The 54,163-nt window shown below is 62.1% G+C and carries 58 protein-coding genes, 3 tRNA genes and 2 pseudogenes (2 of these 63 cut by a window edge); 16 read left to right on the top strand and 47 right to left on the bottom strand.

The genetic code is table 11. From position 1 onward, the window contains the following. From ACNFCJ_RS09715 to yaaA, 9 genes are all read right to left on the bottom strand, one after another. Positions 1–880 carry the 5' portion of a mannuronate-specific alginate lyase gene (locus ACNFCJ_RS09715; protein WP_416771028.1) on the bottom strand. Its footprint begins 194 nt before the window's first position, so only the first 880 of its 1,074 coding nucleotides appear in the window; the start codon lies at positions 878–880; its stop codon lies beyond the left edge, outside the window. A 10-nt stretch (positions 881–890) separates the two neighbouring features. Further along, complete coding sequence (locus ACNFCJ_RS09710) at positions 891–2,321, bottom strand: alginate O-acetyltransferase (RefSeq protein ID WP_416771027.1); 1,431 nt, start codon at positions 2,319–2,321, stop codon at positions 891–893. Between the two features lie 11 nt (positions 2,322–2,332). Continuing rightward, complete coding sequence (gene algG / locus ACNFCJ_RS09705; protein ID WP_115299201.1) at positions 2,333–3,868, bottom strand: mannuronan 5-epimerase AlgG; 1,536 nt, start codon at positions 3,866–3,868, stop codon at positions 2,333–2,335. An 11-nt stretch (positions 3,869–3,879) separates the two neighbouring features. Then, complete coding sequence (locus ACNFCJ_RS09700; protein ID WP_416771025.1) at positions 3,880–5,319, bottom strand: alginate export family protein; 1,440 nt, start codon at positions 5,317–5,319, stop codon at positions 3,880–3,882. 14 nt (positions 5,320–5,333) lie between these two features. Beyond that, positions 5,334–6,710: an alginate biosynthesis TPR repeat lipoprotein AlgK gene (gene algK / locus ACNFCJ_RS09695; protein WP_416771024.1), complete on the bottom strand. Its 1,377-nt coding sequence runs from the start codon at positions 6,708–6,710 to the stop codon at positions 5,334–5,336. A 12-nt stretch (positions 6,711–6,722) separates the two neighbouring features. Further along, positions 6,723–7,886, bottom strand: a complete 1,164-nt coding sequence (locus tag ACNFCJ_RS09690; protein WP_416771023.1) for a PilZ domain-containing protein — start codon at positions 7,884–7,886, stop codon at positions 6,723–6,725. A 26-nt stretch (positions 7,887–7,912) separates the two neighbouring features. Then, entirely contained in the window at positions 7,913–9,394 is a 1,482-nt protein-coding gene (alg8, locus tag ACNFCJ_RS09685) for a mannuronan synthase (RefSeq protein ID WP_416771022.1), read from the bottom strand. Between the two features lie 50 nt (positions 9,395–9,444). Beyond that, complete coding sequence (gene algD, locus ACNFCJ_RS09680) at positions 9,445–10,755, bottom strand: GDP-mannose 6-dehydrogenase (protein ID WP_416771021.1); 1,311 nt, start codon at positions 10,753–10,755, stop codon at positions 9,445–9,447. A 718-nt stretch (positions 10,756–11,473) separates the two neighbouring features. Then, positions 11,474–12,253, bottom strand: a complete 780-nt coding sequence (yaaA, locus tag ACNFCJ_RS09675; protein ID WP_013714222.1) for a peroxide stress protein YaaA — start codon at positions 12,251–12,253, stop codon at positions 11,474–11,476. 493 nt (positions 12,254–12,746) lie between these two features. Here yaaA and ACNFCJ_RS09670 point away from each other — a divergent pair, with 493 nt between their 5' ends. From ACNFCJ_RS09670 to moaE, 4 genes are all read left to right on the top strand, one after another. Continuing rightward, entirely contained in the window at positions 12,747–14,138 is a 1,392-nt protein-coding gene (locus ACNFCJ_RS09670; protein WP_416771019.1) for a PhoH family protein, read from the top strand. A 379-nt stretch (positions 14,139–14,517) separates the two neighbouring features. Continuing rightward, positions 14,518–14,994 (top strand): cyclic pyranopterin monophosphate synthase MoaC, encoded by a 477-nt coding sequence (moaC, locus tag ACNFCJ_RS09665; protein WP_416771018.1) that lies wholly within the window; start codon positions 14,518–14,520, stop codon positions 14,992–14,994. Next, positions 14,991–15,233 (top strand): MoaD/ThiS family protein, encoded by a 243-nt coding sequence (locus ACNFCJ_RS09660; protein WP_099522377.1) that lies wholly within the window; start codon positions 14,991–14,993, stop codon positions 15,231–15,233. Before moaC ends, ACNFCJ_RS09660 begins: the two co-directional genes overlap by 4 nt. Positions 15,234–15,318: 85 nt before the next feature. Continuing rightward, a complete protein-coding gene (gene moaE, locus ACNFCJ_RS09655) occupies positions 15,319–15,774 on the top strand; it encodes a molybdopterin synthase catalytic subunit MoaE (RefSeq protein ID WP_416771017.1) in 456 nt (151 codons plus the stop codon). Positions 15,775–15,877: 103 nt separating this feature from the next. On the opposite strand, the gene ACNFCJ_RS09650 is transcribed toward moaE, so the two are convergent. Next, positions 15,878–16,042 (bottom strand): hypothetical protein, encoded by a 165-nt coding sequence (locus ACNFCJ_RS09650; protein WP_416771016.1) that lies wholly within the window; start codon positions 16,040–16,042, stop codon positions 15,878–15,880. A 173-nt stretch (positions 16,043–16,215) separates the two neighbouring features. On the opposite strand from ACNFCJ_RS09650, the gene ACNFCJ_RS09645 reads away from it, so the two are divergent. Together ACNFCJ_RS09645 and ACNFCJ_RS09640 are read left to right on the top strand one after the other, a co-directional pair. Beyond that, the gene (locus tag ACNFCJ_RS09645) at positions 16,216–18,141 is read left to right on the top strand and encodes a bifunctional metallophosphatase/5'-nucleotidase (RefSeq protein ID WP_416771014.1); all 1,926 of its coding nucleotides are present in this window, start codon (positions 16,216–16,218) and stop codon (positions 18,139–18,141) included. A 296-nt stretch (positions 18,142–18,437) separates the two neighbouring features. Next, positions 18,438–19,352 (top strand): DMT family transporter, encoded by a 915-nt coding sequence (locus tag ACNFCJ_RS09640; RefSeq protein ID WP_316913742.1) that lies wholly within the window; start codon positions 18,438–18,440, stop codon positions 19,350–19,352. 234 nt (positions 19,353–19,586) lie between these two features. Here the strand turns inward: ACNFCJ_RS09640 and ACNFCJ_RS09635 are convergent, their stop codons facing one another. Further along, positions 19,587–20,033: a hypothetical protein gene (locus tag ACNFCJ_RS09635; protein ID WP_416771012.1), complete on the bottom strand. Its 447-nt coding sequence runs from the start codon at positions 20,031–20,033 to the stop codon at positions 19,587–19,589. A 25-nt stretch (positions 20,034–20,058) separates the two neighbouring features. After that, the gene (locus ACNFCJ_RS09630) at positions 20,059–20,223 is read right to left on the bottom strand and encodes a hypothetical protein (protein ID WP_178096055.1); all 165 of its coding nucleotides are present in this window, start codon (positions 20,221–20,223) and stop codon (positions 20,059–20,061) included. A 136-nt stretch (positions 20,224–20,359) separates the two neighbouring features. Here ACNFCJ_RS09630 and ACNFCJ_RS09625 point away from each other — a divergent pair, with 136 nt between their 5' ends. Beyond that, positions 20,360–20,716 (top strand): excalibur calcium-binding domain-containing protein, encoded by a 357-nt coding sequence (locus ACNFCJ_RS09625; RefSeq protein ID WP_125835909.1) that lies wholly within the window; start codon positions 20,360–20,362, stop codon positions 20,714–20,716. Here ACNFCJ_RS09625 and ACNFCJ_RS09620 read toward each other — a convergent pair. Continuing rightward, the gene (locus tag ACNFCJ_RS09620; RefSeq protein ID WP_143506860.1) at positions 20,713–20,940 is read right to left on the bottom strand and encodes a hypothetical protein; all 228 of its coding nucleotides are present in this window, start codon (positions 20,938–20,940) and stop codon (positions 20,713–20,715) included. The genes ACNFCJ_RS09625 and ACNFCJ_RS09620 overlap by 4 nt on opposite strands. Before the next feature lie 223 nt (positions 20,941–21,163). Here ACNFCJ_RS09620 and ACNFCJ_RS09615 point away from each other — a divergent pair. Together ACNFCJ_RS09615 and ACNFCJ_RS09610 are read left to right on the top strand one after the other, a co-directional pair. Beyond that, a tRNA-Met gene (locus ACNFCJ_RS09615) sits at positions 21,164–21,240 on the top strand. A gap of 167 nt (positions 21,241–21,407) precedes the next feature. Continuing rightward, positions 21,408–22,139: pseudogene (locus tag ACNFCJ_RS09610) on the top strand (tyrosine-type recombinase/integrase); the annotation flags it as partial. A 380-nt stretch (positions 22,140–22,519) separates the two neighbouring features. Here the strand turns inward: ACNFCJ_RS09610 and ACNFCJ_RS09605 are convergent. The 9 genes and pseudogenes from ACNFCJ_RS09605 to ACNFCJ_RS09565 form a co-directional block, all read right to left on the bottom strand. Beyond that, positions 22,520–22,939: a type II toxin-antitoxin system VapC family toxin gene (locus tag ACNFCJ_RS09605; RefSeq protein ID WP_017361255.1), complete on the bottom strand. Its 420-nt coding sequence runs from the start codon at positions 22,937–22,939 to the stop codon at positions 22,520–22,522. Further along, positions 22,936–23,181: a FitA-like ribbon-helix-helix domain-containing protein gene (locus tag ACNFCJ_RS09600; protein WP_011921115.1), complete on the bottom strand. Its 246-nt coding sequence runs from the start codon at positions 23,179–23,181 to the stop codon at positions 22,936–22,938. The genes ACNFCJ_RS09605 and ACNFCJ_RS09600 overlap by 4 nt, the downstream gene beginning before the upstream one ends. A gap of 52 nt (positions 23,182–23,233) precedes the next feature. Next, a pseudogene (locus ACNFCJ_RS09595) lies at positions 23,234–23,830 on the bottom strand (tyrosine-type recombinase/integrase); the annotation flags it as partial. A 65-nt stretch (positions 23,831–23,895) separates the two neighbouring features. Then, a complete protein-coding gene (locus tag ACNFCJ_RS09590) occupies positions 23,896–24,072 on the bottom strand; it encodes a YhfG family protein (protein WP_416771010.1) in 177 nt (58 codons plus the stop codon). A 38-nt stretch (positions 24,073–24,110) separates the two neighbouring features. Then, positions 24,111–24,419 carry a HigA family addiction module antitoxin gene (locus tag ACNFCJ_RS09585; RefSeq protein ID WP_416771009.1) on the bottom strand — a complete coding sequence of 103 codons (309 nt, stop codon included), beginning with the start codon at positions 24,417–24,419 and terminating at the stop codon, positions 24,111–24,113. 86 nt (positions 24,420–24,505) lie between these two features. Continuing rightward, on the bottom strand, positions 24,506–24,865 hold the full coding sequence (locus ACNFCJ_RS09580) for a helix-turn-helix domain-containing protein (protein WP_003459491.1): 360 nt from the start codon (positions 24,863–24,865) through the stop codon (positions 24,506–24,508). Beyond that, complete coding sequence (locus ACNFCJ_RS09575) at positions 24,865–25,167, bottom strand: type II toxin-antitoxin system HigB family toxin (protein WP_416771058.1); 303 nt, start codon at positions 25,165–25,167, stop codon at positions 24,865–24,867. The genes ACNFCJ_RS09580 and ACNFCJ_RS09575 overlap by 1 nt, the downstream gene beginning before the upstream one ends. Next, positions 25,167–25,385 (bottom strand): FitA-like ribbon-helix-helix domain-containing protein, encoded by a 219-nt coding sequence (locus tag ACNFCJ_RS09570; protein ID WP_416771007.1) that lies wholly within the window; start codon positions 25,383–25,385, stop codon positions 25,167–25,169. The genes ACNFCJ_RS09575 and ACNFCJ_RS09570 overlap by 1 nt, the downstream gene beginning before the upstream one ends. A gap of 5 nt (positions 25,386–25,390) precedes the next feature. Beyond that, positions 25,391–25,681, bottom strand: coding sequence for a hypothetical protein (locus ACNFCJ_RS09565; protein WP_416771005.1), 291 nt, complete (start codon positions 25,679–25,681; stop codon positions 25,391–25,393). Between ACNFCJ_RS09565 and ACNFCJ_RS09560 the strand changes: the two genes are divergently transcribed. Beyond that, positions 25,681–26,049, top strand: coding sequence for a hypothetical protein (locus ACNFCJ_RS09560; RefSeq protein ID WP_416771004.1), 369 nt, complete (start codon positions 25,681–25,683; stop codon positions 26,047–26,049). The genes ACNFCJ_RS09565 and ACNFCJ_RS09560 overlap by 1 nt on opposite strands. A 148-nt stretch (positions 26,050–26,197) precedes the next feature. On the opposite strand, the gene ACNFCJ_RS09555 is transcribed toward ACNFCJ_RS09560, so the two are convergent. From ACNFCJ_RS09555 to ACNFCJ_RS09505, 11 genes are all read right to left on the bottom strand, one after another. Beyond that, on the bottom strand, positions 26,198–27,427 hold the full coding sequence (locus ACNFCJ_RS09555) for a DUF6161 domain-containing protein (protein WP_416771002.1): 1,230 nt from the start codon (positions 27,425–27,427) through the stop codon (positions 26,198–26,200). A 49-nt stretch (positions 27,428–27,476) separates the two neighbouring features. After that, on the bottom strand, positions 27,477–27,905 hold the full coding sequence (locus ACNFCJ_RS09550; protein ID WP_416771000.1) for a glutaredoxin domain-containing protein: 429 nt from the start codon (positions 27,903–27,905) through the stop codon (positions 27,477–27,479). Between the two features lie 283 nt (positions 27,906–28,188). Beyond that, complete coding sequence (gene ychF / locus ACNFCJ_RS09545; protein ID WP_106732849.1) at positions 28,189–29,289, bottom strand: redox-regulated ATPase YchF; 1,101 nt, start codon at positions 29,287–29,289, stop codon at positions 28,189–28,191. Positions 29,290–29,503: 214 nt separating this feature from the next. Continuing rightward, entirely contained in the window at positions 29,504–30,094 is a 591-nt protein-coding gene (pth, locus tag ACNFCJ_RS09540) for an aminoacyl-tRNA hydrolase (protein ID WP_416770997.1), read from the bottom strand. Positions 30,095–30,154: 60 nt separating this feature from the next. Next, the gene (locus tag ACNFCJ_RS09535; RefSeq protein WP_099522359.1) at positions 30,155–30,769 is read right to left on the bottom strand and encodes a 50S ribosomal protein L25/general stress protein Ctc; all 615 of its coding nucleotides are present in this window, start codon (positions 30,767–30,769) and stop codon (positions 30,155–30,157) included. A gap of 105 nt (positions 30,770–30,874) precedes the next feature. Beyond that, on the bottom strand, positions 30,875–31,816 hold the full coding sequence (locus tag ACNFCJ_RS09530; RefSeq protein WP_106732851.1) for a ribose-phosphate pyrophosphokinase: 942 nt from the start codon (positions 31,814–31,816) through the stop codon (positions 30,875–30,877). 46 nt (positions 31,817–31,862) lie between these two features. Further along, positions 31,863–31,937 (bottom strand) — tRNA-Gln (locus ACNFCJ_RS09525). Positions 31,938–31,993: 56 nt separating this feature from the next. Continuing rightward, positions 31,994–32,068, bottom strand: a tRNA-Gln gene (locus tag ACNFCJ_RS09520). Positions 32,069–32,094: 26 nt separating this feature from the next. Then, entirely contained in the window at positions 32,095–32,970 is an 876-nt protein-coding gene (gene ispE, locus ACNFCJ_RS09515; protein WP_416770995.1) for a 4-(cytidine 5'-diphospho)-2-C-methyl-D-erythritol kinase, read from the bottom strand. A gap of 231 nt (positions 32,971–33,201) precedes the next feature. Further along, positions 33,202–33,819: a lipoprotein insertase outer membrane protein LolB gene (gene lolB, locus ACNFCJ_RS09510; RefSeq protein WP_416770994.1), complete on the bottom strand. Its 618-nt coding sequence runs from the start codon at positions 33,817–33,819 to the stop codon at positions 33,202–33,204. Next, complete coding sequence (locus ACNFCJ_RS09505; protein ID WP_416770993.1) at positions 33,816–35,543, bottom strand: tetratricopeptide repeat protein; 1,728 nt, start codon at positions 35,541–35,543, stop codon at positions 33,816–33,818. Before ACNFCJ_RS09505 ends, lolB begins: the two co-directional genes overlap by 4 nt. Before the next feature lie 209 nt (positions 35,544–35,752). Here ACNFCJ_RS09505 and hemA point away from each other — a divergent pair, with 209 nt between their 5' ends. The 6 genes from hemA (at position 35,753) to ACNFCJ_RS09475 (ending at position 41,376) form a co-directional block, all read left to right on the top strand. Continuing rightward, entirely contained in the window at positions 35,753–37,033 is a 1,281-nt protein-coding gene (gene hemA / locus ACNFCJ_RS09500; RefSeq protein ID WP_125835899.1) for a glutamyl-tRNA reductase, read from the top strand. Continuing rightward, positions 37,030–38,112 carry a peptide chain release factor 1 gene (gene prfA, locus ACNFCJ_RS09495; RefSeq protein ID WP_256836591.1) on the top strand — a complete coding sequence of 361 codons (1,083 nt, stop codon included), beginning with the start codon at positions 37,030–37,032 and terminating at the stop codon, positions 38,110–38,112. Before hemA ends, prfA begins: the two co-directional genes overlap by 4 nt. A gap of 242 nt (positions 38,113–38,354) precedes the next feature. After that, on the top strand, positions 38,355–39,188 hold the full coding sequence (prmC, locus tag ACNFCJ_RS09490; protein WP_416770991.1) for a peptide chain release factor N(5)-glutamine methyltransferase: 834 nt from the start codon (positions 38,355–38,357) through the stop codon (positions 39,186–39,188). Positions 39,189–39,192: 4 nt separating this feature from the next. Continuing rightward, positions 39,193–39,942 (top strand): molybdopterin-synthase adenylyltransferase MoeB, encoded by a 750-nt coding sequence (locus tag ACNFCJ_RS09485; RefSeq protein ID WP_416771056.1) that lies wholly within the window; start codon positions 39,193–39,195, stop codon positions 39,940–39,942. A 33-nt stretch (positions 39,943–39,975) separates the two neighbouring features. After that, positions 39,976–40,767 (top strand): glutamate racemase, encoded by a 792-nt coding sequence (murI, locus tag ACNFCJ_RS09480; RefSeq protein WP_416770989.1) that lies wholly within the window; start codon positions 39,976–39,978, stop codon positions 40,765–40,767. 93 nt (positions 40,768–40,860) lie between these two features. Further along, positions 40,861–41,376 (top strand): acyloxyacyl hydrolase, encoded by a 516-nt coding sequence (locus tag ACNFCJ_RS09475; RefSeq protein WP_416770987.1) that lies wholly within the window; start codon positions 40,861–40,863, stop codon positions 41,374–41,376. 68 nt (positions 41,377–41,444) lie between these two features. On the opposite strand, the gene ACNFCJ_RS09470 is transcribed toward ACNFCJ_RS09475, so the two are convergent. From ACNFCJ_RS09470 to ACNFCJ_RS09405, 14 genes are all read right to left on the bottom strand, one after another. Next, positions 41,445–42,305 carry a LysR family transcriptional regulator gene (locus ACNFCJ_RS09470; protein ID WP_125835894.1) on the bottom strand — a complete coding sequence of 287 codons (861 nt, stop codon included), beginning with the start codon at positions 42,303–42,305 and terminating at the stop codon, positions 41,445–41,447. A 271-nt stretch (positions 42,306–42,576) separates the two neighbouring features. Beyond that, positions 42,577–43,710, bottom strand: coding sequence for an HPP family protein (locus tag ACNFCJ_RS09465; RefSeq protein ID WP_416770984.1), 1,134 nt, complete (start codon positions 43,708–43,710; stop codon positions 42,577–42,579). Positions 43,711–43,806: 96 nt separating this feature from the next. Further along, complete coding sequence (locus ACNFCJ_RS09460) at positions 43,807–44,034, bottom strand: hypothetical protein (RefSeq protein ID WP_416770982.1); 228 nt, start codon at positions 44,032–44,034, stop codon at positions 43,807–43,809. Then, entirely contained in the window at positions 44,027–45,475 is a 1,449-nt protein-coding gene (gene ccoN / locus ACNFCJ_RS09455; RefSeq protein ID WP_416771055.1) for a cytochrome-c oxidase, cbb3-type subunit I, read from the bottom strand. Before ccoN ends, ACNFCJ_RS09460 begins: the two co-directional genes overlap by 8 nt. 323 nt (positions 45,476–45,798) lie before the next feature. Then, positions 45,799–46,113 carry a YkgJ family cysteine cluster protein gene (locus ACNFCJ_RS09450; RefSeq protein ID WP_115292208.1) on the bottom strand — a complete coding sequence of 105 codons (315 nt, stop codon included), beginning with the start codon at positions 46,111–46,113 and terminating at the stop codon, positions 45,799–45,801. An 88-nt stretch (positions 46,114–46,201) separates the two neighbouring features. Next, complete coding sequence (locus tag ACNFCJ_RS09445) at positions 46,202–46,729, bottom strand: DUF2878 domain-containing protein (RefSeq protein ID WP_416770980.1); 528 nt, start codon at positions 46,727–46,729, stop codon at positions 46,202–46,204. Continuing rightward, entirely contained in the window at positions 46,722–47,996 is a 1,275-nt protein-coding gene (locus tag ACNFCJ_RS09440; RefSeq protein WP_416770979.1) for a class I SAM-dependent methyltransferase, read from the bottom strand. Before ACNFCJ_RS09440 ends, ACNFCJ_RS09445 begins: the two co-directional genes overlap by 8 nt. Next, positions 47,983–48,783 carry a DUF1365 domain-containing protein gene (locus tag ACNFCJ_RS09435; RefSeq protein ID WP_416770978.1) on the bottom strand — a complete coding sequence of 267 codons (801 nt, stop codon included), beginning with the start codon at positions 48,781–48,783 and terminating at the stop codon, positions 47,983–47,985. Before ACNFCJ_RS09435 ends, ACNFCJ_RS09440 begins: the two co-directional genes overlap by 14 nt. Next, on the bottom strand, positions 48,783–50,030 hold the full coding sequence (locus tag ACNFCJ_RS09430; RefSeq protein ID WP_416770977.1) for an NAD(P)/FAD-dependent oxidoreductase: 1,248 nt from the start codon (positions 50,028–50,030) through the stop codon (positions 48,783–48,785). Before ACNFCJ_RS09430 ends, ACNFCJ_RS09435 begins: the two co-directional genes overlap by 1 nt. After that, entirely contained in the window at positions 50,027–50,782 is a 756-nt protein-coding gene (locus ACNFCJ_RS09425; RefSeq protein ID WP_416770976.1) for an SDR family NAD(P)-dependent oxidoreductase, read from the bottom strand. Before ACNFCJ_RS09425 ends, ACNFCJ_RS09430 begins: the two co-directional genes overlap by 4 nt. Next, a complete protein-coding gene (locus ACNFCJ_RS09420) occupies positions 50,779–51,201 on the bottom strand; it encodes a nuclear transport factor 2 family protein (protein WP_416770975.1) in 423 nt (140 codons plus the stop codon). The genes ACNFCJ_RS09425 and ACNFCJ_RS09420 overlap by 4 nt, the downstream gene beginning before the upstream one ends. Then, a complete protein-coding gene (gene phrB, locus ACNFCJ_RS09415; protein WP_416770973.1) occupies positions 51,198–52,634 on the bottom strand; it encodes a deoxyribodipyrimidine photo-lyase in 1,437 nt (478 codons plus the stop codon). Before phrB ends, ACNFCJ_RS09420 begins: the two co-directional genes overlap by 4 nt. Continuing rightward, the gene (locus tag ACNFCJ_RS09410; protein ID WP_143507327.1) at positions 52,622–53,578 is read right to left on the bottom strand and encodes a MerR family transcriptional regulator; all 957 of its coding nucleotides are present in this window, start codon (positions 53,576–53,578) and stop codon (positions 52,622–52,624) included. Before ACNFCJ_RS09410 ends, phrB begins: the two co-directional genes overlap by 13 nt. A 4-nt stretch (positions 53,579–53,582) precedes the next feature. Further along, positions 53,583–54,163: the 3' portion of a YbgA family protein gene (locus ACNFCJ_RS09405; RefSeq protein WP_416770972.1), read on the bottom strand. Its footprint extends 370 nt past the window's final position; the window shows 581 of its 951 coding nt (coding positions 371–951); its start codon lies off the right edge, out of view — the gene reads right to left on this strand; it ends in the stop codon at positions 53,583–53,585.

Below are 54,163 nucleotides of genomic sequence, written 5' to 3'. Positions count from 1 at the left end.
CCGGGTCGCGTGCGCCTTGCAGCACCCGTTCGGCCAGGCGCTGCAGCGCGCCGTGGTTCTCGCCGCGCAGATCCACCTCGTTGGCCTTGGCGAACGCGGCGATCATCGCCAGCGGTGGCAATGCATAGTTGTGGTAGGCCAGGGCGCGCTGGCTGCGGCGCATTTCGTTGGCCAGGTAGCCTTCGTCATCGACCTGATTGGCAGCGATGCGGAACTGGCCCACGGACCAGTCGAACAGGTCGCGACGATCACTGATCACCGCCACCGCCATCACCGACCAGGCGGCCCAGTAGCTGTGGTTGTTGATCTTGCGTAGCGGCAGATCGCTCCACTCGCGCACCGTGTGTTCGGCCAGCCGGGTGAACCAGGCTTCGATGCGTGCACTCTGCTGCGGGTATTGCGCCAGCGGCTGCGACTCGGAGAATTTCAGGCGCAGCCAGGCGCCAGCCAGGCTGCCGAGCGCCCATTTGCGCATCGACTTGCCGGTGTGGTTGAACTGCTCGGATTCCAGCGCATCGGCGCTGGCCCAGCGATCCAGCCATTCGATGGCGCATTCCAGGCGCTCAGGCTGACCCGTGCGCATGTAGCCGGTGATCATCCGCCCGGCTTCCTTTTCCAGGCGGACGATGTGAGCGGTCTGCTGGCGGAAGTTCTTCTCCGCCTTGCGGTTGAGCGTGGCGCGCGCGCTGTCGGAGCCGGCGTACTTGCTGGTGAACTGCAGCTCACCGGTGTATGGCTCTGGCACCGCAGGGCAGGCGGGCGCCTTGCCGTCGCGCTGGCCGACGGCGGCGTAATAGCCCGCCGGCGGGTGCAGCTCGGCAAAGGCCGGGCCGCTGAGCAGCACGGCTATCAGGGTGAAGGGAGCGAGTCGTTTGGGCATGCTTGCCTCCTCAGTCGTTCGCACTGTGCTGCGCGACTTGCTGGCTGGCCCCGCTCGGGCGCTGGCACAGGCTGGCCTGGACTTTCAGGTCGTCATCGCTGTCTTCGGGCTTCTCGATTTCCAGAGCGAAGAAGTTCTGATCACCCCAGCCCGGCTCGTCGCGCAACTCCACGGCGAAGCGGCCGTCGGTATCGACGGTGTTGGGTTTTTCCAGCTTGAGCTGCTCGCGACGACCGTTGAGGTACCAGATGGTGGCGTCGACGCGCTTGACCGACGGGTCGCTGAAACGCAGGTCCAGCTGGTGGCGGTTGCCGGGTAGGGTCAGCAGCTTGTTCTCGCCATTGATCAATATTTCGTTGCTGCCCGGATGCAGGCGTTTCTCGCTGGCGAGCAGCTCGGTCTGGCCGCTGCAGCCGTTGTTCAGGGTGGCCATCAACTGACGGTGAATCTTGTCCGAGGCCAGGTCGTAGAGCGGCGAAAACTCCCAGATGAGGATTTTCGGTGGGTCGTTCTGGAAGGCATCGCTGGCCAGATACTCGAGCATCGCGCCTTCCAGGCCACCACCGGGGAAGGCTGCGTTGAGCACGTCGGTGCCCAGGTACTCTTCGAGGAAGCCGCCGAAGTTGTAGTTCTTGCCGCTGTGGCTGGTGCCGATCAGGGTGATCTTCGGGCTGCTGTCGTCGCCGAACAGCGCGTCGCCATCGCTGGCATCCTTCGGCTCGGTGACGAACTGATCGACGTACTGCACTGCATAGCCGGTACCGCACAGCTGGCTGGCGACGTTCTGCATGGTGCCAGTCTTGCCCATCAGGCCGATGCGCTCGGTGACGAATTCCTTCTGCGCAATATCTTCGAAGCCGGGGATGCGCTTGACCGTCTCGGCCACCAGACGTGCGGTGCGCTCGGCGCCGTAGGGCGTCCAGTGCTGGTCGCGGCGGAAGTAGAACTCCTTGTCGCTGTCCTCGTCGGTGAGCGGCGTCAGGTCCGGTACCCAGATACCCAGCTGTTCGAAGCGCGTCAGTGCCTGGCGGTAGTTGCGCAGCGCCTTGTCGTAGTCGAAGCGCTGGTAGTCGGCCGGGCTCAGCTTGCTGCGATTGACCAGGCCGCGGGTCGGTTGATAGACCACCACCAGTTCCACGCCGCGCTGCTTGAGACCGTCGCGCAGTTCCTTCAGGCGCTGGTAGCCGATCTCGGTGGTGCCGAACTCGGTGCGCAGGTCCTCGACACTGCGGAACAGCCAGCCCTCGTCGGCGTCCATCAGGGTGACGAAGTTCTTCATGTAGCTGGTGGTATAACGGCTGGCATCGTGCGCAGCCGGGCACAGCGAGCAGCAATCTTCCACCTGGTATTGCGGCGCCTGGCGCTCTTCGGCCTGCAGTGCGCTGCCGAATGCGGCGCACGTCACTGCCAGGGCCAGGGTCTTGAATTTGTATGCAGTCATGGGAGGCCTCGTCAGTTGGTCATCGGCTCGGGCTCGATCGGATCGATCAGCACGGGCAGGCGCTGGCGCACCATGAGGTCAAGGATTTCGTCCTGTTTCTCGCCGAGGATGCCGGCGAGCTGGATGCCGCTGCTCTTGCGCGGCGCGAGCATCTTCACGCGGTACAGCTCGACCGACAGCGGCGAGTCGATGTTGATCGGGCTGGAGCCGTTGCCGGCCAGGGTGCCGCCGACGATGATCATCGAGATCTTGGTATCGAACGGGTCGAGGTCCAGGTCGCGGTCGGTGTCGGACAGGTCCTTGATGTGGCCGTACACACCGGTGAGCTGGTTCATCGCCGAGACGTTGTCGTAGAGGCGAATGTTCTCGCTGTTGCGGATGCGAATGCCGTGGCGCTGGTTGCCCAGTACATGGTTGCCCCACAGCAGGTTGTCGCCGCTCTCGTACAGGGTGATGCCGTCGGAGTGATTGCCGTGCACGCGGTTATAGGCGATCAGGTTGCGTTCGCTGTTACGGTCGATGACCACGCCGGAGAGCTTGTTGTCGTAGCTCTCGTTGTTGATGATCCAGCTGTCGTTGACCTCGCGCGAGATGATGATGCCGTGTTTCTTCTTGGTGCCGAACACGGTGTTCTCGGCGATGATCAGGCCGTGGGAGCGGTCGTGCGGGTCGATGCCGTAGACGATGTTGTCGCGGTAGGTGTTGCCCTTGATCACCACGTTCTGCGCTTCGTAGCAGTAGAAGCCGTACCAGTGGTCGACGAACTCGGAGTCGATCAGCCAGCCGGTCGGCTCGTCGCGCTTGAGGCGCTCGTGCATGTTCGGCGTGTACTGGGTGATCGACACCCCGTAGGACTTGGAGTTGTCGTAGCCCAGGCTGGTGATCACGCTGCCCGCGATATACAGCTCGCTGCCGCCCCAGGAGACCAGGAACGGGCGGAATTCCTTGCCGTTGTCGCGCATGGTCGCTGGGCCGTTGTCGGCCTCGCGCCAGGCGGTGACGCGGGTGTCGGTGAGGAACATCAGGCCGTCGTTGACCAGGAACGAGCCGCGCTCCTGCGACAGGCGCAGTTCGCGGGTTTCCTTGCCGACATGCAGCGCTGCGCCTTCTGCCACGACGATGGGCAGGCGAGCGAGATACACGCCAGGTTCCTGTTCGGCGAACTGGCTGTCGGGCAGCGCCTTGGCCAGATCCTGGGCGGTGACCAGGCCACCTTCGATGAAGATCGCCTGGGGCATGCCCTGCTGGCGCTTGATCCATTCGCGCAGGCGTTCGTTGCCGCCGGTGAAGTCCTTCAGCGCGTCCTGGCGCAGCATGCGCCGCACCACTACCTTGCCGCGTTTGTCACGCGGAATCTTGGCCAGCACGGCCTCCTTGGTGTAGCCGGACAGGTCTGGCAGCTTGGGCGCTTCCATATGCAGTTCGTCCGCTGGTGCACTGCGCACGCGGTAGTCGAACTGGTGCTGCGTCGGGTTGGCCTGGGCCAGGGGTACCGTGAGGCACAACGCGCCGAGCAGCAGGGGTAGGGCTAAGCCTTTGGGTTGCATGATCCGATCCCTCAGAAGCGCCAGATGAAGTCGACGAAGGCGCGGTGCATCACCGAGTCGGTGCCGCTGCCGTATGCGTCGCCCGGCAGGAACACGCCGGCGCGCAGGCGTACCAGGGCCGAGCGATCATCCAGCTGTTCGGCGACCGTGGCCGGCAGCAGGCCCTGCTTGAAGTAGCGGGTCAGCACCAGGTCGACTTCCTGGCCGATGTCTTTCTCGCCCGCCACCAACGGCGCGGTGATGCCGCTGTCGCCGACGTCCTGGTCGCCATCGACACGCCAGAAGCGGTGATAGACGACGCTGGCGTCGTAGTCCTCGCCCAGTTGCCAGGAGCTGAAGGCGCTGGCCACCTGCAGGTTCGACAGTTCGCCGCGGAAGGCTTCGCCGTAGCGGTGCAGGCGCGATTCGACGCCGGTGAAGTTGGCGCGGTTGCTCTGCAGACCGGTCTGCATGAACTGGCGCGACTTGCCGTCGTTGCCGCCGCCGCTGCCACGGGCGTAGGCGGCGCCGATCTTCCAGTTTTCATCGAGGCTGTAGCGCAGACCCAGGTCCATGGCCCAGGCGTCGACGTCCTGGCTGCGCGAGCCGGTGGCGATGCGCTCGCTGCCGACCACCTGCTGCTGCAGCTGATCGGTGTCGCCCTTGAGCCAGGTCATCTGCGCCCAGTAGTTGAGGCGATTGCGCGAGTTGCGCTCGAAGAAGCCGCCGTCGGCGTGCAGGCCGAACCAGGTCAGGTCGCCGGTGTAGCGCTTGCTCAGTTCGTCGACGCGCTCGCCGGCGTTCGGCAGGCTGCCGTCGTCGCGGCTGTGGTGCAGCTTGGCGCCGATGCGATGGCCGGGCGTCCACTGGTAGTCGAGACCGGCGAAGTAATGGCGACGGTCTTCGTCTTCCGGGGCGAGGTCGTCAAGGTCGGTGCGGTATTCGGAGAAGCGCTCGGCGACGCCGACCGTGGCTTGCAGCAAGGTGGTGTCGAAGCGCCAGTTGACCGCTTCGATGTTGGTGTCCCACCAGGTGCCTTCATCGCTGCGCAGGCGCTGGCGGCCGACGCGCAGGTGCTCGCCGGGGTAGGCGGTGAGGCCGCTGTAGTCGACCCAGAATTCGCGCATCGCCAGGTAGCTCTTGTCCGGCTGGCGGGCGTCGCTGCGCTGTGCGCTGTCTTCGCCGTCGTCCTGCAGCGGGTCGGTTTCGATGGTGTCGGTGGCGGTGACCGCCTGGCCCATGGCGAAGGCGCTCCAGTCGCCGCGCTCGCCGTAGGCCCAGGGGCGCAGGTCCAGACCGATACCGCTGACATCCCCGCCGCTACGGGTGCCGAGGTCGCGGTCATCTTCCGATTGCGCGGTGATTTTCATATCCAGGCCGAAATTCTTCGGCGCATCCGCCGCCCAGGCAGCGCTGGCTGCCAGCAGGCTGGCGCTCAGCCCCAATTGGCTGACGATACGATTTAGCTGCATGCGTGCATCCCTGTTCATGGCTGGCTGACCTGCAGGGCGGCCTGCTGCTGCAGGACGATGCCGCGGGCATCGCGTTCCTCGCGCAGCAGGCGTTGGCCTTCGGCCAGTTGCGCCGGGGTCAGGCTCGCTTCCACCTCATGCGCCAGCTCGAAGGTCGGCGGCGTATTGCGTGGCAGGGCCAGTTGGCTGAATACATAGGCGTTGACCGGGTTGGGCTTGACCCCGCGGCCCTGGCTGAACATCTGCGCCAGAGCGAAGTCAGCGCTGAGCTGGCCGGCGCGGGCGGCGCTGAGCAGATGGTCGAGCGCCTGCTGGGCGTAAACCTCGCCGAGGTAGCCGCGCAGGTAGATCTGCCCCAGGTAGTAGTTGGCGCTGGGCTCGCTGGGTGCGGCTTTGCGCAGGTGCTCCTCGGCCTTCTTCGGCTGCTGCGGCAGCAGCTTGCCCTCGTAGTACAGGCGCCCGAGCAGCAGTTCGGCGCGCGGCAGGGCCGCCTCGCGACCCTTCTGCAGATAGCCGAGCAGGGTGTCGATATCGCCTTGTCCCGGATAGTCGTAGAGCAAACGCGCGAGGCTGACCCAGGCGGCCGGGTAGTTCGGCGCGATGGTTTCCAGCAGGTCCTGGGCGAGCTGCGGTTGCGGCTGGCCCAGCTCGGGGTCGCTGAGCACCTGGGCTACGGACTCGACCTGGTTGGGCGAGACGCTGCCGGCGCGGTAGCCCGCCAGCAGCTGATCGATCAGCGCCTGGCGATCGTCTTCGCGATTCTGCTTCTGGTACACGGTGGCCAGCTCGGCGTAGCAGGCGTCGTTGCTGGCCAGGCGTGCCTGGCAGATGCGCTCGATCTCGCCCAGATGCTGGTCGTAGGTGCCATCGGTGCGATACAGAAGAATCTGCGCCAGTTCCGCCTGCGGCAGACCCTGCTGGCGCCAGTCCTGAATACGTTGCGCGATGTTCATGGCGGGAAAGTCCTGTGGGTAGAACAGGTAGAGTTCGGTCAGCGGCAGCAGCGCGCTGGGTTCGCGCGCCTTGGCTGCGCTTTCCAGCAGTTCGGCGGCCTCGCGGCGCTCGGCCAGGGTGCTGCCGGGCTTGCGCGCCAGCAGCTTGCCCAGACGCGCCTTGGCGCGTGGCGAACCGTCCATGGCCTGGCGATAGATGCGCTCGGCCTCATCCAGGTCCTGGTTCTGGCCATTGGCGGCGTAGATGTCGGCCAGGCCGATCTGCGAGTCGCTGTAGCCCATCTCGGCGAGCTGGCGGAAGTGCCATTCGGCCGTCTGCTGATCACCGCTCTGCAGGGCTTCGCGGGCCAGGCGCTCATCCGGCAGGCCGGCACAGCCGGCCAGCGTGGCGCTGACGGCGAGGCCGAGCAGGGCGGGGCGAAGTAGAGGCATGCTCACGGCACCTTCTCCTTATCGACCTGCCGCGACGGCGCGATCAACCAGCCAGCCCAGCGACGGGCCGCGGTCGATGACCACGTCTACCGGCTGACCGGCGAGGCCGGCCGGCAGGGTGTCCTGCGGCTTGATCACTACGCGGATGTCCGAGCTCAGGCCGCCATCGTGCAGCGCGCTGCTGACGATCTCGCCGTGGCGCGCCTGGTCTTCGCCGGCCACCTTGAAGGTCACCGGGGTACCGGGGCGTGCCTGTTCCAGGTGGCGGTAGGGGAAGCTGGCGCTGACGGTGGCCACGCCGTCCTGCGGCACCAGTTCGAAGATCACGTCGCCCTTGCTGGCGAACTGACCGTCGGCCACCAACTGGCGGGCGATCTTGCAGTTGCACGGGCTGGTCAGGGTGCCCTGCATCTCGCGGGCGAACAGCGCTTCGATCTGGCTCGGCTCGAGCTGGTCGTCGCCCAGATGGCCCTTGAGCATTTCCAGCATGCTGGTGGTGAAGGTGGCGATCGGCGCGCCTTTTTCCACCACGCCATCCGGCTGTACCAGAGCTTGTACGCTGCCTTCACGCGGCATGGTCACTTGCAGCGCCGGCAGGCTGATCTGCGCCGACTGGGCGTGGGTAACGAAGTACAGGCCGTAGATCGACTTGCCGATGTAACCGAAGGCGGCCAGACCGATCACGAAGATCGCGGCGCTGAAGGTGACGGCGCGTAGGCGGCCGAACATGCCCATGCCACCGCCGGCGCCGTTCTTGCGCGCCTTGGTGAAGTTGTCGCGCTGGAGGATGTGCAGCACCTCGCCGACGTTGACCAGCTCACCGGCCAGGTGGGCGCTGATCAGGTGGCGCAGGGCGGCAGCTTCGCGTGCGCCGAGGCCGTGGAACTGGCAGCCGATGCGGTTGTGCTCCGGCTGTACCGAGTTGACCTGGAACTCGACGTCCAGACCCAGCACCAGGCTGTCGAGCTGGAACTGCAGTTGGCCGCGATGGAAGTCCCCGACCTTGTGCGAGGTCTTTTCGTTGGTGAAGCTGAAGCCGCCGGCAGAGATGTCCTGCAGGCGAGCATCGATGCGCTCGCCCTTGGCATTGGTGAAGCGCAAACGGCCTGGCAGCTTGACACGGGCGTGCTGGCGCTGGGCCTCGGACTCATGGACGACGTTGTGATTGGCGACGGAGTTCATGGTGGCTAATTCCTATTCGAGTAGGGTCATACCAGCGCCAGCAGCGCGGCGATGAAGACGGAGGCAGCAGAGAAAGTCATGGCACGCGACGACCAGCTGTTGAACCAGTTGGCGAAGCTGGACAGGCCGCGGTTGAGCTTGGTGTTCTGGCGCGTCCAGGACTGTTGGTCGAGGCGGAAGAACACGTAGATCTTCACCAGGGCCCCGACGATCTGGTTGTAATAGAGCAGCGCCGGGTAGGCCGGGCCGATGCGATGCCCGGAGAGCATCAGCAGCAGGGTCAGGATCAGCCGCGTGGTGCCGATCCACAGCAGGTAGATCAGCAGATACATCACGCTGTACTTGAGGCTGGCGATGATCGCCACGCACAGGCCTAGCAGGCAGGTCCACATCGATACGCGCTGGTCGAACAGCACCAGGGTGGTGAAGGCGCCGAGGCGGCTCATGCCCAGACGCAGGGCGCGCGAGTTCTGCCGCAGGTTGTTGCCGTACCAGCGGAACATCAGCTTGCGGCTGGCCTTGATGAAGCTCTTCTCCGGCGGGTGTTCGACCGTGTTGATGGCGGCGTCCGGCACGTAGAAGGTGTCGTAGCCCAGGCGCATCAGGCTGTACCAGCTGGACTTGTCGTCACCGGTGAGGAACTGGAAACGACCCAGGCGCCAGTGCTCGAGGTGGTCGGCTTCGACATCGCGAATGAACTCGGGGTCGGTCACCACGCTGGCGCGGAACACCGACATGCGCCCGGTCATGGTCAGCACGCGCTTGGAGAGCGCCATCGAGCACATGTTGAGGTGGCGCTGGGCGAAGCGCAGCTTGTGCCATTCGCTCATCAGGTAGCTGCCGCGTACCTCGCAGAACTCGTTGGTGGTCAGCCCGCCGACATTGGGGAAGAGCTTGAACCAGGGCACGCATTTACGGACCACTTCAGGTTCGAGCACGGTGTCGCCGTCGATCACCGCCACCACCGCATCGCGGTCCGGCATCTGCCGGGAAATGGCGCGGAAACCGTGGGCTAGGCCGTCACGTTTGCCGGTGCCGGGAATGCGCACGATGTCCAGGGTAACGTGCGCCGGCGGTTCGGCCTGAGTCCAGAGGTTCTTGATCAGCAGCTCATCGGAGAGCTCGACGATCGAGCACACCACCGTGGTCGGGTAGCCGCAGTCGATGGCTTCGCGAATCACCGAGCGGTAGACCATGGCAGTGGTTAGTGCCTCGATGCGAAAGCTGGTGACTAGCAGGAACACATGAGAGGGGTCGGCGTCCTTGCCGAGTTTTGTAACCTTGCGGCGGTACCAGGGGTACACCAGGTAAAGAAACAGGCAGCCACGCACGAAGTGCATGGCACCCATGGAATAACGCCAGATGCCGACGATGCCGATCAGCAGCAGGAAGTGTCGCGAGTCGGGATCGAACACAGACCGCGGCAGCGCCAGCGCCAGGAGCATCAGCAGGCTGAGATAGAGCATCCAGCCACTGGCTTGGTTGAGGCCGTTCTTGAGCTTGTCCATTTGCGTCTCCGCATACCTGCACGCGCTGGGCGTGCAGGTACGCTCGGGCCTTACCAGCAGATGCCTTCGGCCACGCCGTTGCTGGCGTGGGGCATGAAACCGACCAGGTCGATCACCCGCTTGCCGCTCGGCGCCTGCTCGGCCAGCTTGGCGAAACGCTCGTCGCTGTTGCCCAGGACGATGATGTCGGCCTTCGCCACCACCTCGTCCAGGTCACTGTTGAGCAGCGAGGATACGTGCGGGATCTTCGACTCGATGTAGTCCTTGTTGGCGCCGTGTACGCGGGCGTACTCGACGTTGCGGTCGTAGATGCTCAGGTCGAAACCTTTGCCAATGAGCATTTCCGCCAGTTCCACCTGTGGGCTTTCGCGCAGGTCATCGGTACCGGCCTTGAAGCTCAGGCCGAGCAGGGCGACCTTGCGCGAGTCATGGCTGGCGATGATGTCGAAGGCCTTCTGCACCTGGGCGGCGTTGCTGCGCATCAGCGAGCCGATCAGCGGAGCTTCCACGTCCAGGCTACCGGCGCGGTAGTTCAGCGCGCGCACATCCTTGGGCAGGCAGGAACCGCCGAAGGCGAAGCCGGGCTTCATGTAGTACTTGGAGAGGTTGAGCTTGTGATCCTGGCAGACCACGTCCATCACTTCGCGGCCATCGACGCCGACTGCCTTGGCGATGTTGCCGATCTCGTTGGCGAAGGTGACCTTGGCCGCGTGCCAGACGTTGCAGGTGTACTTGATCATCTCGGCGACTTCGATGTCCTTGCGGATGATCGGCGCGTCCAGCTCGCTGTAGATGCTTTCCAGCAGGTCGCCGGAGGCCTTGTCCAGCTCACCGATGACGGTCATCGGCGGGAAGTCGTAGTCCTTGATCGCGGTGCTTTCACGCAGGAACTCGGGGTTCACCGCCAGGCCGAAATCGACGCCGGCCTTCTTGCCCGAGCAGTCTTCGAGAATCGGCAGCACGACGTTCTTGGCAGTGCCCGGCAGCACGGTGCTGCGTACCACCACGGTGTGGCGCTCGTTCTTGTCGCGCATGGCCATGCCGATTTCGCGGCACACGCCTTCGATGTAGTTCAGCTCCAGATCGCCGTTCTTCTTGCTCGGCGTGCCGACGCAGATGAACGACACATCGCTCTCCAGAACGGCAGCGGCGACGTCAGTGGTGCCGCGCAGGCGGCCCTGACGCAGGCCCTGTTGCAGCAGTTCTTCCAGGCCCGGCTCGACGATGGGCGATTTGCCGTTGTTGATCAGGTCGATCTTGTTCGCGGAGATATCCACGCCAATCACGTCGTGACCGCGTGCCGACAAACAGCCAGCACAAACGGCACCTACATAACCCAAACCGAAGATACTGATTCGCATGGTATTCACCTCGTCCGTTCGATGCAGTTTCAAATACTTGCCTTTTGGCCAAAACTAGTCCGGGAACTTGCTTTTCAAATAAGAGCAAGTTCATTCAGGCATGAGTAGAGAGTGGTGCCTGAATTGGCACCGAGTGCGGGCCTTTATATATAAGGTGGCCCTTTGATGTTGTCGCTTTAACCTCGTGCGAGGCCTCTGTTTCGGTACTCTTGCAGGTTGTCTGGGTCTCCCTTTGAACTACACCAACTTTTCTCTGGGCGAAGCTGTCTGGCGGAAGTCAATCCGCTATCAGGCAGGTTAAGTTGACGGAAAGTTATGTATTGAAATGTGTTACGGGCTGTATGAGTGGCGGCACTTTCGGATAGTTCCTACCGTTCGTCCTGAAGCTGAGCCGGAGCTGAACGGCTAATTTGATCGCAATATAGTGGCAAGTTGCAAAATGCATGATGGCACTCGGCGAGTTAACTAACGCGAAACTATCCGATAACTAAGTGACGTAATAAGTTCTGCAGGAAGTGCGATCGCGCTGAAAATGTGATGTCAAGCAGGTTTTTGAGAATCAAACGCAACGACGAGGGAATTTTTGCCAGGCGCAGCGCTCGGCGCGTAGGGAGGCGACAGGTGGGATGCGGAAAAGGGAGGTAGGGTGTCGTTCAGTGCAGCGGTCGAACCCATGCAGTAACCGATGAGCGGTGCATGGGTTCGATCGGTTTGGCGATCAGTCCTGCGGTTGGTCGCGCAGGAAAACCAGGCTATCCGACTTGGAATGCTCGGCCGAGTAACGGTAGCCCTGATAGTTGAAATCCTTCAGGCCTTCGGGGTTGCTCAGGCGTTCCTTGATCACGTAGCGCGCCATCAGGCCACGGGCCTTCTTGGCATAGAAGCTGATGATCTTGTACTGGCCGTTCTTCAGGTCCTTGAACTCAGTATCGATGATGCGCGCGTTCAACGCCTTGCGCTTGACCGCGCCGAAGTATTCGTTGGATGCCAGGTTGAGCAGTACGTCGTCGCCTTGGGCGGCCAGTGCCTCGTTCAGCCAGCCACTGATGCGCTCACCCCAGAAGGCGTACAGGTCCTTGCCGCGGCCGTTGGCCAGCTTGGTGCCCATTTCCAGGCGATACGCCTGCATCAGATCCAGCGGGCGCAGCACGCCGTACAGGCCCGACAGCATGCGCAGGTGGGCCTGGGCAAAGTCGAAATCGTCTTCGGAGAAATCCTCGGCATTCAGCCCGGTGTAGACGTCACCCTTGAATGCGAGCAGTGCCTGCTTGGCGTTGGATGGGTTGAATGGTCGCTCCCAGCTGCCAAAGCGAGCGGCGTTGAGGCCGGCGAGCTTGTCCGACAGGCCCATCAGCTCGGCGATCTGCGCCGGGCTGAAGTCGCGCAGCTGCTCGATCAGCTCCTGGGCGTGGTCGAGGTGTTCGGGTTGGGTGAAGCGCGGGGTGGCGGGCGGGGTCTCGTAGTCGAGGGTCTTGGCCGGTGAAATCACCATCAGCATGTGCAAGGTCTCCAGAAAGCGTGATGGCGATTCTAGAGGCCGGGATTCGGCAAGACCACCTATCGCGGTGATTGAGAGGAACCGAGGCGCTGCTGTTGTAGGAGCGAGCTCTGCTCGCGAAGCGGTTGCCAGCAATGATCAGGGGCGAAGCGTTACCTGCACCTGAATGGCGCGACGTGCTGCAAGTGAGGGCGGTAAGCGAAGCGGGTTGAAGCAGGTAGGACTTCGGACTGTAACGGGGCGCCAGCGGCACGCCAAGCGTTATCTGTCGCCCGTGCAAATAAAACTGCATGCCAGAAAAAAAACGTTTTTCTGTCATGTGAATTGGAGTAATAAAAAAGCAAGACCGCCGAAACCTGCAGACAGGTGGCGGCCATTGGCCCTCACCTTGCTTGCCCCCTTTCGGCCCCGATCTGAAAAATCGGCGGTCTCTGTCCGGCGCAGCACCGCCCTGGTATTGCGTCGCCTGGCTACTACAAGAAGGTGACCGAGTATGGATGACCACGGACGCTCCAAGCCCACCGCTCCAACCCTCTACGCCCTCGACACCAATGTTCTGATTCACGATCCCAACGCCTTGCTCAACTTCGAAGAACACCACGTCGCCATCCCGATGACGGTGTTGGAGGAACTCGACAAGCTGAAGTCCGGCAAGCACGGCGTCGCCGCTGAATGTCGCCAGGCCATCCGCCTGATCGATCAGATTCTCGCCGGTGCCGAACCCGAGGACGTCGAGTACGGCGTACCTATCCAGCGCGGCAAGAGCGGTCCCTGCGGGCGACTGTCCATCCTCATGAGCAAAAGCGCCGCGCCGGTCACCTGGCTGCCGGAAACCCTCAACGACAACAAGATCATCAACCAGTTGGTGGAACTGAAGTCACGTAACCCCGGGCTGTCCGTGGTGCTGGTGACCAAGGACATCAACATGCGCCTGAAGGCGCGCGCCTGCGGTATCGACGCCGAGGACTACCACACCGACCAGCTGGTCGATGACGTCTCGCTGTTGTCGAAGGGCTACCACGACATGCCCGGCTCGTTCTGGGACCGCGTGAGCAAGGTCGATACCCGCCAGGACCATGGCCGCACCTGGCATCGCGTGCAGCTGATCGACAACTTGCCGGCGGTACACGTCAACGAGTTCATCCTCGATGAGCAGGGCTTCGTCGGCTGGATCAAGGCGATCAAGGGCGATGAGCTGGTGATCCTCGACATGCACCAGGAACCGCTGCTGCACCAGGAAGCCTGGGGCCTTAAACCGCGCGACATCCACCAGGCGCTGGCGCTGTTCGCACTGCTCGACCCGGACATCCACCTGGTCAATCTGTCCGGCGCCGCCGGTTCGGGCAAGACCATCCTGGCGCTGGCCGCGGCCATCGAGCAGACCATGGTCAGCAAGCGATACCGGAGGATCATCGCTACCCGCAGCGTGCAGGGGCTGGATCAGGAAATCGGCTTTCTGCCCGGCACCGAGGCGGAGAAGATGGAGCCCTGGCTCGGCGCGATTACCGACAACCTCGAGGCGCTGCACATGGAGGACGAGAGCACCCACGGCAGCGTCGACTACATCCTGCAGAAGGTGCCGCTGCAGTTCAAATCCCTCAACTACATCCGCGGGCGCAGCTTCCAGCAGAGCCTAATCCTCATCGACGAGTGTCAGAACCTCACCCCGCACCAGATGAAGACCATCATCACCCGTGCCGGCAGCGGCTCGAAGGTGGTCTGTCTGGGCAACCTGGCACAGATCGACACCCCTTACCTGTCAGCGCCGAGCTCGGGCCTGACCTACCTCACCGAACGCTTCAAGGACTTCCCGCACGGCGTGCACATCACCCTGCAAGGCGTACCGCGCTCGATCCTCGCGGAGTACGCGGAAACCCATATGTAACCCTAAAGCGGTTAAACACCGGCGCCCCTGCTCGCAAGAGCAGGGGCGTTTTAGTCTGCATCAACGAATTTCTGCAGGCCCCCGTGGGAGCGGCTTCAGCCGCGATGATCGCGGATAAATCCGCTCCTACAGAAGCGCGCATTTGGCTCCCCTCTCCCGCTTGCGGGGCGTAAGCGGAAATAGCGAAGCACTGCTTCGTCCGCTGAAGCGCCCTGAGCTCTGCGAAGGGCTGGGGCGCAGGGCGGGGGCTGGGGGAGAGGGTTCGTAGCTCGGCTGCAGTCCGGGCCGCTCGGCTGCAGGATTTCATCCGACCTACAAGAGGACTGCAAATCCTGACCTGCAGGTTTACAATCGGCCGATTCCCGCCAGGAGTTTTCCCGTGCTGACCCACCTCGATTCCCAAGGCCGCGCGCATATGGTCGATGTCACCGACAAGGCGACCACCTTCCGCGAAGCCACCGCAGAAGCGCGCGTGCGCATGCTACCCAGCACCCTGCAGATGATCGTTGCCGGTGAGCACCCCAAGGGCGACGTATTCGCCGTGGCACGTATCGCCGGCATCCAGGCCGCGAAGAAAACCAGCGACCTGATCCCCCTTTGCCACCCGCTGATGCTCACCGGGGTCAAGGTCGAGCTGCGCGCCGAAGGCGACGACTGCGTGCATATCACTGCCCGTTGCAAACTGTCCGGGCAAACCGGTGTCGAGATGGAAGCACTGACTGCCGCCAGCGTCGCCGCGCTGACCATCTATGACATGTGCAAGGCCGTGGATCGCGGCATGGTCATCGAGCAGGTGCGCCTGCTGGAAAAGCTCGGTGGCAAGAGCGGTCACTACAAGCTGGAGGAACAAGCATGATCCGCGTGCAATACTTCGCCCGCTACCGTGAAGCCCTGGGCCGTGACGATGAACAGCTCAGCGGCGACTTCGCCACCCTCGACGACGTGCGCTTGCACCTGGTGGCCCGTGGCGGCGAATGGGAAGTGCTGGGTGAGCAGAACCTGATGTGCGCGCGTAACCAGGAACTGTGCAGCCTCGACGAGCCGCTGACCGAAGGCGATGAAGTCGCCTTCTTCCCCACCGTTACCGGCGGTTGACGCAGGTACCGTAGGGTGGGCTTCAGCCCACCAATCTCTCCAAGCCGCCTGCTCTTGACCAGCGTCCTTTGCAAACGAGATCCTCATGACCATCCGCGTCCAAGCCCAACCCTTCGACCCCGGCAACGAGCTCAACGCCCTGCATGCCGCCAACCTTGGCATCGGCGCGGTGGTCACCTTCGTCGGCTATGTGCGCGATTTCAATGATGGCCGCGAAGTCGGTGGCATGTTCCTCGAGCACTTCCCCGGCATGACCGAAAAGGCTCTGGGCAAGATCGCCGATGAGGCGCGCGAGCGCTGGCCGCTGCTGGGCATCGAGATCATCCACCGCATCGGTCGCCTGGAGCCGGGAGAACCTATCGTCTTCGTCGGCACCAGCAGCGCCCACCGCCAGGCGTCGTTCGATGCCTGCAATTTCATCATGGATTACCTGAAGACCCGCGCGCCGTTCTGGAAGAAGGAAGACACCAGCCAAGGCCCGCGCTGGGTCGAAGGCCGCTGCAGCGACCAGAGCGCCGCCGAGCGTTGGCAGCGCCCGTAGGGTGCGCCGCGCGCACCGACCCTTCGCTACACCGCGCTCGAATAGACAGCGACATCATCAACATCGCTCGGTGCGCATGGCGCACCCTACGGTGCCCTGAGCTCTACGCCAGCGCCAGGTGCACCCGCAACGCAATCGGTACCAGCATCAGCAATACGCCCAAACCCAGCACGCGTACGCCCCATTCGTGCTCGCGGAAGTTGAAGCCGACGCCCAACAGCAGAAAGCCACCGATCAGCAGCATCAGCATTAGGTGATAGTGGCCCATGGCGCTTCTCCACGTTGCAGTCCTAATTACAGCTTAGTCCCACCGTCTGGCTTGGGGGCTGACCTGGGGCAATGAATGCCTGACTCGATTGGCGACAAAGGGCGTCTCGATTGGTCGCTGTCTGGCGTCAGGGCCTGCTCCATACTGTGCGCAGTCATCGTCAAGGATCGTCCATGCGCCTGTTCTCCTCACTCCTGCTCGCCGGCCTGCTGGCCGCCACGTCGCTGGCCGCTGCCGAGCGCAGTTTCACCATCCTGCACAGCAACGACTGGCAGTCGCGCCTGCTCGGTTTCGGCCCCAACAACGAATACACCCCGGCGACGGTGAACGATGACGACACCGTTGGCGGCGTCGCGCGCCTGGCAACCTTGTTGAACGAGCGCCGCGCGGCAGCCGGCGAAGAGCCTCTGCTGCTGCTCGACGGCGGCGACTTCACCATGGGTACGCTGTTTCACACCATCGCCCGCGAGATGGGCAGCGAACTGCGCCTGATGAGTGAGCTGGGCTACGACGCGGCAGTAATCGGTAACCACGAATTCGACTTCCGCCCGGCCGGGCTCGCCGCGATGGTCAGCGCCGCGCACAAGGCCAAGGGCGACGCGCTGGTGCCGCTGCTGTCGAGCAACATGAGTTTCGATCCGACCAGCAAGGCTGATGACAGCCTCCAGGCACACGCCGACGCCGGGCGCATCCTGCCGTACAAGCTGATCGAGCGCGGTGGCATCCGCTTTGGCCTGTTTGGCCTGCTCGGCAACGATGCCGTGGCCGTCAGCCCGATGATCAAGCCGCTGACCTTCGCCGACCCGGTTGCCATCGCCAGGGAAACCGTGGCCAAGCTGCGCGAGGAGGGCGCCGAGGTGGTCATCCTGCTGTCGCACATGGGCGTTACCCAGCAGGCCGATGGCAGCTGGCGCGGCGAGGAAGTGGAGCTGGTCGAGCAGGTGCCGGGCATCGATATCGTTGTCGGCGGCCACTCGCACGTGGCTCTGCCGCAGCCGGTGCTGGTCAACGGCCACACCCCGGTGGTGCAGGCCGGCTCGGAAATCCAGTACCTCGGCGAACTGCGCATGACCCTTGGCGATGACGGTGTGCCGCGTGTGCGTGACTACCGCCTGCATCCGGTCAACGACAGCATCGCCGGCGACGCTGCCATCACCGCCAAGATCGAAGACTTCAAGCAGGTAGTCAGCGAGCGCATGCTCACGCCCAAGGGCTATCGCTTCGACCAGCCGCTGGCCAAGGTCGACCAGAGCCTGGGCCGTGATTTCACCGATCAAACCCTGGCTAACCTGGTGACCGATGCGCTGCGTCATGCAGTCGATGCCGACCTGGCATTCACCGGCAATGGCACCATCCGCGATGACCTGCTCAAGGGCCGCAACGGCGTGCAGGACGTCTCCGACCTGTTTCGCATCGCCCCGCTGGGCATCGGCGAGTTCGACGACGAGCCCGGCTACCCGATGATCAAGGCCTACGTCAGCGCGCGCGAAATCAAGTCGCTGCTGGAAGTGCTGCTACTCGCCTATCAACTGCGTGACAGCCAGAGCTATTACCCCCGCGTTTCCGGCGTGCGTTTTACCTACAACCCATGGCGCGTGCCGTTCGACCGCGTCAGCCGCATCGAGATCGGTGATGCGGTCAACGGCTATCGTGATCTGGATCTCGACGACACGCGTCTCTACAGCATCGGCGCCACCAGCTACGTCGGCAGTTTCACCTGGCTGGTACCGGAGTTGACCAAGGGCCTGCTCGACGTCATCCCCAAGGACGCCGAGGGCCGCCCATTGCCGCGTATCGAAGACGCCATCGTCGACCAGGACCCGGATAAAGAAGGCGTGCAAGAACTCAAGGAATGGCAGGTGTTGCTCGACCATATCCGTAGCCTGCCGGATCTCGACGGTGACGGCCTAGCCGACATTCCCACCACCGGCGCGGCAGCCGAAGCGCGCATGATCCGCGCGCCGAGCCTGCATCCGGCCGATATGTTCCGCCTGGCCGGGCCGATGCAATGGGGCGCCAGTGCCGTGATTCTGGCCTGCGTGCTGCTGATTCTCTGGCTGCTGAGCCGCCCCCTGCGCCGCCGCCGCAGTCAGCGTTGACGACCCTAGGGGGCGCCGCGCGTACCGGGAACGACGCGCTACTCGGCCTTCAAGCTCGCACAACGCGCCCATAGTTTTCGGGCGCGCCGGCCTGAACGTCATGACTCCGTTGGCTTGGCAAGGTAGCGCACCCCAGGTTCGCCACCTTGCCAAGCCTTGCGTGCCTCCGTATGGTGCAAAGCCGCCTGATTCGGAAGCTACGCAATGATCGCTCAGCACTGCCTGCTCGGTGACCGTGCTCAACCGTCCAACCCTCGCCCGGATAAAGGCCGCGCCACTGGTGCGGTGCTCGCCTTATGAACACACTCAATCATTCGCGCCCGCTGGCGCTGTTCGGCCTGCTGCTGGCCAACCTTTGCTGGTCCGGTAACGCCCTGGTGGCGCGCGCCTTCGCCGGTGAAATCGCGCCGTTCACCCTGTCGTTCTGGCGCTGGTGTCTGGCGTTGGCATTGCTGCTGCCCTTCGTTGCCGTGCCGCTGTGGCGTCACCGCGCAGCCCTCCGTCATGCAGGCTGGCGCCTGCTGGTGCTCGGGGCGCTGGGCATCGCCGGCTACAACTCGCTGCTCTACTGCGCTGCGCAGACCACGGCGGCGATCAACATCTCGCTGGTCAACACCTGCCTGCCGCTGGTGACCTTCATCGGCGCCGGGCTATTGCTCAACGAATGGCCGGCGCGCCGTGCCTGGTGGGGCATGCTGGTGGCCGTCGCAGGGCTGGCGGTGTTGATCAGCCAGGGGCAATGGAGCCGCCTGGCCAGCCTGTCGTTCAATCAGGGTGACCTGATCATGCTGCTGGCCGTGGTCGACTGGGCGTTGTATTCGCTGCTACTGCGGCGCTGGGCGGCATATCTGCAGCCGATTCCACCGCTGGCGCTGCTGGGGGCATTCATCCTGCTCGGCGTGCCGCTGATCCTGCCGTTCTACCTCTACGAGCTGAGCCAGGGCGCGCACCTGGCGTTCAACGTCGCCAACCTCTCGGCCATCACCTACACCGCGGTGTTCGCTTCGTTGCTGGCCTACCTGGCCTGGAACCACGGTATCCGCGTGATCGGTGCGGCCAAGGCGGCGCTGACCAACTACGTCATGCCGGTATTCACCGCATTGCTGGGCTGGGTGCTGTTGAACGAGAGCCTTCAGGTCTACCACTGGCTGGGCGCCGCGATGATCTTCGGCGGCCTGCTGCTGGCCACGCGGCCAGGCAAAAGCGCCTGAAAATACCCCCGATTAGCGAAACGCTGTTCACATAAGGTCCTGCGCGCTTTGCTCCCCTCTCCCATTTATGGGAGAGGGGTTGGGGGAGAGGGCTGAAAACGCCGTAAGTCTGCCGGCCACCCCGCCAAACGCGGCTCTGGGGAGAGGATGGCAGCCGCGGTGGATCACGCTTCACCGATCCACCTTTCAGCGGCGGCGGATGAAAAAGGCGTCATCCGCCCTACGGCGATCCCCTCATTCCGGCTTCAGCATCACGAAGGCTTCACCGCCTTCGCGATCGTGCATCAGGATGAACGGCTGCCCGGCGATCATCAGCTTCACCGGCACCTTGCGCGGCACCGTGGTGCCGGCGTTGATCGCCGCGGCGCTGAGCAACTGGCGAGTCAGGCTGTCATCCTCTTGCGCCTCACTGGTCACCACGCATTCATGGCTGACCTTCACCTGAATGCTCAGGCTCTTGTCCGCATTGAAGCCGATGGTGGCGAAGCCCATGTCGGTCATCTCGGTAACGCCATGCTGCCGCGCCACGCGATGCGCCTCGGCAAAGCTCGGCGCCGTCTGCAGGCAGATATCGCGAAAGGCCTGCACCACGGGCGAAGTGACCGGCACCGGTGGCTGCGAACCCAGATTGGCGCAAGCGCCGAGAAGGCCAAGGCTGACAAGCAAGGCGAACTGTTTCATCACATCATTCCTTAGTGACGGTTGTTCAGGGTTGCTGGCAAAGATCATGCCCCAGCAACTGCGAAGCCAACCCTTTGGCAAGATAGGTTTCAACCACGCGGCCATCGCTGCATTCGGTCTTGTGGCCGATAGCGAAACCGATGGAAAGCACAACGAATAGCGCCAGGCCGATATTCTGGATGGGCGTCATGACAGGGCTCGCTGGGTAAACAATGGGGCAGGATGAAGATGCGGGCAGGGGATGGCAAGTGCCAATGCTCCGCTCTGGATTTGTCCGCGCGGCGAGCCAATACTGGCAACCACCGAAACCGGCAAGGGACTGTGCAATGAAGAAGCTGATCATCATTCTGCTGCTGGGCGCCGCCTTCTGGCAGTTCTACCTGAGCAAGCCTGGCAGCCCGATCATCAGCAATATCGCCAGCGATGGCTCGGTGATGGACAACCCTGTGGTCACTCAGCCCGGCTCGTCCAGCTTCTCGCTGGACAGCCTGCGTCCTTCACCCTCGATCAGCCAACCCGCAACCCAGGTCGCCAGCAAGCAATATCGCTGCGATGGCCGCACCCACTGCTCGCAGATGACCTCCTGCGACGAAGCCACCTTCTTCCTGCGCAACTGCCCCGGCACCAAGATGGACGGCGACAACGATGGCGTGCCCTGTGAAGGGCAATGGTGCGGGCGTTAAGGCAGGGTGATCGACATACCACTCAGCGCAACCTGGGCGACAAGCATCCAGGCAACCGCGCTGAGGATACCCAACACGCTGTAGCCGACGACGATGCCAATCGCGATCTGCTTCCACAGCCCTGCATGGCGGTTGGGTTCGTTGCGGTAATGCGTCGGCATATCACGCTCCGCTCGCAGATCGTCGAAGTCGTCTCTTGCTCTCAAGGTGCTCTCCTGGTTCATGGGCCAGCGCGCGACGGCGCTGCAGCCTGCTGGAGGCGGATTTTCCGGCATCGCCCGACACCCCCGCAAGCACCGTCCGAGCAGTTGAGAGGTCAGCCGCAGGCTCAGAAACGAGCGATTCAGCGAGTCGCCACCTGCGAAGCCTAACCGCTTGATAAAACGTAAATTTATCGATGATCTGGGGTTGACAGCGATAGGCGAGACGCGGACAATGCGCGCCGTTGGCTACATAGCTCAGTTGGTTAGAGCGCAGCATTCATAATGCTGATGTCCCAGGTTCAAGTCCCGGTGTAGCCACCATATCCTTGTTTCTAGCTGTCTACAGCAGTCTACGAAACTCCCCAAGAAGCCCGCCTTGTGCGGGCTTTCTTGTCTCTGGCTGTATCTACTTATCTACCCCTAGCCCTTCCCGCCGTGTATGCCCCTGTGTATGCTTCGACAAAAGTTGAACTCGAGGCATACACACCATGAAGCGTTCGGAGATCAAGCGCCGCCCCCTGGCAGATACCACGCTGGCCAGCCTCGAGTCGGAGGCAGTTGCCTACCGCGAATTGGACAGTGCCGGCCTGTATTTCAGGGTGAAGCCCAACGGCGGCAAGTCCTGGGAGCTGCGCTACAAGAAACCGGACGGCAAATGGTCATGGCTGGGGTTGGGTGGTTACCCGGAAGTCAGCGGCGCCCTCGCCCGACAGAAGGCCGCTGAGCTGAAAGCCGATGCGTCTGCCGGGCGCAACCCCCTTGCCAGCAAGCAAGCGCGTAAAGCCGAGGCACTGGCGACTGCCAACAACACGTTCGAGCACCTGGCCCGGGAGTGGCACACCTCGCGCCTTGGTGGATGGGACAGCGGAACCGCTGCGAGGGTGATGGGGGCGCTTGAGCGCCATGTGTTCCCCACCTTCGGCAAGCGCCCTTACACAGAGATCCTGTCCATGGAGTGGATGGAGCTGCTGCGCGGCATGGAGCAGCAGGGCATCCTCGAGCAGATGAGCCGGGTGCGTGCCTACTGCAAGGACGTGTACGACCTGGCCAGGGTTACCGGCCGGGCCGTGAACAATCCGCTTGAGGGCATACACAAGTTCCTTTCCTCCGGCAAAGCCGAGAACTATGCCCACGTCTCCCGGGACGAACTGCCCGCCCTGCTCCGGGCAATTCAGTCCTACCCACACGCCAAGGATGTGCAAATAGGTTTGCGCCTGCTACGCCCTGCTTCGTGGTGGCCAAATATATGGTGAGTTCTACGCGAGGATGGATTGATCCAGGCTGGTCAGGGGCCTGCAGCGGAGTGAAAAGCATGCCCGCTCGTCGGCTTTTTACACCGCCCAAAATCAGCTCCAGAAGCGAATACGCAAGCTACGAAAAGAGGCTGACTGAAACTCAGCAGCCGGAGCCATGTATGCCAGCCTGTATGCCTTAAAAAACAAATACCGTCAAAATCAATACAAAACAGTACCTTAGCTAACCAGTTCAAATGACGGTGTACCACCATATTTATCAAAGGGTTAGCTTCGGCTAGCCCTTTGTCGTTTCTGGGGTAGTGACTACGAAGTGACTACACCTTGTCTACAGCGGCAGATCCTGGCTAGTTGCTCCAGGGATCTACCAGGGCAACGCCCAGCGTTTCGAAGTGGCGAATATTGCGGGTTGCGATCACGGCATCATGTAGCCGACCAATTGCAGCTATCTGCGCATCGGCCATATCAACCACCCGTCCTTTAGCCTCGGTTTCTGCGGCTATCTCGGCGTAGTGCACAGCGGCATCCGCATCGAAGGGCAAGATATTGCCCGCGAAGTCTTCATCGAACATGACCGAGGCCACATCGAGCAGTCCTTGCTTGCGCTTCCCGTCCGGCATCCGGGCAATGCCATAGAGAATTTCCGCAACGGTGATCGAGGTGATTACCAGATCCCCGGCAGGCTGAGCATCAACCCACTCCAGAACTTGGGGCGAAGGCTTGGCACGCATCAGTTCCGACAGCACGTTGGTATCAAGCAGGATCATTCATCGAAGCTCGCGGCACGGGCTTTGGTTTTGCGCTCTGGCAATTCAAGATCAGCCCCACCGACAGCGGCAAAGCGGGAGTGAATACGACTGCCCAAGCCGCCACGCTTTTCTTGACGTGACAGAGCCTGCCGAATGATGAACCGGACTTCTTCTTCCATCGAGCGACCATGGCTAGCCGCAACAATGCGGAGCTGAGCTTTCAGATCGTCGTCGAGGTTTCGAATAGTGATAGCGGCCATGACTACCTCCTGTGGATTCAATGCAATCATTGATAGCATATATGCACGCAAGTTACACGCATACTACGGCATGACCGCTCTGGTTGAGAGGGGATAGCCGAAGCGCCGGCTCCAGATGATCAGGCGACAGATGTGCATAGCGCATGGTCATCGTGATGGTGGAGTGCCCGAGGATGAGTTGCAAACCCAGGATGTCACCACCGCCCATCATGTAATGGCTGGCGAAGGTGTGCCGGAGGATGTGAGTCATCTGGCCAGGAGTGTGGAAGCCGCAACGTTGGTAAGCAGATCGAAACGCAGATCGGCAGGGCATGAACAGTCGACCATTCCCCGGCATACCCACCTTTAACGCAATCTCTTCGACCTCTTTGGGGGGCGGCACCGAACGGGACTGGCGGTTTTTGGTCCGGTGAAAGTGGGCCTTACCGCCGAACAGGGCACCGCGTGGCAGGGATTCCGCTTCATCCCATCGGGCGCCAGTGGCCAAGCAGATCAACGTAACCGGATAGGTATGGTTGTTGGTCGAGCGCTTGCACTCTTCCAGCAGTTGTTCGACCTGTTGCAGGGTCAGAAACGTCAGCTCGGTCTGATCGGTTTTGATCTGGCGAACCTTGGCCAGCGGGTTGTTGCCGACCCAGGCACACAGTTGCTGGTAACAAAATCAGCAATCCGCCCGGGGTCAAATTTCAATCGGCAGGGTGGGTCAATTTTCCATCAGCGCCAACAGCCCTTGGAACGAAGCTGGCTCAATACCGCTTCGCGTGAAGGTAGTGGGCGTTCCACATCGGCAGGCGTGACCTGAAAGCCTGCCAAGCGCAGGCTGGCGATGTAGTTGGAACGACGCACCTTGGCGAAGTAGGCCTTTTTGATCTGCAAAGATGGGTGCCGCATGACGCTACCTCTATCGACGGTGACAATCGCTTCAGCAATCAGGCGAACGCCAGTTTGCCAACCTGTTTGAGGTCTACGTGCTGACGGGCGATCCACAGATCATAAGCGTCCTGCATGGCCAGCCAGCTTTCCGACGAACGCCCCAGTGCTACTGACAGGCGCAGGGCCATTTCCGGCGTTACACGGCTGCTGCCTTTGAGTACACGACTCAGTGTCGAGGGTGCTACGCCTAGCTTCTCGGCCAACTCACGGCCGCTAATGCCGTTGGGCTCCAGGTAGATATCGGTGATGAACTCACCGGGATGGGGGGCATGTTCATCAGTGGTAATCCTCATAGTCCAGGGCATGAGCGTTTCCGTCGCGAAGCTCGAACGTCAGCCGCCAGTGGCCGTTCACTGTGAAAGAACTGATGAAAATCCTTCACCCCTAGCCTTCAGGCCACGTCCGCCAGCAAACTTTCATAGGGGATACGCAGGCCGTCATGCAGGCGTCTGATCATCGCCAGGCTCAATTTTCGCTTGCGGTTCAATACTTCGGAAACTCTGCCACTGGAGCCAATGAACGGCTCGAGGTCGCGCGGCGTCAAGCCTTGCTGATCCATACGAAATTTGATGGCTTCGATAGGGTCGGACGGCGGCATCGGGGCGTGCTCGTCTTCGTATTTGCTCACAAGTAGAGCCAGCACTTCGAGTTCATCACCTTCAGGCGTACCAATCTCTGCGCCCCACAGCTCGTCAATGCGCGCCATCGACGCTGTGTAGTCTTGCTCGTTGCGAATGGGCTTGATGTTCATCAGACAGTCTCCGCGTCAACTTGGTCGTACTGGGCATGAGTGCCAACGAAGCGCACCTTGGCCAATTGTCGTTGATAGTCGATGGCGAGAATTATCCGGTACTTGTCTCCCGCAATGTTGAACACCACTCGACTCCCCTTGAGAATGCTGGCTGTGTGCAATTCGGCCTTCAGCTCCTGTGGCGTGCGGTATGTAGCCTTCTCCATATGCCTGTACCACTCGACCATGGGTGACTGAGCATCGGCATAAGCAGGGCTGCTCTCCCAGAATGTTCTGAGTGCCCCTCTCGAAATGACATGCACTAGCTTTCTCCCGTTTTGGGAGATGTTGGGTTCTTCGCGCTGCAAGGGCAAGTCCCGTAAAACTCAGGCGCGACGGCCGGTGGGCTTCGTTGCTGGTGCATGAGTGCTTCACGCAGCATCTGCCGCATTTCCTCTGCCATCGAGCGCCCATTGCAGGCTGCTTGGGCGCGCAAGCGTTGCTTTAGGTCGTCGTCCAGGCGGATGGTCAGGTTAGCCATCAGCGCTACCAGCGATTGAGCAGGGCGCACAACGAGCGCTCGCCGGGTGGGGAGGGCGGGGCGAAGCGCGGCATGTCGCGCAGGGCGATCCACAGATCGCCTTGCCATTCCAGCAGGCTGATGCGTTGAGCGGTGAGTGCGTGTTGGTTTTGGGGCTGGCCGAGCGCTATCATCCGATGAATCTGGGTCAGAGCATGATCACGTCGCCTTATGGTGACGTGATATCTGAGCATGGTTGACAGTGGGATAAATAAATCTGTCCCCTTTTCTTCAAGCAGCTCAAGGATGGCAAGCAATGATCACACTCGAAGCCCTCGAAAAGCTCCCTCGCAGCAAAGCCCTAGCCTGTTCAATAGGGGCTGGCGGCGCTTTAGGCGTCCTGGCTTATATAGGGCTGAGGTTCTACGAGAATAACGACGCTGGCTTTTTCTCCGTCGCGTGTTTTGTCTCAGCTATCTGGTTAAGCCTTGTATCGACGCGCTGGAATCCGCTGCTAGGTGTGAAGCAGCTCTATCTATTCGATTGGCCTATCGTGGCTGCGGTGGCTTGGTTCGTGACCATCAACGTGCCTCAGCTAGGCCACAAGCTACTGATCGGCGCGTGCACAGCTATCTTTGCGACCGCCGGCGCGGTATCGGTGCGTAGAAAACGGTTGGGGGATTAGTAGCTTGAGTGGTGGTTGCTTGGTGGCGCATACAGTTAATCGTGGTCTGTCCCCTATTGTTCATCAAAGCGCTAACTAATGGGGCAGAGAATAAACCCGCCCCCTTTTCCCTTTAAGCGGTCAGTCCTGCTGATTAAATAAAAACAGTCTACCGATTGGGTCGCTCGCCTGAACGGATTGCCTCGACGATTCCTGGCATCGTTGGGCCTGAATCCGATGACAATAGCCCAGTGTCAGACCTGCTAAATAGAGCCTGAAGAATAATGTCTCTAGAAGATTCATCGATTTTTCCGCTCTCACTTAGAGATAAATATAAGTAAGTCAATTGCTCGCGTTCCTCGGCGTCTCGCATTAGGTGGAATGAGCTAAACGTGAGCTTTGCTAAAGTTCTAGCAAGAAATGCATATACCGCTACTATTGAGCCGAAAATTACAACGCCTTGAAGGGTGTTTAGTTTTAAATTGACCTCTTTTCCCTGTAGCCAAGTGGTGAAGAAGTCATGAAAGTAAACTAGGGCCAGTAAAATCGCTGCAATTAGTGCTAGAGCCCATAGTGCTCCATGTAGGCCATATTTTTTTGCTGAATCTCGCCAGTATTGGGCTGGCTTTTCTAATCTGAGTTTTTCTTGGTATAAGCTCTCTAGTTCTTGAATTCTAGAGTTGCATGTGTCCATGTAGTCGGAGAATTTATCTCTCTGATCACCGAGTTGCGTTGTGTGAGCTGTTTTTTCTTCTTCTAATACGGCTTCTAGTTCCGTTTTTTTGTTTTCAAGCCAGTCTTTGAATCCTGTCTTTAGTTCGTCTGTCTCACGTATTACGCTGGAGGTTGCTGAATCTAGATTGTTCCTGAGCTGAGATATAGATTTCTTCTCGCCAGTTCGACGCTTTGCTATTTCTGAGCCTTGAAGAAGAAATTCATATGCTATAACTGTTCCTATGAAACCTGCTTGAGTAGTTGTGTCTACTATCTTCTTCTCGATTACAAAGCTAGAGAATGCTGATGCGGCCTGTAATCCATAGGTTGCTTGGCAGTCAATAAATTGAGCTGTGAATGGATGCCCGCTCCATATCCATCTTGGAGATAGATGCTGCAAGGAATTTCTATACAGTTCTTGGTATGCAGCTCTATAAGCTTGGTCATCCCACGAGTCAAGCTTTTCTTCCCATGTTGATGTTGTATCTAATGCAGTTTGAAAAAAGTTTATACAGTCAAAGTAAGGGTGTTTTCTAGTGTTGCCCTGGTTTAATGACGAGGATGAACTGCTATTTGTCCAGAAACCTAACTCTTTCTGGATGAAGGCCCTTAGTTCTTTTATGTTTGTGAATTCCCACTCTCTTTTCGTTGCGTCAATAAGGGTTATTGCTATTTTTATAGTCACAAGAAGTCCTAGGTGAAAGTCGGGGGGAATATGTTTCTCTTGTAGAGTGTCACGGGTAAATACTCTGAAAATCTACAGTAGTAAATCCATTCAGTCGCTTGCTCCCGACTAATATCACGGGCACACCATTACCGCCAATAGCGTTATAGGCTCTGCGAGCATTCTGGTTTTTCTCGATGTCGTATTCGACGAAGCTGATGCCGTTACGCCGGAAATACTGGCGGGCCTGCTTGCAGTAGCCACACCAAGCAGCTGAGTACATGATGACGCGCTGCGATGTCGCGCCTTGGGCTGGCGTGAAGGATTCGTAGCTGACGCTTTCGTAGGAATTGATCTTGAGCGAGAGTTGCTCGGCTTGATCCTTGTCCTTTGGCTTGTCGCCGAAATGGACGCGCCCGTTCTCATCCGTCCACTTGTAGATTTCCGCAGAGCAGATCAGCGGCAGGATGGCGACCAGGGCAAGGAGGAATCGGGTCATGCGGCAGCTTCCATGCAGGGGAGGGCGTGCTGGCTGACCCAGGAGCGCCACTGTTCAGGCAAAAGAGGTGTCCCCTTTCTGCCTCAAAACACCATGCAATGGATACTAGCCAATAGCCGGCACCGGCGAAAGCCCTGTTTTTACAGGCGTCCAGCGCCTACCGAGTGAGGTGGCGCTTTTTCATAATCCCCAGCGCGCACCATCCCCAACCCAACAATTCCCCACCCCAAAAACAACAAAACCCCGCCAACGCGGGGTTCTGCTTATGCACTGCTTACAACAATCAAACGTTAAAGCGGAAGTGCATCACGTCGCCGTCCTTGACGATGTAGTCCTTGCCTTCCAGGCGCCATTTGCCGGCTTCCTTGGCGCCGGCTTCGCCTTTGTACTGGATGAAGTCGTTGTAGGCGATGACTTCGGCGCGGATGAAGCCTTTTTCGAAGTCGGTGTGGATGGCGGCAGCCGACTGCGGGGCGGTGGCGCCGACTTTGACTGTCCAGGCACGCACTTCCTTCACGCCAGCGGTGAAGTAGGTCTGCAGGTTGAGCAGCGAGTAACCGGCGCGGATCACGCGGTTCAGGCCCGGCTCTTCCATGCCCATGGTTTCGAGGAACATCTGCATCTCTTCGAGATCGTCCAGTTCGGCGATCTCGGCTTCGATCTTGTTGCACACCGGTACGACGATGGCGCCTTCTGCGTCGGCGATGGCTTGCACCACGTCGAGGTGCGGGTTGTTCTCGAAGCCGTCTTCGGCGACGTTGGCGATGTACATCACCGGCTTGGTGGTGAGCAGGTGGAAGGTCTTGGCCAGGCGCTTCTCGTCGTCACCCAGGTCTTTGAGCAGGCTGCGTGCCGGCTTGCCTTCGGTGAGGTGGGGGATGAGCTTTTCCAGCAGGGCCTTTTGCGCCACGGATTCCTTGTCGCCACCCTTGGCGGTACGTGCCACGCGCTGCAGTTGTTTCTCGCAGCTGTCGAGGTCGGCCATGATCAGTTCGAGGTCGATGATCTCGATGTCGCGCTTGGGGTCGACGCTGTTGGCCACGTGGATGACGTTCTCGTCTTCGAAGCAGCGCACCACGTGGGCGATGGCGTCGGTCTCGCGGATGTTGGCGAGGAACTTGTTGCCCAGGCCTTCACCTTTCGACGCGCCTGCTACCAGGCCGGCGATGTCGACGAATTCCATGGTAGTGGGGATGACCTTCTCGGGCTTGACGATCTCGGCCAGGGCATCCAGGCGCGGGTCGGGCATGGGCACGATGCCGCTGTTCGGCTCGATGGTGCAGAAGGGGAAGTTTTCTGCGGCGATGCCGGACTTGGTGAGGGCGTTGAACAGGGTGGACTTGCCGACGTTGGGCAGGCCGACGATGCCGCAGTTGAATCCCATGGTGTGTCCCTCGGGGAAAGGTGGTTACTTGGTGTAATGCTGTTCGCTTAAGGTTGCATGCGTTTGGCTCCCCTCTCCCATTTATGGGAGAGGGGCTGGGGGAGAGGGCTGACAGCACCGCAAAACTGCCAGTTTTCCCCTCTCCCTAACCCTCTCCCCAGAGGGGCGAGGGGACTGATCGTGCTCGACCATTTCTTGCGTGAACCGCATCAGATTACTTGCTGGCCTTCTGGCTATGCAGTTTGCGCATGGCCACGGTCCAGTCGCCGGCGAGTATTTCCGGCAGGACGTCCAAGGCGAAATCGATGCTCTTGTCGAGCAGTTCCTGTTCGCTGCGTGGGGCGCGTCCGAGCACGTAGCCGGATACCAGGCTGGCGTGCCCCGGGTGGCCGATGCCGAGCCGCAGGCGATGGAAGTTATTCTGGTTACCGAGCTGGGCGATGATGTCGCGCAGGCCGTTGTGCCCACCGTGGCCGCCGCCCTGTTTGAGCTTGGCGACGCCGGGTGGCATGTCGAGTTCGTCGTGGGCCACCAGGATCTCTTCGGGCTTGAGCTTGAAGAAATTGGCCAAGGCCGCCACGGACTGGCCGCTGCGGTTCATGTAGGTGGTGGGGATGAGCAGACGAACTTCGCGCCCCTGATGGACGAATTTGCCCACCAGGCCGAAATATTTGCGATCTACGGAGAGGTTGGCGCGCTGGCTCGCGGCCACGCGCTCAACGAAAAGGGCCCCTGCATTGTGCCGGGTCTGGTCGTATTCGGGGCCGGGGTTACCCAGGCCAACGATCAGTTGTACGGCAGTCATACAGGAGCCCTTTCGTGAACATGGCCCGGCGTGATCGCATGCCGGGCCAGCTACTGACGATTACTCGGCAGCGCCTTCGCCGGCAGCTTCTTCACGAACGCGCGGCAGGTGGATGCTGGCTACCGGCAGGTCACTGCCGTGGGCCAGAGCAACCAGCTCAACGCCTTTCGGCAGCTTGATGTCGGACAGGTGAACGGTCTGGTCAACAGCGACAGCTGCCATGTCGACTTCGATGAATTCCGGCAGGTCTTTCGGCAGGCAGGAAACTTCGACTTCGTTCAGGGCGTGCAGAACTTCGCCGCCGCCTTGCTTGACGCCAACGGAGCTGGCTTCGTTGATGAAGTGCAGCGGTACGTGGGCGGTCAGTTTCTGGCCGGCAACGACGCGAACGAAGTCAGCGTGCAGAACGAAGCCTTTGGCCGGGTGGCGCTGCAGGGCTTTGATCAGTACGTTTTCTTTGGTGCCGGCAACGTCCAGGCTCAGGACGTGGCTGAAGGCAGCTTCGTTTTCCAGCAGCTTGGCCAGGTCTTTGGCCAGCAGGCTGATGGATTGCGGGGCTTTGTCGCCACCGTAGATCACGGCAGGGACCATGGACACGTTACGACGCAGGCGGCGGCTCGCACCTTTCCCCAGGTCGGAACGCACTTCGGCATTCAGGGCAAATTCAACAGTCATTTCACTTCTCCAAAATAACCAAACCGCCTTGTGGCTTGCGACCAGCCTCGGGCGGTAGGGCAAAAAGCCCCGCACGAGGCGGGGCGCTTAACGTCAGCGGGTTCCTTAGCGGAACATCGCGCTGATCGATTCTTCATTGCTGATGCGGCGAACCGCTTCGGCGACGACCGGGGCGATGTCGAGCTGGCGAATACGCGAGCAAGACTGCGCTGCTGCGGACAGCGGGATGGTGTTGGTGACCACCAGCTCGTCCAGCGACGAATTTTCAATGTTCTCGATGGCGCGGCCGGACAGCACCGGGTGGGTGCAGTAGGCGTAGACCTTGGCGGCACCGCGCTCTTTCAGCGCTTTGGCGGCGTGGCAGAGGGTGCCGGCGGTGTCGACCATGTCGTCGACGAGGATGCAGGTACGGCCTTCGACGTCACCGATGATGTGCATCACCTCGGACTGGTTGGCTTTCTCACGACGCTTGTCGATGATCGCCAGGTCGACGCCCAGGCTCTTGGCCACGGCGCGGGCACGAACGACGCCGCCGATATCGGGGGAGACGATCATCAGGTTGTCGAAGCGCTGGTCTTCGATGTCGTCGACCAGGACCGGGGAGCCGTAGATGTTGTCCACCGGAATGTCGAAGAAGCCCTGGATCTGGTCAGCGTGCAGGTCGACGGTCAGCACGCGGTCGATACCGACCACGGTGAGCATGTCGGCCACTACCTTGGCGCTGATCGCCACACGTGCGGAACGCGGGCGGCGATCCTGACGGGCGTAGCCGAAGTAGGGGATGACTGCAGTGATGCGAGTCGCCGAGGAGCGGCGGAAGGCATCAGCCATCACGACCAGTTCCATCAGGTTATCGTTGGTGGGTGCACAGGTCGGCTGAATCAGGAAGACGTCCTTACCGCGGACGTTTTCGTTGATTTCGATCATGATTTCGCCGTCGGAGAACTTACCGACCGACGCATCGCCGAGGGGAATGTGCAGCTGACGAACGATCCGTCGCGCCAGATCGGGGTTTGCGTTCCCCGTGAAGACCATCATCTTGGACACGCGCAGTACCTGCCGGCTGGGGGTATACCTGGATGGGTATGGAAAATGGCAGGGGCGGCTGGATTCGAACCAACGCATGCCAGGATCAAAACCTGGTGCCTTACCGCTTGGCGACGCCCCTATATTCAGTATCGAATGCTGCTTGACTCGGTTTGCGATGCCTCCCGGAGGAGGTTATGGCAGGGGCGGCTGGATTCGAACCAACGCATGCCAGGATCAAAACCTGGTGCCTTACCGCTTGGCGACGCCCCTGTATCGTATAACCGAATGCTGAGCATTCACTTCTTGGCCAATGCTTGGAGCCTGCGGTGCAGCATCGAAATGTTGCGACCTTGAGCGACAAAACTCGGCAGAGTGCCTGGAAGTTGGCGGGCGACTTTATCAGCATCGTCCCTATTTGGGAAGCTCCCAAATATGCAAGCTCCAGTGCCGGTCAATCTAGCCTGAACAAATTTGTTCAACAAGATCAAAGCGTTACGAACTTCAGGGTAACGCTTCTCTACGACCGGCTGGCAGTCGTTTCGACCACCCCCCGCAAGAAGGCTGCGAACTTTAATGGGCGGCGTATCCCGTGTCAACTCGGGCGAGCCGAAAACTTCTGCTGTGCTTACAAAGACTTGCGGCGCGGCAACGAGGAACCAGGGTTCTTCCAGTTCGACGGGCGTCAGGCGCTCGCCAACGCCCTCCGCAAAGGCCGCACGACCGCGCACGAATACCGGCACATCGGCGCCCAGGGCCAGGCCCAGTTCGGCCAGGCGATCTTCGCCCAATTGGGTATTCCACAGATGGTCGAGTCCGAGCAGGGTGGTGGCAGCGTCCGAACTGCCGCCGCCGATGCCGCCACCCATGGGCAGGCGTTTGTCCAGCCAGATATCGGCGCCCAGCGCGGTGCCTGACGCTTCCTGCAAACGCCTGGCGGCGCGCACGATCAGGTTGCTGTCATGTGGCACGCCGTCGATAGGCGTATGCAGGCGGATTTCGCCATCCTGGCGGACGCTGAAGCCAAGCTCGTCGCCGTGGTCGAGAAACTGAAACAGGGTCTGCAGCTCGTGATAGCCATCGGCGCGACGGCCGAGGATATGCAGCATCAGGTTGAGCTTGGCAGGGGCGGGGAGGATCAGTTCGGCGTGGGTGGGGATGGCGGTGTTGGTCATGGGGTGCGCTGAAGAGTCGTGTTAGGGGCTTGTCTCCCCTCTCCCGCTTGCGGGAGAGGGGCGGGGGAGAGGGGCGGCAAATCACCCTCTCCCCGGCCCTCTCCCATAAATGGGAGAGGGAGTGGTCCGCGGAAGTAGTTGCCCGCGCGGCCTATCCACCGGCTGCGTGCTATGGGAGGCGCTGGACAAGCTGTCGCGGCTGAAGCCCCTACCACAGGATCTGCGGTGAGCTTATTGACCGAGCTGACGCGGCTGCCAGTCCTTGATCACCAGGGTCACTTCCAGGTTTTGGCCGTAGAGCTTCAGGCGCTCCGGCAGGGCGTAGCCGTTTTGCTCGGTGTAGCGTTGGTATTCGACCTTCCAGCCGTCCTGCTCCAGTTGCGCCAGGTGGCTTTCGCCATCAAGGGTGATGCGGCTGTGGCTTTCCGGGGCGGGCAGGCCGCGAATCCACCAGAGCAGGTTGGACACCGGCAGGTCCAGGCGCAGTTGTTCGCGCAGCAGGTCTTCCGGCGATTCGGCGCGGTAGAGGCCACGGTTGGACACTTCCAGCAGGATGTCACCCGGGCGGCCGGTCAGGCGGGCGGCGCCGCCACCGAGCGGGCCGGACAGGCGAATGTCGTAGTAATCCTGGCGCTGCAGCCAGAACAGCGTGGCGCTGCCGGAGTCTTGCGGGGCGCGAATGCCGATCTTGCCGTTGATCTGCCAGCCATCGAGCTGGGTGATCTGCAGCTTGTGAGCCTTCCATTTGGCCGGGTCGCCCTGGCCTTCCAGCGCTTCGCGCGAGGTAAGGCCGGCGCAACCGGCAAGCAGGGCGATAAGGCTGAATACGAGTAGGTGACGAAGCATCAAAGAGTCTCGGAACCGGTCAGGCGCAACAGCGTGTCACGCAGAATGGGGCTGTCTGGCGCATCGGCGAAGGCGTCGCGCCAGACGCGTTTGGCTTCGCGCTGTTTGCCCCGGGCCCAGAGCACTTCGCCGAGGTGCGCGGCGACTTCGTGGTCGGGGAATTTCTCCAGGGCCTGGCGCAGCAGGCGCTCGGCCTCATCGAGGTTGCCCAGGCGGTAGTTGACCCAGCCAAGGCTGTCGAGAATCGCCGGGTCGTCCGGGTTGAGCTGGTGCGCTTTCTCGATCAGCTCGCGCGCTTCTTCATAACGCGTGGTGCGGTCGGCCAGGGTGTAGCCGAGGGCATTGAGTGCCATGGCGTGTTCCGGCTCGCGCTGGATGATGTAGCGCAGGTCGGTTTCCAGCTGGGCCAGGTCATCGCGCTTTTCCGCGAGCATGGCGCGGGTGTAGAGCAGGTTGAGGTCGTTGGGATACTGCTCCAGTCCCTCGTTGATCACTTTCCAGGCCGGCTCGACCTGGCGGCGATTGCTCAGGCCTTCGGCTTCGATCAGGTACAGCTGGATGGCGTAATCGGGCTGCGCGTCGCGTGCCTGGGCCAGGCGCGCGCTGGCTTCGTCGATGCGCTGTTGAGCGAACAGCAGTTCGGCCTGGCGTTGCTGGGCCGGCAGATAGTCGTTGCTCGGACCGACCTGGGCGTATTCCTGCAGGGCGCTGTCGTTGTCGTTCAGTGCCTCATAAGCGCGGCCAAGGTTGTAGTGCGCGGCATCGACATGGCTGCGGCGCTCGACCAGCTCTTCCAGATAAACGATGGCTTCTTCCCAGGCTTCGGCTTCCAGGCACACCAGGGCCAGGGAGAAACGCAGGTCGTCGTCGTTGGGGTTTTCCTGCACCAGCTTGGAGAATTCGCCCTTGGCGTCGTCGAGGCGATCCTGCTCGACCAGCAGGCGCGCGTAGGTCAGACGCAGGCGTTTGTCTTCGGGGTTGTTGCGGATGCCTTTCTGCAGCAGTGGCATGGCCTCTTTGCCGCGGCCGAGGCTCTGCAGCAGGCGAGCGCGTAGCAGGATCGGCGACACCTCATTGGTGCTTGCAGCGCTGTCTTCGAGCAGTTCCAGGGCCTCTTCGGCCCGGCCGTCCTGTTGCAGGAGGATGGCCTTGCCGAACAGCAACTGGCTGTTGTCCGGGTTCTTGCTCAGCAGGCGGTCGAAGCCTTGCAGCAGCCCGGCGCGGGTGTCCGGGTCGGTTTCCGCGGCGGACAGGGCGAGGAAATCGAAGTGGGTATCGCCCTGGCGCTGCAGCACCTGCTCCATAAAGGTCATGGATTCGTCGTAACGGCCGGCACGGGCCAACTGCACGGCGGCGGCGCGTTGCGCATCGATGTTGCTCGGCGCGTTACGGGCCCAGATCAGTGCGCTATCGAGCGCAGGCTGTTCAGCGCCGAGGTACTCGGCAATGCGGAAGGCGCGTTCTGCAACGCCGGCATCGCCGGTGATCTGTGCCTGCTGCACATAGTTGCCGAGGGCGATGTCGAAGCGATTGCGCTGCCCGGCCAGCTCCGCAGTGAGCAGGGCGAACAGGGTTTCCTGGCTGAACGAGCCGTACTCGCTCGGCTCCAGCTGGGTGGTCTGGTCGGCTTCCTGTACCGGCGGTGTACCGTCCGGCTCGCTGGGGGCGAAGGTTTGGCAGCCGCTGAGGAAGGCGAATGCAGTGAGCAACGCGAGGGGTCTGTTCATAGTGCCTTGTCGTGCGTTATTCCGGGGCGGGGGCCGTGCTGGCGCGTGCCCTGCGACGTTCGCGGCATCATGACACAAGCCTTGGAGCAAGCCCACTGGCCAGGACGATGCGGCGAACTGTCTATTGGGACAATAGGTCGCGGGAGTTGTTCTCTCGGGGGCGAAGTAGGACAATTGCCGGCTCCCGTATTGCCCCTCAGCGACCCTGCATGGCCTTTATCGCCCTCGGTATCAACCACAAGACCGCCTCGGTAGAGGTGCGCGAGCGCGTTGCCTTTACTCCTGAGCAACTGGTCGAGGCGTTGCAGCAGCTGTGTCGGCTGACGCCCAGCCGTGAGGCAGCGATCCTCTCCACCTGCAACCGCAGCGAGTTGTACCTGGAGCAGGATCAGCTGAGCAGCGACGAAGTGCTGCAGTGGCTGGCCGACTATCACCGCCTGAGCGTCGACGAACTGCGTGCCTGCGCCTACGTGCACAGCGAGGACGATGCGGTTCGGCACATGATGCGCGTCGCCTGCGGGCTCGACTCGATGGTACTGGGCGAGCCGCAGATTCTCGGTCAGCTCAAGTCCGCCTACGCCGTGGCGCGTGAGGCCGGCACCGTCGGGCCATTGCTGGGGCGCCTGTTCCAGGCCACCTTCAGCACCGCCAAGACAGTGCGCACCGACACTGCCATCGGCGAGAACCCGGTGTCGGTGGCTTTCGCTGCGGTCAGCCTGGCCAAGCAGATCTTCGCCGACCTGCACCGCAGCCAGGCGCTGCTGATCGGCGCCGGCGAGACCATCAGCCTGGTGGCGCGCCATCTGCACGATCAGGGCATCAAGCGCATCGTCGTTGCCAACCGCACCCTGGAGCGTGCCAGCCAACTGGCCGAGCAGTTCGGCGCGCATGCGGTGCTGCTCTCGGACATTCCCGACGAGCTGGCGCACAGCGACATCGTCATCAGCTCCACCGCCAGTCAGTTGCCGATTCTCGGCAAGGGTGCGGTGGAAAGTGCGCTGAAAAAGCGCAAGCACAAGCCGATCTTCATGGTCGACATCGCCGTGCCACGCGATATCGAGCCGCAGGTGGGCGAGCTGGATGACGTCTACCTCTATACCGTCGATGACCTTCACGAAGTCATCGAGGAAAACCTCAAGAGCCGCCAGGGCGCAGCGCAGGCTGCCGAGGAACTGGTGGCTGCCGGCACCGACGACTTCATGCAGCGCCTGCGCGAGCTGGCCGCGGTCGATGTGCTCAAGGCCTACCGCCAGCAGGCCGAACGCCTGCGCGACGAGGAACTGGCCAAGGCCCAGCGCATGCTGGTCAATGGCAGCAATCCCGAGGACGTGCTGGCGCAACTGGCGCGAGGCCTGACCAACAAGCTGCTGCACGCGCCCAGCGTGCGCATGAAGAAACTTACTGCCGAGGGGCGCGTTGATGCGCTCAGCCTGGCCCAGGAATTGTTCGCCCTCGACGAGAGCGCGCCGCAGGACAAAGGTCTGCAATGAAAGCTTCACTGTTGAACAAGCTGGATAACCTCAGCGACCGCTTCGAGGAACTCACGGCGCTGCTCGGCGATGCCGAGGTGATTTCCAAGCAGACGCAGTTCCGCGCCTATTCCAAGGAATATGCCGAAATCGAGCCGGTGATCGCGACCTTCCGTGAGCTGCGCAAGGTGCAGAGCGACCTCGAAGGCGCTCAGGCGCTGCTCAAGGAAAGCGACCCGGATCTACGCGAGATGGCCGAGGAAGAAGTGGCACAGGCCAAGGAAGCGTTGGCCAGTCTCGAAGACAAGCTGCAACGCATGCTGCTGCCCAAGGACCCCAACGACGGTCGCAACGTCTACCTGGAAATCCGCGCCGGTACTGGCGGTGACGAGGCGGCGATCTTCTCCGGCGACCTGTTCCGCATGTACTCGCGCTATGCCGAGAGGCAGGGCTGGCGGGTCGAGGTGCTGTCGGCCAACGAGGGCGAGCACGGCGGCTTCAAGGAAGTGATCGCCCGTGTCGAGGGCGACAACGTCTACGCCAAGCTCAAGTTCGAGTCCGGTGCTCATCGCGTGCAGCGCGTGCCGGAGACCGAATCCCAGGGCCGCATCCACACCTCCGCCTGCACCGTGGCGGTGCTGCCGGAGCCGGACGAACAGGCCGCCATCGAGATCAACCCGGCCGATCTGCGCGTCGATACCTATCGCAGCTCCGGCGCCGGCGGTCAGCACGTCAACACTACCGACTCGGCGATCCGTATCACCCACATTCCCACCGGCACGGTGGTGGAGTGTCAGGAAGAGCGCTCGCAGCACAAGAACCGCGCCAAGGCCATGGCCTGGCTGGCGGCCAAGCTGCAGGACCAACAGGAAGCGGCGGCGCACAAGGAAATCTCCGAAACGCGCAAGCTGCTGGTGGGGTCCGGTGATCGCTCCGAGCGCATCCGTACCTACAACTTCCCGCAGGGCCGGGTGACCGACCACCGCATCAACCTGACCCTGTATTCGCTGAACGAAGTGATTGCCGGTGGCGTGGAAGCGGTGATCGAGCCGCTGCTGGCCGAATACCAGGCCGACCAGCTGGCGGCACTGGGCGATTGATTGCAGCGGTGCGCATTGCGCACCCTGCGGCGAAATTTGACCGGTCACGAATCAGTCCCCTCGCCCCTCGGGGAGAGGCTTAGGGAGAGGGGGCTTGACGGCACGCCCTCTCCCCCCGGCCCCGCTCTGCGCCCCAGCCCCTCGCAGAGCTCAGGGCGCTTGAGCGGGCGAAGCGATGCTTCGCTATTTCCGCGCAAGCCCCGCAAGCGGGAGAGGGGAGAAGAATGCCGCCAGGATGAACCATGGCCACCATCGAATCCCTGCTCGACACCGCTGACCTGCCCGACTCGCCCACACCGCGATTGGATGCGGAGTTGCTGCTGGCCGCCGCGCTGAGCAAGCCACGCAGCTACCTGCGCACCTGGCCGGAGCGCGAGCTGGAGGCCGATCAACTGGCGTTGTTCCAGGCGAATCTGCAGCGCCGCCGCGAGGGTGAGCCGGTTGCTTATATCCTCGGTCATCAGGGCTTCTGGAGCCTCGATCTGGAGGTGGCGCCACATACCCTGATCCCACGTCCTGACACCGAGCTGCTGGTTGAAACAGCGCTCGAGTTGCTGCCCGCCACGCCGCTGGCCGTGCTCGATCTGGGCACTGGCACTGGCGCCATCGCCCTGGCCCTGGCCAGCGAGCGCCCGGCCTGGCAAGTGACCGGCGTGGATCGTGTCGAGGACGCCGTGGCCCTGGCTGAGCGCAATCGTCAGCGCCTGCAACTGGGTAACGCAGCGTTCTTGCACAGCCATTGGTTTTCCGCCCTGGCTGGACAGCGCTATGGCTTGATCCTGAGCAACCCGCCTTATATCCGTGCGGACGACCAGCATCTCGAACAGGGTGACGTGCGTTTCGAGCCGAGCAGCGCTCTGATCGCCGGCAGCGACGGGCTGGACGATATTCGTGCGATCATCCAGGCCGCGCCGCAGCACCTGCTGTCCGGTGGCTGGCTGCTGCTGGAGCATGGCTTCGATCAGGCCGAGGCCGTGCGCAGCTTGCTCAGCGAGGGTGGCTTCGTCGAGGTCGAGAGCCGGCGTGACCTGGGCGACCACGAGCGCATCAGTTTGGGACGTTTCGACCGTGAGTGATCAGATGCTGAGCGATGATGAACTGCTGCGTTACAGCCGGCAGATCCTGCTGAAACAGATAGATGTGGAAGGCCAACTGCGCCTGAAGCAGGGGCGTGTGCTGATCGTCGGCATGGGCGGGCTGGGCTCGCCCGTGGCCTTGTACCTGGCTGCTGCCGGTGTGGGCGAGTTGCACCTGGCTGACTTCGATACGGTGGATCTGACCAACCTGCAACGGCAGATCGCCCACGACACCGCCAGCATCGGCCAGGCCAAGGTGGACTCGGCTATGGCGCGTCTGGCGGCGATCAACCCGCAGGTCACGCTGGTGCCGCATCGCCAGGCGCTGGACGCCGATTCGCTGGCCGTCGCCGTGAGTGGCGTCGATCTGGTGCTGGACTGCTCGGACAATTTCTCTACCCGCGAGGCGGTCAACGCTGCGTGCGTCGCGGTGGGCAAGCCGCTGGTCTCCGGTGCGGCGATCCGCCTGGAAGGGCAACTGTCGGTGTTCGACCCGCGCAATGAAGCCAGCCCTTGCTACCACTGCCTGTACGGCCACGGTAGCGAAGCCGAGCTGACCTGTAGCGAGGCCGGCGTTGTCGGGCCGCTGGTTGGTCTGGTCGGCAGCCTGCAGGCGCTGGAGGCACTCAAGCTGCTGGCCGGTTTCGGCGAGCCGCTGGTGGGCCGCCTGCTGCTGATCGATGCGCTGGGTACGCGCTTTCGCGAACTGCGGGTCAAGCGCGACCCGGCCTGCGAGGTGTGCGGTGGGCGCTAAGGATAGGCTGCGTAGCCGTGGGGATGGCTTGAAATGAGTCAGTCGCAGGCGCCGATTGGCGTTTTTGACTCGGGCGTCGGTGGCCTGTCGGTGCTGCGCGAGATTCGTCAGCTACTGCCGAACGAGTCGCTGCTTTACGTCGCTGACAGCGGCCATGTGCCCTACGGCGAGAAAAGCCCGGAGTACATTCGCGAGCGCTGTGTGGTGATCACCGAACATCTGCTGGCACAAGGTGCCAAGGCGTTGGTGCTGGCGTGCAATACCGCGACTGCCGCTGCGGCTGCAGAGTTGCGCGAACGTTATCCGAACCTGCCCATCGTCGGCATGGAGCCTGCGGTGAAGCCCGCCGCGGCAGCCACGCGCAGTGGCGTGGTCGGCGTGCTGGCGACCACCGGTACGCTGAAGAGCGCCCGATTCGCCGCGCTGCTCGACCGCTTCGCCAATGACGTGCGGGTAGTGACCCAGCCCTGTCCCGGACTGGTGGAGTGCATAGAGGCGGGCGAGCTGCAGGCGCCCGCCACGCGAGAGTTGCTGCAAGGTTATGTCACGCCGCTGTTGGCCGAGGGCTGTGACACGCTGATTCTCGGCTGCACGCATTACCCCTTCCTGCGTCCATTGCTGAGTGAGCTGGTGCCGGCGTCGGTAACGCTGATCGATACCGGTGCGGCAGTGGCGCGGCAGTTGCAACGCCTGCTCTCGCGTCACGATCTGCTGGCGACGCTGCCGGCCGGGGAAACGCGTTACTGGAGCAGTGGGGAGCCAGCGCAACTTCGCCGGGTTTTGCCGATTTTACTAGGTGAAAAGGCCCAGGTTCTTTCGATATAGTGAATTTTTTTCCGATCAGGCTATCCCTGTTATCGGATGCTTCTATATTTTTGTCACAGCCTGATAAAAACCCTCGCTAAAAAGGAATGACTCATGAAGAAGTTGTACGCCTTTGCCGCAGCAACAGCCCTCACGTTCGGAACTATGGGTGCTGCACAGGCTGCGGATGTAACCGCGGCTATTGGTCAGAGCGGTGATTCAACGATGGTTTATCGCCTGGGCGCGCAGTGGGATTGGAACCACAGCTGGCTGGAGAGCAGCTACGGCCGTCTGACTGGCTACTGGGACCTGGGTTACACCTACTGGGACGGTGACGACACGGCGAGCAACCACAGCGTTTCCTTCGCGCCAGTATTCCTTTACGAGTTCGCCGGGCAGAACGTGCGTCCTTACATCGAAGCCGGTATCGGCGTTGCCGCTTTCTCCAGCACCGAGCTGGAAAGCAACGAACTGGGTTCGTCGTTTCAGTTCGAAGACCGCATCGGCGTCGGCCTGCGTTTCGCCGGGCAGGAAATCGGCCTGCGTGCGATCCACTATTCCAACGCCGGTCTGAAGAAGCCAAACGATGGCGCAGAAGCCTACACCGTGCATTACCGCATGAGCTTCTGAACAGTCATTGACATGGCTATGAAGAAATCGCCCCTCTATACGAGGGGCGATTTCGTTTCAGATGGTACTTAGATCATCGGGTCCCAGCGCTGCGACCAGTCCGTGTCCTCGGCGATGATTCCGCGCAGTAGATCGAACGCCTGCTGGAGCACTACCGAGTCGCGCTCGCGGGAATACACCAGGTAGGTCGGGTAGCTGAACTCGGGTGCGCGCGGCACGCGTTTGAGCACTTTCTTGTCCAGGTAGCTCTGCACCACTCGCGTGCGGAAGTAGCCAGAACCGCCGTGCTCGAGAATGTACTGAAGGGCCAGCGGCCCGAGGTTGAACGATACTGGCGCCTTTGCCCGATCCGGTAGCGCGCTGTCGTGCTGCAGGCGGAAGGCCTCGCCCCAGTCGACGTACACATAGGGTTCGGGATTCTTCGCGCGTACCAAGATCAGCTTTTCTTCCAGCAACTGCTCCACTTGCATGCCCGGCCAGTAGTTCGGCTGATAAACCAAGGCTGCATCGAGCACGCCCAGTTCAAGCTGACGCAGCAGCTCCTGACCTGCGCCGATATGGGAGTGCACGGCGTACTGGTCGATGTGGGTGCGGATGCGGCTGACCCAGCGCAGCATCAACGGGTTGCACAGACTGACCTCGCCGCCGATGTGGATGACGTTGTGATAGCCGTCCGGTAGCGGCAGGTCGCGCTGCGCTGCCTCCCAGGTTTGCAGTATCTGATTGGCGTAGGCGACGAAGGCTTCGCCGTCGGCCGTTAGCTTGGCCCCGGCTCGGTTGCGTACGAACAGCGTACAGTTGAGGTGGCCTTCGAGCTTCTGGATGCGCGCCGTAACGGCCGTCTGGGTAACGTGTAGGCGTTCGGCGGCGGCGATGAAGCTGCCGCTGCGAACGATTTCCAGAAAGGTGCGAGTCAGATCGATGTCCATGTCGTGGCAGGGCTCAGCAAGCGGGCAGACGGGCAGTGTAAGGGCTGCTCTGGCACTTTTCGATGAGCAGCCGCATTTGGGGTAACGAGCTTGAGTCGCAGTATGGGGGCTTCTAAAAACGTAGGCGAGGCAGCCAGCGTAAGGCCAAAAAGGCGAAAAAGCGGAGTTTACGAGCTGTTAGTGAGTATTTTGATCGGACTCGCGCACGAGCTTTTTTAACGCAGCGATGGCAACGCAGGTAGTTTTTAGAGGTGTCCAGTAGGTCGTCGTCTCAATCGAAGTGGGCCAAAAGATCTCGTTGCAGCGCAGCAATCACGTCGGTCTGGGTGATGATGCCCACCAGTTTCTCGTTCTCCAGTACCGGCAGGCAGTGCAGGCCGCGGTCGGATAACACGTCGATCAGGTCGACAACGTGCGTATCGACCTCGGTGCAGCGTACCGGGCTGCTCATCAGCTCGCCCAGGCGCGGGCGAGGGCGTCGCTTGAACAGGCCAAGGCGCTTGGCCGGGCGGTGATGCAGGGGGGCGATCAGGTCGCTGAGGCTGACGATGCCGACCAGTTGCTGATTATGGTCGAGGATTGGTAGCGCCTTGAGGTGGTGATGGCGCAGCAGGTGCAGGCCCTGTTTGATGCTGGTGCCCGGCGTGGCGCAGATCAGGTCGCGTGACATCACCTGGCCGGCACGGATATCGCCCATGCTGCGGCGCAGCGCATAGCGCTCGGTGCTTTTGACGATCATCGCCAGGTCTTCGCGAGTCACGTCGACGAAGGCGCCGAGTTCGTCGAGCGCCTGGTCGAGATCGGTATCGCGGATGCCCACGCGCTCGCCGGGCAACAGGTCGCGGGTATGGTGTGCATCGGCTGCTGGCGCAGTCTGGCGCGGGTAGCGCATGCCGGTGAGGTTGTTATAGATCAGCGCACTGCTCAGCAGGCCCAGCGCGGCGATCACCACCGTCATGGCCGGGTGCCAGGCGGGTATGCCCGGTGCCACGGGCGCGAATACGACGCAGAAGGCGATGGCACCGCCTGGCGGGTGCAGGCAACGCAGCGGGCACATCAGCAACAGGCTCAGACCTATCGCCAGGGCGGCGCCAAGCAGGCTGTGATCGAGCAGATGACCGACCAGCACACCGACCAGCGTGGCGCACAGATAGCTGCCGAGGATCGACCAGGGTTGCGCCAGTGCGCCCGAAGAGACGGCGAACAGCAGTACCGCTGAGGCGGCCAGCGGGCCGGAGAAGTGCACGGCCAGCTGCGGGCCGAAAAGCTGGCTGCATAGCCAGGTGGTGAAGACAAAACCCAGGCTGGCGCCGAGTGCCGCGCGCAGCCATTCGCGTGGGCGCGTGTGTGGAGCCTCGGGGAGAAAGGCGATGCACCATTGGTGCAGGCGTGATGGTGTGTTCATGGTATCCGGTCAAAAAAAGAGGGCTCTTCACTACTGAAAAGCCCTGAGGGTGCCGCAAGCGGCACTTCTGGACGCCCGTCCGTGGGCGAAGGAACGTCAAGCGAGCAGAGACTCTTCGGTCGGATTGCCGGGCTCTTCGAGTGGCTGCGTGGTGACCTCGCAAGGGCGGCCCGTGGCTTGCGTCATGCGTGCCGCGGCGTCGGGATCATCGGCGAAGGGCAGCAGGCTGGCCTGGTCGAGCGTCGACGGAGTGCGACAGCTCAGCCAGCAACCGAGCAGGCAGCCCAGCGTGGCGAGAACCGGCAAGATCAGAGCGTCAGGCATGGGCGGCAGCTCCCACATCCGGAGTGGCGGGTACGGCATCGATGCGTTCGCCGTTGCGTACTGTCAGCCAGGTATTCCAAGCCATCAGCAGCATGCCGCTGGCGAAGACCGCCCCGCCCAGCAGGCGTACGACATAACCGGGGTGGCTGGCTTCCAGCGCCTCGACGAAGGAGTAGGTCAGCGTGCCGTCCTCGTTCACCGCGCGCCACATCAGGCCTTGGGTGATGCCGTTGACCCACATCGACGCGATGTACAGCACGGTACCGATGGTCGCCAGCCAGAAGTGCGTATTGATCAGGCCGACGCTGTGCATCTGCGTGCGGCCGTAGAGCTTGGGCAGCATGTGGTAAAGCGCGCCGATGGAGATCATCGCCACCCAGCCCAGTGCTCCCGCGTGTACGTGGCCGATGGTCCAGTCGGTGTAATGGGACAGCGCGTTGACGGTCTTGATGGCCATCATCGGGCCTTCGAAGGTGCTCATGCCGTAGAACGCCAGCGAAACGACCAGAAAGCGCAGGATTGGATCGGTGCGCAGCTTATGCCAGGCGCCGGACAGACTCATCATGCCGTTGATCATGCCGCCCCAACTGGGCGCCAGAAGGATGACCGACATGGCCATGCCGAGGGTTTGCGCCCAGTCCGGCAGAGCGGTGTAGTGCAGGTGATGCGGGCCGGCCCAGATATACAGGGTGATGATCGCCCAGAAGTGCACGATGGACAGGCGATAGGAATAGATCGGCCGCTCGGCCTGCTTGGGCACGAAGTAATACATCATCCCCAGGAAGCCTACCGAGAGGATGAAGCCGACCACGCTATGGCCGTACCACCACTGGATCATTGCATCGGTGGCGCCGGAGTACACCGAGTAGGACTTGAGCAGCGAGACTGGTTCGGCGATGTGGTTGACCACATGCACCATGCCCGTGACGATGATGAATGCACCGTAGAACCAGTTGCCCACGTAGATGTGGCGCACCTGGCGGCGAGCGATGGTGCCGAAGAACAGGTAGGCGTAGATCACCCACAACAGGGTGACCCACAAGGCGATCGGCCACTCCATCTCGGCATATTCCTTGGAGGAGGTGATGCCCAGCGGATAGCTGACGATCATCGCCAGCACGGCTGCCTGCCAGCCCCAGAACAGGAAGTTGGCCAGACCGTCGGAGATGATCCGTACTCGACAGGTACGTTGCAGCACGTAGAACGAGGTGGCGAACAGCGCGCCGCCGCCGAAGGCGAAGATCACCAGATTGGTGTGGACGGGGCGGATGCGTCCGAAGCTGAGCCATGGAATACCGAAGTTCAATTCCGGCCAGACCAGTTGGGCCGCGATGAATACACCCATGCCCATTCCGAGGATGCCCCAGAACAGGGTTGTGAGGGTGAAGCGGCGAACGATTTCGTAGTTGTAATAATGGGGGGCAGTCGCAAGGGTAGCCATCATGATTCCGTCTTGCTGAGAAATTTCAGGCGTGCCTCTCCTGTCGCTCGTAACGGGCTGTTGGTGGGTTCGCGAGAGCGTGGCGGGGCGAAGGAGAGAGCACCGAAAGTGTGCGGGACGGCGATGGATTCGACTAATTAATAATAAATGCGCTTTTATTCTGTTTTTTTGATATCAAGCCATGAAGTGCGACCGAGTAACGCACTGGATTGGTGCTGGCGCACTGAAATGGCTCGGTGTTGAGCCAGGGTGTTCCTTCATGGTTGATCGTTATGTATTTATAGAAATGCACTTACTCAACATTAAAATTCATACATAAGATGTTACTGGCTATAGGCGGTGGCGATGCCGCGCCGTTCTTCCAGGCATTCGGCGGCGCCGAGTTCGAACTCGCGGCAGATCAGCGGGCGCTGTGCATAGATGGTGCAGCGCATGCTGTCGCGATCGAGCGCTATGCACCAGCCGTCGTCCAGGCGGCGCATGACCTCACCGCCCCAGGCGTCGGTCTCGATGTAGCGTTGTGGCACGCCGGTGTCGCCGATCAGCATCACTTCCAGTTGGCAGCAGCAGGCTGCACAGGTGCTGCAACTGATTTCGGGGGTGGTCGGCAGTTGGGTAAGGGAAATGGTCTCGCTCATGGCGCGGCAGTGTACGCCACGTCGTGGCGATCAGGGACCTGGGCTGACAGACGCAGCGCTACCCTGGCAGACGCTGAAAAACGGCCTGCTAGGCGGAGCGCCGGCTACGCAGGCTCTGCTCGTATTGCCCGCGATACAGCTTGGCGAAGCCATGGAGTACCGGCATCACCACGGCCCAGACACCAGCGAAAATCGCCAGTGTCGGCCAGGTACCCAGCGGCAGTTCGACGCCCGCGATCTTCGCGCCGCCGTAGTAGGACAGCGGTGCGGCAAGCGCGCCCAGCATGCTGCTGCGCCACCAGGGCTGTGCGGTCCAGGCCAGGCAGTGGTTGAGCGTGCTGGCCAGCAGCAGCCAGAGCAGGGCCAGCCAAAGAGGGATCAGCTGGCGCTCCTCGCCGAAATCGAACACGCCGAGGTTGAGCAGAAAGCTGTCCAGCGCACTGCCGGCGAGAAACACGCTGAGCAGCAACTTGCCTTCGGCAGCCCAACTGCTGACCCACAGCAGGTGCACACCGATGATCGCCGCCACCACCAGCAGCCAGGGGCTGTCGCCGGCAAAGACGCAGACCAGCCAGCCGAGCTGGAACAGGAGGGCATTGGCGATCAGCTTAGGCATCGAAATTTCCTAACAGAGGCGCAGGGCGAGCGGCCGGTTTGGCCAGCAGCAATTGCGCGGTGCCAATGGTGCGTTCGAGGAAGCCGCCTTCGCAATAGCAGAGGTAGAACTCCCACAGGCGATAGAAGTAATCGTCGTAGCCCAATTGCTCCAGGCGCTGCCGCGCATGACGCAGGTTGTCGTGCCACAGGCGCAGGGTGCGTGCGTAGTGCAGGCCGAAATCTTCCATGTGATGCAGGTTGAAGTCGGTGTGTCGGGTTACGACATCGAGCATCTTGTTTACCGAAGGCAGGGCGCCACCGGGGAAGATGTAACGCTGGATGAAGTCCACCGACTTGCAGGCTTGCTCGTAGCGTTGATCACGAATGGTGATGGCCTGCAGTAACATCAGCCCATCGGCTTTGAGCAGGCGCGAGCATTGCTCGAAATAGGTGGGCAGGAAGCGGTGGCCGACGGCTTCGATCATCTCGATGGACACCAGTTTGTCGTACTGGCCATCGAGGTCGCGGTAGTCCTCCAGCAGCAGGGTGACGCGATCCTCCAGGCCCAGCTCGCGAATGCGTCGCTCGGTGTGGGCGTGCTGCTCGCGAGACAGTGTGGTTGTGGTCACCCGGCAGCCGTAATGGATCGCGGCGTAGATGGCCATGCTGCCCCAGCCCGTGCCGATTTCCAGTAGATGGTCGGACGGTTGCAGTGCGAGCTTCTGGCAGATGCGTTCGAGCTTGTTGAGCTGAGCCTGTTCCAGAGTGTCCTCCTTGCTGGAGAACATCGCCGCGGAGTACATCATGGTCGGGTCGAGGAACTGTTCGAACAGGTCGTTACCCAGGTCGTAGTGCGCGGCGATGTTGCGGCGCGAACCTTGCCGAGTGTTGCGGTTGAGCCAGTGCAGGCCCTGGATCAGCGGGCGCCCCAGGCGTGCCAGGCCGCCTTCCATGGCGTCCAGCACATCGAGGTTGGCGACGAAGATACGGATCACCGCAGTCAGATCCGGCGTGCTCCAGTAGCCATGGATGTAGGCTTCGCCCGAGCCGATCGAGCCGTTACCCGCCACCAGGCCCCAGACCGCAGGGTCATGCACCGTGATTTCGGCGCGCAGAGCAGCCTGCGGGTCACCGAAATGCAGGCTGTCCCCCGCTTCATGAATCACCAGCAGGCCGTGGTGCAGGTTCTGCAGTTGGCGCATCACGGCGCGCCGCAACAGACCGGCGCCAATGCCGTTGCCACTGCGTACCAGGCTTCTCGTTGCGGTCAGGCTAGAGCTCTTCATGGGGCATGTCCTTCGCTTGCGGGCGGGCTACACGGAAGCTGCCTTCCGCGGGCTTGTGGTCGAAAATCGGGATGCGCTTGAACAGCAGGCGCATCGCCTGCCAGTAGATGGCGGCCAGGGTTTTGCCGGTCATCCAGGGGAAACTGAGCAGATAGCGGTGCAGGCTGGCGCGGTCGAGAGCTTCGCGGTGCAGGCTGAGGCTGGCATCGAACATCTTGGTATCGCCTTGCCAGTCGGCCATGTGCACGCCAAGGCGTTCGCCGACGGCGCTGAAACTCATTCGGTATTGCAGCTCGCGCGGCAGGAAAGGCGAGACATGAAAGGCCTTGTCTACGCTGACCTGGTGACGGCCTTCGCCCTCTGCCGGCAGCACGTAGTGATAACGCTCACGCCATGGCGTGTTGCTCACTTCGCAGAGAATCGCCATCAGGCGCTGGTCGGCGTCATGGCAGTAGAAGATGCTCACCGGGTTGAACGCCAGGCCCCAGCTGCGCGGCTGCGTCAGCACGCAGATGCGACCTTGCGGGCGTGTGCCCAGTGCCTGCTCCACGCGATCGCGCACTGCCTCATGCAGCGCCACGCCCTGGCGGGTCGCCTCGGGCAGGTAATCTCTCTCGCGAAAGGCGAATGGCGCCCAGCGGCCGGAGCCGGCCAGCTTTGACAGGGCGAACAGTTGCGCCTGTTCGCTCAGGTCGAGGTACAGCAGGCCCATGCGATAGCGAAAGGCATGGGCGCGTGGGGCGAAGCGACGATGCTGCACCCAGCCGCTGTACAGGGCGCTGTGCATCACAGCGTTTCTCCGAAGGCGCGCGCCACGCGCAGCGCGCTGACCACACCGTCTTCATGGAAGCCGTTGGCCCAGTAGGCGCCGCAGTAGTAGCTGTGCTGGGCACCGAGCAACTCTTCCCAGCGCGCCTGGGCGGCGGTGCCGGCCAGGCTGTACTGGGGGTGGGCGTACTGGAAGCGTGCAAGGATCTTGCTCGGGTCGATGGCGGCCGTCTGGTTGAGGCTGACGCAGAAGGTGGTATCGCTGTCGATGCCCTGCAGGATGTTCATGTTGTAGGTCACGGCCGCCGGCTGGTCGCTAGGCCCACCCAGGCGATAGTTCCAGCTGGCCCAGGCCAGCTTGCGCCTGGGCAGCAGGCGCGTGTCTGTATGCAGTACCACATCGTTGTTGGCATAGGGCAAGGCCCCGAGGATTTCACTTTCCTTCTCGCTGGCTTGATCGAGCAGGGCCAAGGCCTGGTCGCTGTGGCAGGCGAAGATCACCTTGTCGAAGCGTTCGCTGCCGGCTGCGCTGTGCAGGGTGACGCCGTCCTCATCGCGCACGACGCGGCTGACCGGGCAGTTGAGGCGAATGCGCTCGGCGAAGCTGGCGGTCAGCGGTGCCACGTAGCTGCGCGAGCCGCCTTCGATGACCTGCCAGGTCGGGCGGTCGCTGACCGAGAGCAGGCCGTGGTTCTTGCAGAAACGCACGAAGAACTGCAGCGGGAAACCGAGCATGTCGGCCAGCGACATCGACCAGATGGCCGAACCCATCGGCACGATGTAATGCTCGATGAAGCGGCGGCCATAGCCGTTGCGCTCGAGGTACTGGCCTAGCGTGGTGTCGGCGCTGATGCGGTTGTTGGCCAGGTCGTCCAGCGACTGGCGATTGAAACGCAGGATGTCGCGCAGCATGCCCCAGAACGCCGGCGACACCAGGTTGCTGCGCTGGGCGAACAAGGTATTGAGGTCGTGACCGTTGTATTCCACGCCGGTGGCCGGGTCGCTGACCGAGAAGCTCATTTCGGTGGGCTTGAAGCCGACGCCGACTTGTCCCAGCAGGCGGATGAAGTTGGGGTAGGTCCAGTCGTTGAAGACGATGAAACCGGTATCTACTGCATAGCTGCGGCCGTCCACCTGCACGTCGACGGTATGGGTGTGGCCGCCGATCCAGTCGCTGGCCTCGAACACCTGAATGTCGTGCTGGCGGTTGAGCAGATAGGCGCAGGTCAGGCCGGCAATGCCGCTGCCGACGATGGCGATTTTCATGCGTTGTCCTCGTTACGCGCCAAGCGGCGACCTATGGCCAGTTGCAGGCTGCTGGGCAGGCTGCCGAGCAGTTTCAGGATGGCGATGAAGGGGGTGGGGAAAGCGATCTCGTGCGGGCGCTTGTCCAGGCGTGCGGCGATGTGCCTTGCGGCGCGCTCCACCGGCCAGCGCATGGGCATGGGGAAGTCGTTCTTCTGCGTCAGCGGGGTATCGACGAAACCGGGACTGACCAGGGTGACGTCGATACCTTCTGCCGCCAGGTCGATGCGCAATGTCTGTATCAGGTAGCGCATCGCCGCTTTGGACGCGCCATAGGCCTCGGCGCGTGGCAGCGGCAGGAAGGTGACCGAACTGCCGACGCCGACCAGGTGCGGGCGGTTGCCTCGGCGCAGCAAGGGCAGGGCGGCCTCGATGCAGTAGCTGGCGGCGAACAGGTTGGTGCTGACCACGCGTTCGATCATCGCCGCCTCGAACTGGCGCACCTCGATGTATTCGCAGGTACCGGCGTTGAGGATCACGCAATCTAGCGCGCCCCACTGTTGAGCGATGCGCTCGCCGATGGCGCGCACCTGCTCGGCGTCGGTCAGGTCACCCGGGGCGACCAGTACCTGATCGCCATAACGCGCGGCGAAATCCTGCAATGGGCCGCTGCTGCGTGCGCTCAGCGCCAGTTGATGGCCGGCCTTGAGCAACTCCTCGGCCAGTGCGGCACCGATACCGCTGCTGGCGCCCGTGAGCCAGATACGTTTCATGCCAGCCTCCGCTTCAACCAGGCGATCACGCTGCCGAGTACTGGCAGATGTTCATAGAGCAGTGCGCCAGCATCGAAGTAGTCACGGTGTTGATAAACGCGCTCACGCCAGAGCAGGTGCGAGCAGCCTTCGACGGCGATTTCCTCGCCGCCACGTAGGCGTGGGTGGCGATAACGCATGGTCCAGCGCAGGTAGCCCTCACCTTCGGCGACCTGATCGAAGCCGTGGAACTCGAAACGCAGCGCTTCGACGTTGGCGTAGAGTTCGGCGAAATAGCGGCGTACCGCCGTCAGTCCATGCACTTCATGCAGCGGGTCGCGAAACAGCACATCGTCGCTGTACAGCTCGCCGAGCAGATCGAGGTTGTCCTTGTTCAGCGCGACGAAACGCTCGGCGAAGCCGTGAAGAAATGCACTCATGCCGGAACCTCCCGCGCAGAGAGGTTCTTGAACGCGGCCAGGGCGCGTTCACGCGAGCGCGCCAGATCGACGATCGGGCGCGGGTAGCCGGAGGGCGCGAACAGGCCGCCCAGTGCGGACGGGTCATGGATATCACGCTTGTTCAGACCAACCAGTTCCGGCACCCACTGGCGAATGAACTGGCCATCGGGATCGAATTTCTGCGATTGGCTGATCGGGTTGAAAATGCGGAAGTAGGGCGCTGCGTCGGTACCGGTGGAGGCGCTCCACTGCCAGCCACCGTTGTTCGCGGCCAGGTCGCCGTCGATCAGGTGGCGCATGAAGAAACGCTCGCCTTCGCGCCAGTCGATCAGCAGGTTCTTGGTCAGGAACATGGCCACGATCATGCGCAGGCGATTGTGCATCCAGCCGGTTTCCAGCAGTTGGCGCATGGCGGCATCGATGATCGGCAAGCCGGTGCGGCCCTCTTGCCAGGCGGCCAGCTCCTGCGGTGCGTCACGCCATGGCAGCGCCTCGGTTTCCAGGCGGAAGGCGCGGTGGCGCGATACCCGTGGATAGCCGACCAAGGTGTGCTTGTAGAACTCACGCCAGAGCAGTTCGTTGATCCAGGTGACGATGCCTGGGTTGCCACTGTCGAACTCACCCTGATTGGCCGCGAGTGCGGCATGCAGGCATTGCCGCGGCGATACGACGCCGGCGGCCAGATAGGCCGACAACTGGCTGGTGCCAGGCTTGGCGGGGAAGTCGCGTTCATCCTTATAGTAGGCCACCTGCTCGTCGGCAAAGCGCTCCAGGCGCTGCAGCGCAGTGTTCTCTCCGGCGGGCCAGAGCAGGCGCAGGCTGTCGCTGGGAGTAGCGAAACCCTCTACGGTTTCGGGAACCACGTCACTGCTGATGGCCAGCGGCGTTTGTGCCTTCGGAGGGGCGATCAAGGCTGGCAGGGCTGTGTGCAGGCGCTCGTAGCACACCTTGCGGAACTGGCTGTAGACCTGGAAGTAGCCGCCGGAGCGGGTCAGTACGCTGCCAGGTTTGAACAACAGCTGATCGAGGTGGCTGTGCCAGGCGATGGCCTGCTGGCTGAGGTAGGCGCAGACCTGCTGATCGCGCAGGCTTTCGTTGATGCCGTACTCCTCGTTGACGTGCACGGCGCTGATGTCGTGGTCATGGCAGACCTCGGCGACCTGCAGCGGCGCCTCGCTCCAGTCGTGGCAGTGACGTACCAGCAGCGGCACATTGAGCGCCGCCAGGGCCTTGCTCAGCTCCGTCAGGTTGCGCAGCCAGAAGTCCACCTTGCTCGCGGCGTCGTCATGTCGCTGCCACTGGCCGGGCGTGACCAGATACAGGGCGATGGTCGCGCCGCTGCTCATGGCGTGGCTCAGGGCAGTGTTGTCCTGGGTGCGCAGGTCGCTGCGAAACCACATCAGTTGCTGCATGGGGGGACCTCTTGGGCACCGAGCAAGCCACGGTGCAATAGCCAGGCGTGCGCGTTGAGCGGGTCGCTGGCCGATTCCAGATCAGTCAACGAGTCGCGGTGAATGTGGGCGGCGGGGCCAGCGAGCAACAGCGGCACCTGGCATTGTTCGGCCAGCCGGGGTAACTGGCGGCGCACCAGGGCACCGTCCAGGGCTTCTTCGGCGTATAGCAGCACGGCGCGCGGGGCGATGTGCTCCAGCGCCGTCAACAGTTCGTTGGGCGGTAGCGGCCAATCGAACACCTCTACCGGGCAATCACTGGCGCTGGCCAGCCAGGCGCACAACCACAGGCCCGGTTCCATCGGTGCCTCGCCGAGGTTGATCAGCAGCAGCGGCGCGCCACCGACCTGGCGATTGCAGTGGTAAATGCGGGTGGCCAGCTTGCTGCGCAGCCAGGAGAGGAAGAACACCTGCTCGGCACGTGCGCCGAACTGACCTTGCCAGCGCTGACGCAATTCACCCAGCAGTGGCCAAAGCAGCTGTTCCACCAGGGTGCTGGCTGGGTAGAGCGCCAGTGCCGAGTTGAAGCGGTCGTCGAGCCGTCGCTCGTTGAGCTGGGCGATACAGCCGAGCAGTTCGTTGCGCTGACGTGACCAGGTATCGGTAGTAGTGGCTTGTGGCACCTGCTCATGGTCGAGCAGCGCCTTGACCTGACCGACTGCAACGCCGCGCGCCAGCCAGGCGAGAATGGCGTTGATGCGCACGAGGTTGGCCGGCGAGTAGAGGCGGTGCCCCTTGGGTGTGCGGTACGGCACGATCAGGCCATAGCGGCGTTCCCAGGCACGCAGGGTCACGGCGTTGATGCCGGTGCTGCGGGCTACCTCGCGGATCGGCAGGTAGCCCTCGTCGAGCGCCTGGCGGTAGTCGTGGCCGGTTTCTTCTTCGGCGATGGTTTCGCTGGTCATGGCATCACAGCGCGTTGCGCAGGCTGAGTGGCTCGGGGTGCGGCTGCAGATACGCCTGCTCGGCGATGTAGCGATCCGGGTGACGGCGGAAGTGGTGCTTGAGCAGCGTCAGCGGTACCACCAGCGGCACGATACCCTCGCGGTATTGACCGATCAGTTGCTGCATCTCCTGCTTCTCGTCGGCACTCAGAGTGCGTTTGAGGTAGCCGCTCAGGTGCTGCAGCACATTGCTGTGGGTGCCACGGGTAGCGCATTTCTTCAGCGCGCTCATCAGTTCGCTGAAATAGCGCGGCGCCAACTCGCCCAGGTCGTGCTGGCTGAGGTCGCCGAGCATGCGCCCGAGCGACTTGTAGCGCACCGGATCGGTGGCCATCAGCAGGTACTTGTAGCGCGAGTGGAAGGCGATCAGTGAACGGCGCGTCAGACCCTGCAGCAGCAGGCGTTGCCATTCGGCGTGGGCGTAAACGCGGGTGATGAAGTTCTCGCGCAGGACCGGGTCGTTGAGGCGACCGTCTTCTTCCACCGGCAGATCCGGGTGCCGCGCGCAGAAGGCGGCGGCGAAGATACCGCGGCCCGGCTCGCTCG

Source organism: Pseudomonas sp. NY15364, from assembly GCF_048068235.1.
GTDB classification, from domain to species: domain Bacteria; phylum Pseudomonadota; class Gammaproteobacteria; order Pseudomonadales; family Pseudomonadaceae; genus Aquipseudomonas; species Aquipseudomonas mendocina_D.
Note: the sequence above shows the minus strand (reverse complement) of the source record. Positions and strands in the feature narration are given on the sequence as shown.

Bases quoted from the DNA above. Each gene is read 5' to 3' on its own strand.
- ACNFCJ_RS09710 (WP_416771027.1), bottom strand. From the start codon at position 2,321: ATGACTGCATACAAATTCAAGACCCTGGCCCTGGCAGTGACGTGCGCC.
- algG (WP_115299201.1), bottom strand. From the start codon at position 3,868: ATGCAACCCAAAGGCTTAGCCCTACCCCTGCTGCTCGGCGCGTTGTGC.
- ACNFCJ_RS09700 (WP_416771025.1), bottom strand. From the start codon at position 5,319: ATGCAGCTAAATCGTATCGTCAGCCAATTGGGGCTGAGCGCCAGCCTG.
- ACNFCJ_RS09690 (WP_416771023.1), bottom strand. From the start codon at position 7,886: ATGAACTCCGTCGCCAATCACAACGTCGTCCATGAGTCCGAGGCCCAG.
- alg8 (WP_416771022.1), bottom strand. From the start codon at position 9,394: ATGGACAAGCTCAAGAACGGCCTCAACCAAGCCAGTGGCTGGATGCTC.
- algD (WP_416771021.1), bottom strand. From the start codon at position 10,755: ATGCGAATCAGTATCTTCGGTTTGGGTTATGTAGGTGCCGTTTGTGCT.
- yaaA (WP_013714222.1), bottom strand. From the start codon at position 12,253: ATGCTGATGGTGATTTCACCGGCCAAGACCCTCGACTACGAGACCCCG.
- ACNFCJ_RS09670 (WP_416771019.1), top strand. From the start codon at position 12,747: ATGGATGACCACGGACGCTCCAAGCCCACCGCTCCAACCCTCTACGCC.
- ACNFCJ_RS09660 (WP_099522377.1), top strand. From the start codon at position 14,991: ATGATCCGCGTGCAATACTTCGCCCGCTACCGTGAAGCCCTGGGCCGT.
- moaE (WP_416771017.1), top strand. From the start codon at position 15,319: ATGACCATCCGCGTCCAAGCCCAACCCTTCGACCCCGGCAACGAGCTC.
- ACNFCJ_RS09650 (WP_416771016.1), bottom strand. From the start codon at position 16,042: ATGGGCCACTATCACCTAATGCTGATGCTGCTGATCGGTGGCTTTCTG.
- ACNFCJ_RS09645 (WP_416771014.1), top strand. From the start codon at position 16,216: ATGCGCCTGTTCTCCTCACTCCTGCTCGCCGGCCTGCTGGCCGCCACG.
- ACNFCJ_RS09640 (WP_316913742.1), top strand. From the start codon at position 18,438: ATGAACACACTCAATCATTCGCGCCCGCTGGCGCTGTTCGGCCTGCTG.
- ACNFCJ_RS09635 (WP_416771012.1), bottom strand. From the start codon at position 20,033: ATGAAACAGTTCGCCTTGCTTGTCAGCCTTGGCCTTCTCGGCGCTTGC.
- ACNFCJ_RS09630 (WP_178096055.1), bottom strand. From the start codon at position 20,223: ATGACGCCCATCCAGAATATCGGCCTGGCGCTATTCGTTGTGCTTTCC.
- ACNFCJ_RS09625 (WP_125835909.1), top strand. From the start codon at position 20,360: ATGAAGAAGCTGATCATCATTCTGCTGCTGGGCGCCGCCTTCTGGCAG.
- ACNFCJ_RS09620 (WP_143506860.1), bottom strand. From the start codon at position 20,940: ATGAACCAGGAGAGCACCTTGAGAGCAAGAGACGACTTCGACGATCTG.
- ACNFCJ_RS09605 (WP_017361255.1), bottom strand. From the start codon at position 22,939: ATGATCCTGCTTGATACCAACGTGCTGTCGGAACTGATGCGTGCCAAG.
- ACNFCJ_RS09600 (WP_011921115.1), bottom strand. From the start codon at position 23,181: ATGGCCGCTATCACTATTCGAAACCTCGACGACGATCTGAAAGCTCAG.
- ACNFCJ_RS09590 (WP_416771010.1), bottom strand. From the start codon at position 24,072: ATGCGGCACCCATCTTTGCAGATCAAAAAGGCCTACTTCGCCAAGGTG.
- ACNFCJ_RS09585 (WP_416771009.1), bottom strand. From the start codon at position 24,419: ATGCCCTGGACTATGAGGATTACCACTGATGAACATGCCCCCCATCCC.
- ACNFCJ_RS09580 (WP_003459491.1), bottom strand. From the start codon at position 24,865: ATGAACATCAAGCCCATTCGCAACGAGCAAGACTACACAGCGTCGATG.
- ACNFCJ_RS09570 (WP_416771007.1), bottom strand. From the start codon at position 25,385: ATGGCTAACCTGACCATCCGCCTGGACGACGACCTAAAGCAACGCTTG.
- ACNFCJ_RS09560 (WP_416771004.1), top strand. From the start codon at position 25,681: ATGATCACACTCGAAGCCCTCGAAAAGCTCCCTCGCAGCAAAGCCCTA.
- ACNFCJ_RS09550 (WP_416771000.1), bottom strand. From the start codon at position 27,905: ATGACCCGATTCCTCCTTGCCCTGGTCGCCATCCTGCCGCTGATCTGC.
- ychF (WP_106732849.1), bottom strand. From the start codon at position 29,289: ATGGGATTCAACTGCGGCATCGTCGGCCTGCCCAACGTCGGCAAGTCC.
- pth (WP_416770997.1), bottom strand. From the start codon at position 30,094: ATGACTGCCGTACAACTGATCGTTGGCCTGGGTAACCCCGGCCCCGAA.
- ACNFCJ_RS09535 (WP_099522359.1), bottom strand. From the start codon at position 30,769: ATGACTGTTGAATTTGCCCTGAATGCCGAAGTGCGTTCCGACCTGGGG.
- ispE (WP_416770995.1), bottom strand. From the start codon at position 32,970: ATGACCAACACCGCCATCCCCACCCACGCCGAACTGATCCTCCCCGCC.
- ACNFCJ_RS09505 (WP_416770993.1), bottom strand. From the start codon at position 35,543: ATGAACAGACCCCTCGCGTTGCTCACTGCATTCGCCTTCCTCAGCGGC.
- hemA (WP_125835899.1), top strand. From the start codon at position 35,753: ATGGCCTTTATCGCCCTCGGTATCAACCACAAGACCGCCTCGGTAGAG.
- prfA (WP_256836591.1), top strand. From the start codon at position 37,030: ATGAAAGCTTCACTGTTGAACAAGCTGGATAACCTCAGCGACCGCTTC.
- prmC (WP_416770991.1), top strand. From the start codon at position 38,355: ATGGCCACCATCGAATCCCTGCTCGACACCGCTGACCTGCCCGACTCG.
- ACNFCJ_RS09485 (WP_416771056.1), top strand. From the start codon at position 39,193: ATGCTGAGCGATGATGAACTGCTGCGTTACAGCCGGCAGATCCTGCTG.
- murI (WP_416770989.1), top strand. From the start codon at position 39,976: ATGAGTCAGTCGCAGGCGCCGATTGGCGTTTTTGACTCGGGCGTCGGT.
- ACNFCJ_RS09475 (WP_416770987.1), top strand. From the start codon at position 40,861: ATGAAGAAGTTGTACGCCTTTGCCGCAGCAACAGCCCTCACGTTCGGA.
- ACNFCJ_RS09470 (WP_125835894.1), bottom strand. From the start codon at position 42,305: ATGGACATCGATCTGACTCGCACCTTTCTGGAAATCGTTCGCAGCGGC.
- ACNFCJ_RS09465 (WP_416770984.1), bottom strand. From the start codon at position 43,710: ATGAACACACCATCACGCCTGCACCAATGGTGCATCGCCTTTCTCCCC.
- ACNFCJ_RS09460 (WP_416770982.1), bottom strand. From the start codon at position 44,034: ATGCCTGACGCTCTGATCTTGCCGGTTCTCGCCACGCTGGGCTGCCTG.
- ccoN (WP_416771055.1), bottom strand. From the start codon at position 45,475: ATGGCTACCCTTGCGACTGCCCCCCATTATTACAACTACGAAATCGTT.
- ACNFCJ_RS09450 (WP_115292208.1), bottom strand. From the start codon at position 46,113: ATGAGCGAGACCATTTCCCTTACCCAACTGCCGACCACCCCCGAAATC.
- ACNFCJ_RS09445 (WP_416770980.1), bottom strand. From the start codon at position 46,729: ATGCCTAAGCTGATCGCCAATGCCCTCCTGTTCCAGCTCGGCTGGCTG.
- ACNFCJ_RS09440 (WP_416770979.1), bottom strand. From the start codon at position 47,996: ATGAAGAGCTCTAGCCTGACCGCAACGAGAAGCCTGGTACGCAGTGGC.
- ACNFCJ_RS09435 (WP_416770978.1), bottom strand. From the start codon at position 48,783: ATGCACAGCGCCCTGTACAGCGGCTGGGTGCAGCATCGTCGCTTCGCC.
- ACNFCJ_RS09430 (WP_416770977.1), bottom strand. From the start codon at position 50,030: ATGAAAATCGCCATCGTCGGCAGCGGCATTGCCGGCCTGACCTGCGCC.
- ACNFCJ_RS09425 (WP_416770976.1), bottom strand. From the start codon at position 50,782: ATGAAACGTATCTGGCTCACGGGCGCCAGCAGCGGTATCGGTGCCGCA.
- ACNFCJ_RS09420 (WP_416770975.1), bottom strand. From the start codon at position 51,201: ATGAGTGCATTTCTTCACGGCTTCGCCGAGCGTTTCGTCGCGCTGAAC.
- phrB (WP_416770973.1), bottom strand. From the start codon at position 52,634: ATGCAGCAACTGATGTGGTTTCGCAGCGACCTGCGCACCCAGGACAAC.
- ACNFCJ_RS09410 (WP_143507327.1), bottom strand. From the start codon at position 53,578: ATGACCAGCGAAACCATCGCCGAAGAAGAAACCGGCCACGACTACCGC.